Here is a 55,715-nt window from a genome sequence, read left to right on the forward strand (position 1 = left end):
TAAACGAAATGGTTATGATTTTGTAAATTTAGAAGATGCATTAAAAACATTTAAAAATCAAATTCAATGCAATAGACCTCATGCTTTTGCGCAGAACAAAAAAAGGCATCGGCAATACAAGGTAGCAAGTGCGGAAATCGAGAAATTTATCGAATGGGATTAAAGCAGTCACTATTAGGCTCACTTGTGTAAAAGGATAGTAATAAGGATGTACAAAGTAAATCCAATACGAAGAAAAGGATTCACCTTAATTGAATTAATGATGACCCTATTTGTTATAGCCACCCTTTCTGCAATCGCCTACCCTTGCTACGTTCATTTCTTGCTTAAAAGGCATCGTTCCGATGCCATCTCCACACTTATACGAGCTCAATTCACTCTGGAACGATGTTATGCCGAACATTTTTCTTATAATGTCCTTTGCAGCCCATTACTTTCATTTCCGCAAACATCGACTCAAGGCTTTTACCGTATTCGCATAGCTAAGTTAGGAACCACTACTTATACTTTGACAGCAACACCCATGGGTTATCAAACTAAGGATGCGACTTGTGCGAGTTTGAGTATCGATCAATCCAATATAAAAACAGCTGTAGACTCAACAGGAGCCGTACAACCTAGTTGTTGGAATCCAAGCTGATTTAAACTGAACTATCCATAATCTAAATTAAAAGTGTTCTTCATATCTGTACGGCCATAGTAAAAATTTACTTTACAAACAAAACCCTCTTCTCTACTATTCCGTTTAACGGACGGTCCAACTTAAAATGAAATGGAAATTTTTTGCTTTTTCACAGGCATACTTTACCTGTATACGCTCAATCGTACTTTGCCTCTAATTAGCCTACTCTTTTTGTTCCTCAGTCCAAAGTATTCCTTGATTCTCTTTTTTATTCTAGGGGTGTTAGTCGCATGCCTGCATCAATTGCTTAATGTACCCAGAGGGATGCCCAATAGTCCAGTCATACCTAAAGTAATAATTCAAGGAAGAATTGCATCTATTCCTAACCAAGATTTCTCTAAAACACAATTTCTATTTGCACTTGAGGAATATGATCAGCATCCAGCTCAAGGATTAATTCAATTGGCCTGGTATAACAATGCTCCTGAAATACACGTAGGGCAACGATGGCAGTTTACCGCCAAGTTAAAAAAACCACGAAATTATTTTAACCCAGGAAGCGCCGATTATGTCGGCACACTAAATACAAGGCATATTCATTGGACGGGCTATATTCTTTCTAAAAACAATCATTTACTCTCAGAATCTCCTTCTCATTTTAATTGGCTTCAAGTACGTGAACATCTAGGCAATAAACTCAACCAATTGGCACCGAATCAATTTACTGCAGGAGTTTTTGAAGCATTAACTTTAAATTTGACCAACCATATTAGCCCGCAAAATTGGGATCTATTTAGACGTACAGGAACCACCCATTTATTCGGAATTTCAGGAGAACATATTGCATTAATATCTGGAATGATTTATTGGCTGATTCGATGGCTATGGTCTCAAAGCGCCTTCTGCTGTTTGTATATTCCAGCCCCCTATATTGCTAGTGTTAGCGGGCTCCTGGCGGCTTTATTATATGCTTTCTTAGCAGGATTTGCCCCACCAGTACAAAGAGCACTCATCGGCTGTTTTTTTTATACCTTCTATCGTCTAGGAAAACAGCGCTTTTCAGCCTGGCAAATATGGAGATATGCTCTCTTTGGTGTTTTATGTATCGAACCACACGCAGTATTCATGCAAGGTTTTTATTTTTCTTTTTTGGCTGTCGCGTGTTTGCTTTTAACTCAACAACGTTGGAAGTTAAAAGGATATAAAGGAAGTTTAGCCTTACAATTAAGCTGCTTAATTGGACTCATGCCGTTAACCCTATACTGGTATTCGTATGGTTCCATTAATGGTTTTATTGCGAATTTATTTGCTATTCCTCTAGTTAGCTTTTTAATCGTACCCATAGCATTAATAACGATGGCACTCAGTTCATGGAATGTTGCCGTCCTCTTAATGAAGCCCTTATCATTTCTGATTGCACTGTTATTCAACGGATTAAGCCTTATCGAACATTTAGAAGTTGTTAATATTAATTATTCGGTCCATAGCATTGAATGGGTGGTTCTCTTGATGGGCGCTTTACTGATGTGGATTTTATTACCTATTAAACGCCTACAATGGATTGCATTACTCTGGGTAATGCTTCCATTTTACCCATTCCGCACTGTATTATCTCCAGGAGAAGCAGTAATTGATATTTTGGATGTAGGCCAAGGTTTGGCCGTTGCGATAAGAAGCCAACATCATGTGTTGATCTATGATACTGGAGATCGGTTTTTTCAAGGAAATGACCTAGGGAATATGGTGATTTTACCTTACCTTAAAACCTTAGGGATAAAAAAAATTGATGCCGTGGTCATTAGTCATCCAGATAAAGATCACCGTGGAGGACTCAAATCTCTTGAAAAAGGAATGCACATAGAGCAACTATTGGTCAATGAACCTCGTTATTACGGTCATGGTGAATCATGCCATGATTATCCACGGTGGACGTGGGATGGTATTCATTTTATTTTTTTTCCAATCACCCATCATTTTAAGAATAAAAACAATAATTCATGTATCTTGCAAGTAAGCACTAAAGCGGGAAAGATATTGTTAACCGGTGATATTGAAAAAGAAGCCGAAGATTATTTAATAAAAACATATCAAGAACAACTGGCTTCTGATGTGTTAATTGTTCCTCATCACGGTAGTAAAACCTCGTCTTCTTATCGATTCTTGCTCGAAGTTACCCCCCGCTATGCTATAGCCTCATTAGGTTTTGATAATCGTTTTCACTTTCCTCATGCTAAAACTTTGGCCACTATGGACTCATTAAAAATTCCTTTTTATAGAACAGATCAGTGCGGTATGACCCGAGTAAATTTACCATCTCAGGGAAAAATAGAAAAACCTGTGTGTTTTAGCAGCAATAGTTTGTAGGTCTATCAAGGAACAGGTGTTTCACTAAACTAAACACAAGCTATAATAGGTGGTGGATACGTTATGTATAACCGCAATGAGGAATTCCTCCAGACTTAGCATGAGTAACAAATAATGAGATTTTCATCCTAAATTTCTGAAGATTGGATGGTCATGGATAATTGATAAATTCTTTCTTAAATTCGATGCCTGAATTTCGGTCGCACATTTTTTAAAAAAAGCTATAGTAACTATTGAAACAACTGATTTGAGCATTACATGTTAACTGATACAGAAAAAAAAGAATATTACCAGGCCTTACTTACTAAAAACTCCAAATATGAAGGTCAATTTTATGTTGGAGTAAAATCAACTGGAATATTTTGTCGGCCTACTTGTCCTGCAAAAAAACCAAAATTTGAAAACTGTGAATTTTTTCGCACAATTCAAGAAGCACTTCTAGCTTCATATAGACCGTGTATGCGTTGCCAGCCACTGTCCTATCCTAATCAGGCTTCACATTTAATTCAAAAATTGGTTGCTGCTGTAGAAGCCAATCCTGAAAAGAGATGGAAAGACAGCGATTTTGTCGCGTTAGGAGTTGATACATCAACTGCACGCAGGCAATTTAAAAAACGCTTCGGCATGACTTTTGTTGCTTACGCACGTGCAAGAAGAATGGGTATAGCCATGAAACAAATTCGTGAGGGTACAGTGGTGATTGAAACACAACTAAATGTTGGATATGAATCCAGTAGTGGTTTTCGCGATGCTTTTTCTAAAATAATGGGAGCGGCACCTTCGCAGTTAGCAAAACATTTTAGTGTTTTAAAGGCCTCCTGGTTCGATTCACCTCTTGGACCAATGATTGGAGTAGCTGATGATGAAGCTTTATATCTTTTGGAGTTCGTAGATAGAAGAGGCTTAGAGCGTGAGGTAGAACGACTAAGAAATAAAATGAAGGCAGCTATTATTCCCGGAGATACAGCGCCACTTCGATCGATTGAAAAAGAACTCAAAGCTTATTTTTCAGGAACGCTAAAAAAATTTAACACTCCAATCCAAATGCAAGGTACCCCTTTTCAAAAAATGGCTTGGCATGCTTTAACACTAATTCCTTATGGGGAAACGAGAAGTTATGCAGAACAAGCCCAAACCTTAGGTAAACCCACTGCCTACAGAGCAGTTGCTAATGCTAATGGTGCAAATTCGCTTTCAATTATTATTCCTTGTCATCGTATCATTAATACCAGTGGAAACCTGGGTGGGTATGGTGGAGGGACTTTACGAAAACAATGGCTCCTTGAGCACGAACAGAAAAATAAATGATTGCTGCTCAAAAGAATATTATCCTGGGTGAAGCATAACGAAACCTGGGTTTAATATTTTTCAAATTAACGGATTTGTTAAACTTCACCCACAATTAGAACTTTCTTCTATATGCATGCTTTGAACAGCAGTACTTCCCATATATACTCAATTTATTCCTAAATTTTAGGCAAATTTCCACTTAATCATTTTCTGATGATGAAAATAACTAGAGTAAAAATGTCATTGATCTCTTTAGACATTTGTAACTATTATTTACATTTCCTTAACCATTCATCGTCTATTAATATAGATTCGCGAATCAGAGTTAAGTGTCCCTCTCTTTATTTCAAAAATCCGATATAAGTTCAAGGGTAATAATAACGCATGCAGAACAAAAATCGGATAAAGAGTACTACCAAGTGCATACATAATAAAGGCTACATTGGAGCAAATTGCGATGAGACGTAATGTCAAAATCCTTTTGACATAGAACGTCGCCAACACCAAGCAACAGGCAATATAGCCAACAATTTCGATCGTTGATTCCATTTCAACTCCCACTTCCAATCCATTCATATTCAACATACACCTAGTATGCCAGACTCGCAAGTGGTCTTAATATTGTAATTTAGCTAAAACAAAACGAAACCTGTTTAAAAAGTTAACATGGGAACAAATGATTTTGATTCCGTTTTTGTCTTTATCTTCAACTATAGAGGTAAGGATGTCGCAGAAGAAGGAAGTGTTGGTATGTAAATTCGATCATTAACAAAACTAATTGCTTCTCGTTCAAAAGTTATTTTAATTGCAGAGAGCACTTCATCACGTACTGTAGCTAAATCGCTTTTTGACCAATACAACACTTTAAGTTCAACACCGCCTCTATCAATCATCTGAGATAACAAAATTTGAGGTTTAGGTGTTGGTAAGATATGACTGCACTCCTCACAAATTTTATGGAGTAAAGACTTAATATTATTGACATCATGTACCGCATCAATTCTAAGTATGATCTCATCTCGTTTTTGAGGAAATATACTCAAGTTGGTAATTTCTGATTTAATTAACCCCTCGTTGGGAATTCGAATTAATCGATTGTCAATGGTTTTGATTTTAGTGGATAACCAGTCAATAGTTTCAACTGTTCCTTTAGTCTCTTTAATGGAGATCACGTCCCCTACTTTAAAGGGGCGTTCAAATAAAAGAAACACCCCACTAATTAGATTGGATGCGGCCGTTTGCGAAGCAAAGCTTAAAGCTACCGTAAATAAACCCGCAGTCCCTAGTAATAAAGTTAATTTAAACCCCATCTCATGCAATGCTGAAATCGAAAACAGCAAAAAAAAGCCGTAATAAATCACCCGACTTGATAACATTGCGAGGTGTTTTGAAAATCGATTTTCAATTATTTTTTCCACCCAGTGGCTGATTTTTTTTGCAAAAAAATAACCAAAAAAGAGTAAAAACGTAGCAAAAGCGATATGTTCCCAATTTAGATGCTTCAAATATTCTATTGTGTTATTCATAAGAAACTCATGTTAAATGGAAAACAATCAAAAATAGTACCAATTTTTACCAATAGATACTATCCTTTTATCAATTTGCGGCGTCTATATACGACTAAAAGCTTTTTATGTTTTTTAAATAAAAAAACCCACATGACTTATTGTGGGTTAAATTAATATTTTATAGTTTTAATAGCACGATTCTTGTAACCAACAATGTCCATATTGATTACATACGCGAACAGTTTGACATGAGGGATAGTAATAATCGTTATAGTAAGGAACCCCGATAACAACCCCAGTACCCCAGCCGCCATAACCATCGTTCCAACCATTATGGTAGTAACCACCGTGCCAGCCTCCTCCGTGCCAACCACCGCCATGCCAGCCGCCTCCACCGCCATGCCAGCCTCCACCGTGCCACCCACCACCAGCAGAACTCATTCCAGCAGCAAATAAGCCTAGAGCAAAAATCCCAATGCATATGATTTTACTCATAATAGTTCTGCTCATGATCATTCCCCGTTTCTCAACTCCATAAATTTAATTATAGCTCAAGTACGCTTTAATAATAGTTTCTCTGTCGATTTTTTGACGACTTGAAATTGCATTTGAAATACATCTAATAAAAAGAAATAATAAGCTCTTATTTACAATTTAGGGTGTTGAATGCAACTCACTCAATTTACTGATTACTCGCTACGTGCTTTAATTTATATCGCACTCAAACAAAATACATGCACCATTAATGATATCGCCTCGGCTTATGCCATCTCACATAACCATTTAATAAAAATAATTCATAATTTATCAAAAATGGGAATTATTAAAACAATTAGAGGGAAAAATGGCGGCATTATTATGGCTGAAAATCCTGCAGAGATTAATCTAAAAACTCTTGTTTTAAAACTAGAGCCGCACTTTGATTTAGTCCCATGTTTTAATCAAGATAAAGCAAATTGTTGCATTGCACCAGCATGTAAATTACGAAAAATTCTTCTGGAAGCACAAAAAGCTTTTTTTGAAATTTTAGATCAGTTTAGTTTAGAAGATATTATTCAAAATAAAATTGAGCTCTACCCATTACTCAAGCTTCCTCCTCAAGAAGAAATGCATGATGCATGAAATAAAGATCAAAAGAATTTATGAACAAGCTGATTCATCAGATGGATACAGAATATTGGTTGATAGATTATGGCCTCGTGGAGTAAACAAAGAGAAGGCTGCTATAGACTTATGGTTAAAAGAAATTGCCCCAAGTAACGAGTTACGTCAATGGTTTCACCATCAACCTGAAAAATGGCAAGAATTTAAAAAACGCTACACGGGTGAGCTGGCTGAAAAGCAAGAGCAACTTACCAAGATCACGACAAAAGCAGAACACCAAACTGTAACTTTGTTATACAGCGCTAAAAACGAAAAGTTTAATAATGCAATCGCTTTACTTGAGTTAATTAAAAATAAGGAAATAATCAAATTTGGTACTAATTTAAAGTTGTATTTAAAATGAAACTTAAGTATCATTATCCCAATTTATATCAGCAGATAGTGATATGACTGAGCTGAATAAAACCCATATTGAAAAGCTCGTGACCCATTTTTACCAAAAAGTGCAAAAAGATGAGGTCCTTGGCCCCATCTTTAATGATGTGGCACACGTTGATTGGGATGAACACATCACCCTACTGTGTCAATTTTGGAATAGCATCATGTTGAAAACCAATGAGTACCATGGCAATGCCTATCAAAAACATGTCCTATTAAAACAAGTCACTCCTATTACAGAAGCACATTTTGTTCGTTGGCTGGATTTATTCCAGAAAGAAGCGGCACACCATTTGCCCAGGGAAAAGGCAGAAGAAATTGTTCACAAAGCTTCATTAATCGCAGAATCTTTAAAATTTGGAATACTGAGTCAAGAAACGAGGGTTAAAGAAAATGCTTAAGCCCTTGACTCGTGATATTCTTATAACCGTGATTATTAAATTTAGTCTATTGATTTTATTATGGTTAATTTGCTTTAAAAACGTGGAAAAACCACATCAAAGCAATGAACAATGGCTGTTAGGAACAATTCAAGCAAAAGAATATCTTCCTTATGAAAAAAAATAAATTAGGGAATTCCTTAGCATTTTATAAGACAAAATAGGAAATCTAAAGATTTTATCAATAAGTACATGACATGTGAGGTGAGTAATGATTCCTGGTAGTGATCTGGTCGATCTATCCCGTTTACAGTTTGCTCTAACAGCACTTTATCATTTTCTTTTTGTTCCACTCACATTGGGGTTGTCGTTACTTTTAGCCATTATGGAAACTATTTTTGTAATGACTGGTCGTGATATTTGGCGACAAATGGTCAAATATTGGGGAATTCTCTTCGGTATCAATTTTGTACTGGGTGTCGCTACCGGATTGACTATGGAATTTCAGTTTGGAACAAATTGGGCCTACTATTCCCATTATGTGGGCGATGTGTTCGGTGCTCCACTGGCGATTGAAGGTCTAATGGCTTTCTTTTTAGAAGCCACTTTTGTCGGTTTGTTCTTTTTCGGCTGGGATAGGTTAAGTCGATTCCAACATATGTTTTGTACCTGGTTACTTGCTTTAGGGACAAATCTTTCAGCATTATGGATTTTGATTGCTAATGGCTGGATGCAAAACCCTGTGGGGGCGGAATTTAATTTCCATACCATGCGCATGGAAGTCACCGATTTTGTTGCTGTAATGTTTAATCCGGTTGCTCAAGCCAAATTTGTTCATACTATCAGTGCTGGCTACGTTACAGGCTCAATTTTTGTATTATCCATCAGTGCATATTTCCTATTACGAGGCAGAAATATAAACTTTGCCAAACGTTCAATCACTGTAGCTGCAAGTTTTGGACTTGCATCCGCTTTAGCAGTAGTTGTGTTAGGCGATGAAAGCGGTTATCTGGATAATCAAAACCAAAAAATGAAATTCGCAACCATCGAAGCCATGTGGCATACGGAAAAGGCCCCAGCTGGTCTTACGGTTTTTGGTATTCCTAATGAAGAAACAATGACCACTGATTACGCAATAACCATCCCTTATGCATTAGGATTAATCGCAACACGAACCTTCTCGGAACCCCTGGAAGGTATTTCAGAATTGATTGAACAAGGAAAAGAACGGATCAAAGAAGGAATGCTTGCTTATGAAGCATTAACTCGATTACAAAAAAATCCTAATGACGAACAAGCAAAAGCAGATTTTACCGCACACAATAAATATTTAGGCTATGGTCTGCTCTTGAAAAAATATACGGAACAAGTTGTTGACGCAACTGAAGATCAAATTAATCAAGCCGCACATGATTTGAAGCCCCGAGTCGCTCCTTTATTTTTCTCCTTCCGTATTATGGTCGCCTGTGGATTCTTTTTCATTCTTTTATTTGCAGTAGGCTTCTACTTATCTATGAGACGTAAATTACATACTACCCGTTGGTATTTACGTATGGCATTTTATTCCTTGCCATTACCTTGGATTGCAGCAGAGCTAGGTTGGGTCGTTGCGGAATACGGACGGCAACCTTGGGCAGTCCAGGATATATTACCTACTGCCATGGGTACATCTACATTAAGTAATGCTCAAGTATTGACCTCAATAACTGGTTTTATTCTCTTTTATTCAATTCTTGCCGTCGTTGAAATTTTCTTGATGGTTAAGTACATCCGTCTTGGCCCTGATAATATGGCTCACTAGGAGATTCAATTATGCCTTTGGATTATGAAACATTACGAATCATATGGTGGATTTTGCTCGGTTTATTACTGATTGGTTTTGCAGTCATGGATGGTTTTGACCTGGGTGTGGCAATGTGGCTACCCTGGATTGCAAAAACAGATACTGAGCGACGTATTTTAATTAACAGCATCGGTGCGACTTGGGAAGGAAATCAAGTCTGGTTTATTTTAGGGGTGGTGCGATATTCGCTGCCTGGCCAATCTTATATGCACTCTCTTTCTCAGGTTTTTATTTGGCGATGCTGTTGGTATTATTGGCCCTTATCTTGCGTCCAGTTGGCTTTAAGTACCGTTCAAAATTAACTAATCCTCAATGGCGTTCATTCTGGGACTATGCTTTGTTTGTCGGTGGTTTTGTCCCTGCATTGATCTTTGGGGTTGCTGTGGGCAATGTTTTGCAAGGCGTTCCTTTTTATTTTGATGAATCTTTACGACCATTTTATACCGGTAGTTTCTTTGGTTTATTGAATCCTTTTGCTCTATTATGTGGAGTACTCTCTGTACTGATGCTTGCCATGCATGGTGCTTTTTTTCTCAACCTAAGAACAGAGGGATATTTACAACAGCGAGCTCGAAATGCAGGGAAAATATCTGCTCTATTGTCCTTCTTACTCTTTATTGGTGCAGGAATTTGGCTTCATTATGGTATTGATGGTTATAGTTTGACCAGCGCTTTAGCTCATGATGGTCCCTCAAACCCACATTACAAAACAGTTATCCGAGAAGCTGATGCATGGTTTTCTAATTATCGTAGTTTTCCCATAACCTTACTCGCTCCAGGAGTTGGAGTTATTGCAGCTTTATTAACATTTATTGCCGCAAAACATGTTAAAACGGCTTTTATTTGCAGTGCTCTTTCTGTTGTAGGAATTATCACCACGGTAGGTGTAAGTATGTTTCCATTCATACTCCCCTCTTCCTCAAATCCTGGACAAAGTTTGTTAGTTTGGGATAGTTCTTCCAGTCAATTAACTCTGTTTATTATGTTAGCAGCTACGGTTATTTTCCTACCCATTATTTTGCTTTATACCGCTTGGGTTTATCGTGTATTACGTGGAAAAATAACAGAGCAAACACTTATTAAAAATGCGGATACGGCTTATTAGGAGGTATTTTATGTGGTATTTTTCCTGGATTTTAGGTACTGGTCTTGCTTGTTGTTTCGCCATTTTAAACGCTATGTGGCTTGAACTTGATGATTCAACTAATGAGCTCATGTAGTATAATCTATGACCCGAGAATTTTTTATTCTCGGGTTATACTCAGCTAGTTATAACTATAATCCCACCCACCGGATAAATTCATTATTCGCATGTAAATTAACGGTCGAACTTCCCTCAAAATAAACGGTGAAGCTATTTGCAAGTTCGTTTTCTTTGGATAAACCTCCATTAATTCTAACTTCTTTGATTTTACCTAAATTGACGATTTGCATTTGTGTTTCATAATAACCGCCTCGGACTATTTTTAGCACCGGAATAACAAAATGGATGGCATTTAAACTCTCACTTTGACCTGTTGCACTATCGGCCTTATTATTGGCCAAATAATAAAGTTCTGTTGCATTCAAAGCTATGTATTCTGCATGGTTAATTTGACGTCTTAACATTCGGGTTAATGGCGCAGTAGTATGAAATACCCGTTCATAAGTATCTGCTGAAATAACCGCTACAGGTTTACTTTCAGCGTTCTTACTGCCTTTATAACCACTTCCTACAAATAAAATCGCATCGCGATGTTCATTAGGAGCAGAAGCAGGTACTTGTATCGTTGAATCATTCGTATGCTGAGATGCAGCCGTTTTATCACAATTTAAAAATTTTGATTTGGCAAACCATGCATCACTCGGATAGTAAATAACCAATAATGATTTATCTTTTATCGTGTTAATAATTCCATTAGATATCGCTAAAGGGAGTGCAGGACACCCCCAACTTCGTCCAGGTCGTCCATATCTTTTAATAAACCCTTCTTCTACATACCAACCAGAATGCATTACAACAGACCGACCTGATGCATTATCGTTAAAACTACGATCCAACCCATCCAACCGTAATGAGAGACCATCACGACCATAATAAGCTTGTTGAGTTTGATAAACCCCAATACTGCTTGCTTTGCTGTTAAATTTATTTGAAAAGAAATTGGTCAATAATGAGCCTGATTTGATACCATGGGATACATAAGTATAATACAATAACTTTCTTGCTTTTAAATCAAACACCCAGAAACGCTTCTCATTGGAAGGCAATGAATAATCAATAACGGTTAAAATATTATTGTGCACCACATTATATGAGGTAGCACACTTAAGGGTAGTGAGGACTTTGTTGACCACTAAGGGATTTAAATTAGGCGCTTCACGAGTTAACAATGATTTAATATCATTTAAGTAGAGATCGTTAATTTGCTCGATACCTGGAAACGGTGTTATTTCACTAATGAAACGGGCATCATCCTTCATAGTACGTGTCTGAGGAAGCTCCAAAGGAAGTTGCGGAAAATAGCTTATAGTTACTGCTAAAAATAATAGCAGAAGAGCGCTCATGATTTGTCCTTGTTGTTATTTGTTCAAATCCTGTATTTTAATATAGCTCAAATTTTTCATTTCAACTGATATTAATGAACGTTAAGTGATTTGTTCTTATACAATTTGAATTCATTGATGAGGTTGAGCATTCCAGCTCAACCTCAATAGATTACATGGCTTTATTAGGTGTTGCGGAAGTGTTTTCTTCATGGGGCTCATATTTGTAACAAATACTTGTCACTGCGTTGGTCGCATGCAATAAAACATTTCCTACAGTAACGGGAAGCGAATTTGCAGTGCAACCTGATGTAGCTGCTGCATAAGCGGTACCCAAACCTGTAAAATTAAGAGCAGCATTACCTATGCTGGACAACGGATTATCATTGCTACTGAAAGTAACTACATTAATCGCCAGCATTACCATCTGAAAACCATTTTCCCAAGCTGTGTCAGGATTGGACAATAAATTATAAGCAGCCACCGATAAACCAATTACATTTGCAGCTTGCATGGCGGCTCGCCATTTATTTTCCTTATTAAAAAAACCGAACATTTAATCCTCCTTAATGCAGTTAATTCTGATCGAACTTTAAACATTAAGTTTTTAAAAATCAAGCACCTTATAAAACAGGTTGTCAGAGAAATTGGTTAGGAACGTCATAGTTAAAAAATTAGTCGTTTAATTCTCAGAAATTTCATTCTCCTAAATCAATTGATCCTTTAGTGCATATGCATTATGTTTGTCTTTTTTTTAACATTATTGATACTTCAATGACTACCTCTTCCAAAACCGAACCCTCTTACTTCAAAAAATCCCTACATTTTTTGCCAGATTATTTTTTAAATTCCAATGATAAGTGGAAGGCATGGGCTCTATTTGGGGGTTGTGCTTTGAGCACTTTAACAATAATTGGTCTTAGCTTTGTTTTAGGATGGTGGTGTTTTCCCTATATTTTTGCCGCATTTATAGTTAAAGATACAGCTCTTTTGTTAATGGGCGTAGGAGCTTGTCTTTTAATTTCGGGTGCAATGGCGGGGTTAAATTATTTAACTAATTTTTTAAAAAATGAATTGTACGTAAATTGGCGCTCCTGGTTAACAAAAAAAATAATAGATCAGTACTTAAATAATAAGACAAACTACCTAGAAATTTCACGAATTTATAGTGACATTGATAATCCGGAACAACGTATCCAAGAAGACATTGATAAAGTGGTGGACTCCTTTCTAAACTTGTCATTAGGCTTTATCGATAACTTTTTTAATCTCGTTATTTATACTGTACTTTTGAGTTTAGCAGGAGGCTCATTATCCTTTATGCTTTTTGGAGGAACTATAGTAATCCCAGGATTTTTAGTCTTAGTGGCATTAGGAGTAGGGATTGCAACCTCGCTCATGGGCTATTTTATAAATCGATCATTACGCGAATCCACCAACGAAGAGACTATTGCTCAATCCAATTTACGCTCAGATTTGCAACATATTAAAATCTTCTCTGAAGAAATCGCAATTGAACACGCGGAGAAATACTATCAAAACCGATTGGAAAAAGAGGTAGATGAATTAAATACTAAAACTAGAAGACGATTATCCATTCAAAATGAAACCTCCTCATTTAATTTATTTAATGGGATACTCCAAGCAATTATTCCAGTCCTGGCGGCCGCACCTTTATATTTCACAGATCTAATTACCTTGGATGTATTTTATTCTGCAGGATATTATTTTTCTATGATAACGCGCTCTTTAAACTGGTTTATTAACTCATTTGAAATGATTAATAAATTCCAAACGAGTTTAGCGCGAATTATAACATTACAAGAAACTTTGGAGAAAAATAATGAAAGTGAATCCACTAAGAACATAATTCGCTCGATAGGGCATCACAATAAGAATCTTATCGTACAAAACTTAAATCTTCATTTACACGGCAGTAATGAATTAATCGTTAAAGGTCTTAACTTACAATTTAAACCGGGAATTCATACGCTGATTCAGGCTCCGTCAGGAACAGGAAAAAGCAGTCTGTTTAAAGCAATAGCGGGAACTTGGTTATCTGGGGAAGGAGAAATTTTAATCCCTAATAGCTTAGAATCTATTTATTTCTTACCGCAAAAACCCACTCTCCCGAATGACACACTGAGAGCGGTACTCGCTTATCCTGATGCACATTGTGTGTATTCTAATAGTGAGTTGATTTCAGCTTTAAATGCCGTAAATTTGGGAATGCTTTCTGACAAATTAGATCAACACGTTGGTTTTAAATCATTAGGTGAGCAGCAGCGAATTGCCTTTGCACGTGTTTTACTAAGAAAGCCCGACTGGATATTTCTGGACGAGGCTACAGCTTCGTTAGATGAAAATGTGGAAGAACATGTATATTGTCGGCTCAAAGAGCTTCTGCCCAAAACAACAATTATTAGTATCGCACATCGCTCTACGGTGAGACATCATCATGATAATGTTTTATTCTTTAATGTGAACAATAAGAGAGAAGTTCATGTTGAAGAACGACATGCGACCCTGGGAGCTCTATAGTATCCCCATGTCTATTACAACCCTCAGGGTTTGCATGAATGGGACGCTATCCTTATTGTGGCGCAAAAGAACCATAATTATACCCAGCCGCTAAATCCTGATACAGATTAACAATAGTCATTAATTGTTCGAGTTTGTGTTGATTTACTTCAATAGCGAGTTGATCTAATTTAACTTTTTCTTCAATCAATATCAGATGGCTGATAATACCTCTTTCATATAAAGTCTTATTTAATTGATAAGCGCTTCTCAGTTCGCGCTCTGCCCTCATTATATCATTAAGACGTTCTGTATATAGTTCATGCGCGGATAAATCGTTGGTCACATCTCTAAGTACTTTACGTAAGGTATCCGTATAACGATAATAGGATGCTTTATTTAATCCTTTAGCTTTTTGTAGTTGCCCTAAAGCAGATGCCCTTAAAAAAGGAACCTCGAGAATGGCCTGATTAAAATGAATCGCCTGGCCTAATTGGCCTCCATTGGCCACTTTAGCAATTTCTCCACGTGCCATAGCTAAATTGATAGTAGGTAAGAAATGAGAAAAAGCGATGCCAATTCCCGCATTAGCAGCACAAAATTCTTGCTTTGCTTGCATCATATCAGGTCGGTTTTCAATAATGGTTAATGGAAGAGCACCAATGATCATTTGTTGACTATTTAAGTCCCTAAAATGGCGTTTCAGGGGTAATTCTCCTGGATTTTCATCCAGTAAATAATGTAAGGCATTTTCGCTAACCACGATGTTTTGTTGCACAACTCGTTCTTTCGAGCGGATTAATGAGAGTTCCGTTTTAGCAAGCTCTAATTGGGTTCGTGCAAATAACCCACGCTGATACATAGCCTGAGAGATAGTGATTAATTTAGAAAGATCAGTTGCTAAGGAATGCAACAAAAATAATTGTTCCATTTGGCTTTGATGATTAAAATAATTGCTGGCAATCTGATTTATTACAGCAAGTCGAACGCCATAATACATTGCTTTTGTGGCTTTTAATTCATACTTGGCTTTCTGTTGTTCTTTAATCTGTTTGAAGATATTAATGGTATAAGAGGGAACTACCGTCAGGAGTACTCCCGGAAAACCTAGATAAGGAAACGAAGAATAACCAGCATTTCCCGTGACTTCAGGAATCCAATTCAGTTGGACGCGTTTTAATTCTCCTTGAGCTGCTTCAATATGAGCTACAGCGACTTTCACATCGTTATTATTAACCAGGCCTTTGTCAATCAGCATATTTAAATTAGGATCTTTAAATTGCTTCCACCATGGAAAACAAGGCAGATGTTCATCGGTATTTATGAATTTAGAATCGTTCACGGGCCATTGATTTGGAATAAGTAAAGGCTTAGAGGGATGATGAGTACAAGAGCTCAACAGGAAACCCAAAATCAGTAAGCCAATTATCCTAATCAATTTATTCTCCAATATATTTAACTCTTTGGCTTTGATTTATTCGAGTAAGTTGTTCCAATATACTTCGAGTCTCAATTTTGAGTACCTCATTTTTATGGGCTCCTAAAACAAAAAGCCTGCGAATATTATGATAGGCTTGTTGAACTACAGAGCCAAAAGCATCTAATTCATTTGCAAAGTTAACATCTAAATCAGATTCATGCTTGGCTGAATCAACAAAAGCATATAAATCCAACATACTGGTGTTCAGCACCACACTTTCTTTTAAATAAACACTATCTCGTAATGGTTTTTGAGTTACTATATCAAACAGTTTATGCAAATGAGTAATAATTCTTTTTTGTAAATCTATATAAAATTTTCTCGATAATTGGCTGTTGCGAAATACCCACGTTTCAAATATAAAACAAAGCAAGAATGCTACAATTGTCGATAATAAATAATCAAAAAAGAAATTAGGTACGGCATAGTTATTTCTCCCATAATAATCTGTTCCTAATGAGGTTAGAGTGACTGTGAAAATAGTAGGAAATGCATAACGCTTTCCCAAAGAAAAGTAGGCCATAAAGACGATAATAGGAATAATAATGAGGATAAAACGAAAATCTATTTGTCCAATAAACCATAGTATATAAGACAACAGTAACCCCAAAACTGCCCCCCAAAAACGATGAGTAGTACGCTGCAAACTGGCGCCTCGATCAAAGCCTGCATAAATCATCATTACTGCAAAACCAATCCATCCGGCATGTGAGTATCCTAAAAGACTCTGAACTGCCAAAGCAGTTGAGAAAACGAGGCAAATTTGTAATGCTCTGGTTTTTCGATAATCTACAATTTTAAACATAGATAATTCCAAGAAGAGATAAGTTTATTTAAAATGCTCCATGGCGTTTCAGCTAATTTACAGGGTTGTTCCTTTTCAATTGCCTCTTTTAAAGTATTAAGTTGTTCAATAAATAAATTGATTTTTTCACTTTCCAAAATAATTGTTTCTGATTCAATAACGCAAACCACTAAATGCAAGTGATTAATCAGTAAATTAATTCTCCAAATGGAACGAAGGGGAAATGTTTGAGGCAACATCGAAGCATAACGAATTAAATGGTTTGTATGGCCTCTGACTGGATTAAAAATGATGTTTTTACGTTCCACCATCAAGGATAAATGTTCGATAATTTGGGCGATGAGTAATAGCAAAGCCCTTAACCATAACCGATAATAATAACTCCTAGGAAAAAAAACTAAAGCAGCAAAAACTATTGCCATTGCGATGAAGGTATTCAAACAATTATTGATAATTGCATAAAAACTAGTATTTATCTCTTTATACAGCAGGGAGTATGCTCCCAAGCTTAAGGCTACTGGCGCAATTACGATCGTATGCATCCGGCTTTTAATGGCAACCATATATAAAAAAAACGAGTAGAAGAATGCAAAAATTGGAAAAAAAGCACTAATTGATAAAATATCAAAAAGAAAGGCACTAATAACAGACCACCATATGCAATAAAAAAGTAACAAATTTTTTCTTTGTATCGTATCCCCGGCTACTTCTGCTGCCATAGCTGTAATTGGAATATAAAAATAATAAAAATACGGATTAGGAATGGAAAAAATAAAATTAACTGCAAAAAGAATAAGCAACACATAAGTGACTTTTACTCCATTAACACGATGATTTCCGTAGGGATCATAGTCCTCAATGATGCGTATTAGTTTCGATATAAACATAAGCACTCGCACCAGGATGTAATGGATAATTAGGATCGGGATCAAGAATCTCTATCTGAAGTGGAAAACGTTGTGGCTCTAATAACCATTGATTATTGCTGCTAACCATCTGCTGTTGCATGCGTGGATCCGTAATTTGTCGACCTGCTGCCCATAAGGTGTTGACTACCCTGCCATGGAAGATTTTATTGAAATAATACATTCGGAGCATGATATAAACTTTATCGCCGGGTCTTACTCTGCGTAAATCGGTTTCATAAAAATTAGCCTGTATCCACCATCTTGACGTATTAATAAAGGAAAATAATGGTTGGTGTATTTTCACAGGAGTCCCTGGACCAATATAGAGGTTATCGACTACACCATCAGTAGGTGCTTTCACAATAGTTAGGTCAAGATTTACTTTCGCTCTATATTTTTCTGCTTTGAGCGCTTTAATTAATTTTTTTTGTTGAATTATTTCCTGATCTTCGATTGCAATTTGTTTATTAAGTGAATCCATTTTGTTTTTAATTGAAAGTAAATCATAATCCAGCTTTCGTACTTCAAGTTTTGATAAAGCTTCGCTTACACTAGGTGCTTTTTTTAATTGATATTCAAAGCGAGATTTTTGATACTCATACTTGGCTGCATCCAATAATGTTTTTGTTTTTTGTGTTTGCCGCTCAATTACTTTAATACGCTCTTTTGCTTCTTCATATCTCGCCTTTGCCGAATCATAAGCTAAACGATAAGGTTTTCGATAAACTTCAAATAGAGGTTGATTTTTTTTAACAGGACTTCCATTTTGGACATAGATTTTTGTTATAAAACCAGAAACATCTGCTGCAATCGGAGTAACGTTAGTAACTACAAAAGCATGACTTGTAAAAGGAATTAAATAAGAAAGAATATGGTAGATACCAATTAAGATACTCAATACAATGACGATAACAGGTAAATTAATCTCCCTTTTTGAGACTTTAAATATCCTTTTCATGAGTACCTTTAATAATCGATTAAATTGGTTTTCCTAGATTAATTCTTATGACTGCCCCTACAAGAAATTGAAATTTCCAAAATTGTAGAAAAAGAATCAATAGGTACAGTGTATCGAACTCTTTCTTCATCTTTCAACAGATTTAGTGATATTAGGGCGGAGTTTAGGATATTAATATTTCCTACGATGCCATATGATAATAATATTCAACTTGAGAAGTATTAGGGAGAGTCAAGAGTGAACGAGAAGCTAGATATTGCAACAGTCGAAGTTACAGTGGTACGAATTTATACTTTAGAACGGGCCGATAATGTACCTATTATTTTAAATTACTTACAAAACGAGGCTAAAATTCGAGGAATTAGTGTTTTTCGTGCAATAAGTGGCTTTAGTGGCGAAACAGGTATACACCATGATTCGTTTTTGGACGTATCTTTTTCTCTTCCTCTCATTATCGAGTTTTTTGATCATCCCGAAAAAGTTACTGTAGCTTTAGAATATTTAATAACGATAATAAAAAAAGAACATTTAATCTTCTTTCCCGCCCGAGCAAACGCTTAAGATCGCAAATTTATTCGTGCCAATTTATTATTTCTATCGGCTTACGCAGAATGAAATGATGTGGGACCATTTTCTTTAATTCGGGTAGCAGAGCGTCAATTCCATCAACACTATCAATAAATTGCACGACAAGAGATAATTTTTTATTTCGATGAAAAAGAGAAGGTTTGGCACTTTCTCCCCAAGGAAATCCCGCTACCCCTCGAAATATTATCCCCTTTAATACACTCTGCTTTTTTAGCATATCGAGAAGTTCCAGATACAAAGGTCTATTCTGCCATTGGTCCGCTTCATTAATATATACCGAAACTTTCTCGTAATTCATATAAGTGCGCCAAGTAACATGTAACTATTTAGGGTATGGCAAAAAGGGTTTGATTACAATAAGCCAAGAGTTGGCCCATTAGTTATTGGGATTATTGATTTAGTCCTGTCCATAAAAGATTTATAATCATCGTTATTGCCCTTGACTAGGTCTTGAGCGTTAAGAAACTTTAGACGGCGCGATTAAAACCAGCTCTTCTTTACCCTGTTCATTTTTGTTCTTTTCTTTTCTACAGGGCTGCGGTTTTGTAGCGAACAACTTCGATAAGCTTTGCATTAATAAACGAACTGTACGTTTATTAGGCCGCATGTAATTTTGTTTTTCTTGAGAAATCTCGAATTCTTCAGCTTTAAATTGATTTTTTATATGCGTTTTAATACGTTCATCTAAAGAAGGTATATGGTCAATTTGGCCTATTCCCTTAGTTACAACCCCGCGGTATTCTTTTGCAAGTCCGTCGACTTTAATTTTCAAATGAGCCGCATCATCTATCATCCTTGCGGTTTTAGTTTTAAAGCAAGTAAAGTATTGAGCGAGAAAATTGCTAAGTTTCACAAAAAAACCGTCATGAAGTTTAATAAACTCACCTAAGGTTTGGCTTTTTTGTTGCAGATCATAGAGAAACAATGAATTTGCTTTTACAGTCGCGAGTAACTTAGAGCACGCTTGCACCGCTTCGCTCATTTCCTTGTTTGCTTGTTGAAGCACAGCAAGCCGTTCCAAAGTTTCACTTGCGATTAGCGATTTTAACTCTTCATCTTGATTAAAAAAACGATTGTTTATAATAGCAATTTGCTTTTCTTTTTTCTTTAATTTAGTTTCTAAATCCAATAAACATACTTTTGCCATTTCTTTAAATTCAGTCTTACACAAACTATCTAAAGTGGCGGGAAATGAAGATTCAATGATATTTTGTAGCTTCTGTGGCGTAGCTGTTCGAAAAACAACTGTTATAGGTGTAGCCATCCAACTTACACCTTGTATTACCTCTGAAGAAAGATCTGGAGACTCCCCCATATTTTTTAATTGCTTTATTTTTTCAACTAAATTCTGCTTTCGAATTTCTTCTGAATGCTCCAAAAGTACTTGGATTGACTGTTCTTTTTCTTCAATAAAATCTAAAAAATATTTTCTTCCAGTGATTTTTAGATCATTTTCTTCGGCAGCTAAAAGCAATCCCCTCACTACCTCTATGGTTTTTTCAAGCTCTAATTTTTTAGTTCTTAGATCGATCAAACTAAAAATACCCAAATGAACTCTCTCCATATCTGTTTCAAGCGCAGAAAGACTCTCTAGAATGCTTCGTGCTGGAGTACGTGGTTGAGAAGTTGCTGCAGCAATTCGCATAAAGCTATAGGGGACCGTTATTCTTTGTGTTTTCCCATTCGTTACAGGAACTCCTATGATCTTTAGATAACGCTTAGCAAAAAGCTCTTTCACTGGTTTTAGGGGATCTGTAGCGATATTTTGAACTTGCAAGGGTGCAGTCTGTGTTAATTGCGCCATTCTTTCTTCTATATTTTGCAAAAAAAGATCGATCTTAGGCTTTATTTGTTTTAGATCTATGAAAGCAAGCAGTATTTGCGCTTTCCAATCACTTTCAATTTCAGCAATGCCGAGTTTGATAATTTGGAATAACATAGCAGCAGAGAGTAAAAACTTTTTATACTGATTTTTATCCTCAAAAGGTACACTGTTTAAAGCCAATAATTTTTCAATATTTCCAATTAAAGTGAAAATATTTCCCATCGTATTTTTTTTCCAATTTTCATATAATGCGGCCACAACCTCACTCGATTGAGTCAGAAGGGCTCTTTCTTTTTCCGCTGTTTTTGGTAAATGCGCAATTGCTTCATCGATAAATAGCTTGGCGAAAACTGCAGTTCCCCAGGAGCGCTGCTTATATTGATCAAACTCATAATATTTTACCTGCGCATTCGTTGCGATGTCGTCAAGACTACTTACAGAGTCAATATAATGAATCATTATCAATGCTGATTCCAGGATATCCTGCTCTGCTTCTGATTTGCTCCCACGCCATTCTTTAAAACGTTCGATTTTACTCAGCATAGCGACTCAATGAGTTAGTTAATCAATTACTTAAAATTCATTCTACAAAAACGAAGATCAAAATAAAACCATAATATCTATCAATTGTTCTAATAAACATACCCAAAGAAGTATCTAACGAAATAATGAAAGTTTATTTAAAATCGACTATCCTAAATTCATAGGCTTATGGAGAAAAAAATGCCCTCAAAAAAAGGAATCTATCTCTTCACCTTAATTGGCTTAATCCTTGGATTTGCACTAGATGGATTAGTCCGCAATGAAGTTACTAAGGTATTTGATTATGCGTTGATCGTCCTTTTTGCCCTTTTATATGCCCTGGCTTTTAATGAAAAAAACTGCGTTCGTTTAATTGCCAGCAGCTTCCTCATCGCTCTGTTTTTATCTTTACCCTTACTTCCCTTAGAGGCACAATTTACATTCAGACATCTTGAACATTGGTTTACTTTTCTTCGCGCCTTTCCACTTTTTCTCTATGTGGGTCACTCGTTCCATTATGCATACCATCAGGATAATACCTGGCGTATAAGTTATAACAGTCTATTTGCTGCAGTATGGAACACGATTCCTTTGCTTTTTGTCGCCTCTTTGTTTTCCGCTTTAGCCAATCTGCTCATTCTATTGGGCGCATTTATTTTCAAAACAGTAGGTAGTGATTGGTTATGGAGTTTATATACTAATAATTTCCATTTTCAGTTGATTTCCAATTCTACTTTGTTCTTTATAGGATTAGGGGTCGGTCAGCAAAATATTAAAATCATCTATAGCTTACGCTTATTACTTTTAAGAATGATGTACTATTTATTCCCATTCTTAGCACTGATAAGTATGGTTTATTTTGTTCTTTATTTGACCCATGCTGCAGGTGGTAGTGAAGAACACATCAATCCTTTAATTATTTTAGTCCCCTTATCCACATTAGGAATTATATTTTTTAATGCCTATTTCCAAGATGGGAGTGTAGAATCCGGAACCCCATTCTGGCTTAAATTATTGTTACGTATTTATAGAGTGATTTTATTCCTCTTAATTTTAATGATGACTCATAAAATTTTCCAATCTTATTCTGTGGACGTTAATGTGGTAATTTGCATCATTACTGCAATTTTATTCAGTTTCACTTATGCGATTACGGCCTGGTTTCCTGAGCCTATGGAGCAAAAATGGGTGCGGATAGGTAACATTAGTTCTGCATTATTTTTTATAATGGTACTCTTCTTGTTTAACCTTCCCTACATGCCTATAGTATTTCAGGTAGGCGCTCAACCCAGCCTCTTGACCTTGATCACTCCATAAAAAATTAATCTAGCCATTTTTTATTGTATATCCGGTGTGGGCCTGATATTACCAAATCGGCTATTTTCCTCTACCATCTGATTAACAAACGTATTCCCATAACCGATCCAACATCCCTTTTTTATTGTCGTTCCCGGACCTATTGTGGTTGCCATGCCTATAAATACATCATCTTCAATAAGAACGGGAGCAAGAAAAAGTAAGTTCCCCACATCGGAATGACAACTTATTGACACCCCACTCGCAAGAGTGACATTTTTTCCTATGTTGATTAATGGACAATCGACAAAATCAATATCAAAAGAATTTACAATGTGAAAAGAAACTTTGGCACCCAGCGCCCGCCAATAAAAAAATTTGGTGATGTTGAACGTTTGCAACAAAGGAATCAAACCAACCACTTTAGCGGAACGGGCTAGCGCAAAATGACAAAACCATGCAACGGTCATTCGATTCATTTCACGCTTGTATCGTCCAGGCTTTAAGCGCGGCAAACACAATCTAATCGCAGCAATAATAGTAATAAAGGAAGCAAATAAAACAAAAGGGGCTATAGGAAAAACCAACCAGGTATAATTATAACCATGATAAATAAATAAACCGGTTAAACTAAATGCAGCTACCGCTGGCATCAAACTAAATAAGATTGAAACGATATCACTAATGATGAGCATAGGTGTAGTCAATTCAGTCTTTTTGGGGGTCTTTTTTTTTGCCTTGGTTTTATTCTTCTCAGTCATAATATGATGTTCCTCTTTAATAGCAGCCGGCTCGAGAGCCAAACGATAACACAATTATTGAGAGTGATGCAGAAAACTGCTACTCATCTTTCAGTAATTACTTGCTGAGAAATAAGTTTTGGTTTGGTCTGCGCATGATTATCTACTAATAACTGCTCTTTGGGCAATTGGAATAAACTCATGGGCAGCACCTCTTTAGTCATCACACCATGGGCGTAGGGTTCATTGATTTGCATTAAACGCTCGTGCATTTTTGATAATATGGAGTCTGTTATTTGAATTGAATTATCAGTAACCAAAACAACCCTGTTCCCTAAACTATTACGAGCAAAATACCAGTATGGTGCCATCTCAAAAGAAATATAATTCAACATTTCTTGCAACTCGTGACCTGAAATCGAACAGCTTTCTAATTTTAACATTTGTGTTTTATAACAAAATTCAAGCCTTGGTGCTTTATTTAAAAAGCCGGTACATTTCACTACGTCCTTTAACTGATAGCGAACAAAACCCATCGCTGTAGTTAAAAATACCTCATAATTTTTGCCCTGTTCTAACTCCCAAGATTGCACAAGATTTTCCTTTTCAATTCGTTTGCCCTCTTCGATAAACTCAACAATATGAGCACTAGGATGTAAGATTCCTCCTGATTGGTTGTCTAACGGAACAGTAATCCACCCTTCTGTAGCAGAAAAGGTGCCATCAACCATCTCAACCCCTGGTCCTAACAATTTTTGCAATTGATGTGCGGGGTATTCACAAAGACTAGAAATCCAACATCCAACTACATTCAATGAGGGCCAAAACTCTTTGAATGATTTGGGATCTTGTTGTGCTAATTGACGTAAATATTCTTGACGCTTTTTTGTAATTTGAATCGGCGGCAAAAAGTCAGGCAGTACTTTTTCATCTAATAAATAAGGTAAAAACTGCTTAAAGCTTTTAAGACAACGCTCGAAGCATGCATCGATCACCATAGGAGTTACTGCAAATATTGCGCTAAGATCCGATGCTAAAGCATACAAAGCAGACCATTGTGTATAGACTTCTGTATTATCAAATACTTCATCAGGTAGAGCATAAAAACGTTTAATAAAAGAAGGTAAATTACGATAATTGAAATTGCTAATCCAACCTGAAGGAATGCCTGCTGGAGATGTTCGATGAGCATCCACTGCAACCAGATACATTATTTTTTCTTGAAATAATCCAGAAAATCGCTGTGTCAAGTTATAGATATAAGGCGGCATCGTACGTTGAAACTGGGTCTGGAACGAAGTAGTTATTGGGAAATATTTTCGAACACCTGCTGTTCCTGATGTCTCTGACCAAAAAATTAATTTTTCTCCAGTAAAAGGCTGAATAAGGCTATATTGTGCGGCCAAGAGGTCTGCTTCATAATCTTCATAGGTAGTAATTGGAAAATCATCCAAGTTTAAAGTGTGGATGCTTTTCAATGCAGCACTCCAATAAGAAGATTTTTTTAATAAAGGTATAATCTCTTGTTGCCACAATTTTTCGCGCGAACGCTCAGGGTATTTCGTATCTTTAATAAAAGCCTGATACTTTTTTCGAGTGATTGCTGCGATTAATAATCTTTTCCAATTCATTCTTTTGGCTAACCTACATGAATACAATAAACAATAATAACTGCAAAACCTGAATCTAGCGAGGCACTTTAACCAGGTATTTTTATGGGGATCACAGAGAACATTTTATTTTGTTCAGAAAATAAAGTTAAATACTCCGCCATAGACTCCTGCAGTTTATTATCAACACTTGAATGGGCATTTAATTTATTAAGAATGAGTTGAATTGCTGAATTGATCCAAACAACCCCCCGAGTTCCTCAGTCATTAGTTTCTGATTATAATGCCAAAAATGAATGCAACAACTGGCTGCAAAAATCCAACAATACTGCTCTGCCAGCCGAAAAGCGGCCAAGCTGCGCGGATCGAATTGTTTTTGTTCTTGTAAGGCAATTACATGCTGATCCAATCGTTTGAGTGCAATACGAACTGCTTTAATTAATGAATCGATTTGCGGTGATTGTAATCGGAATAAACCAGCCAAAATATCGTCTTCAGTATGGGTAAAAAGACCTAAACCATCCATAGAGAATTCTGGACAAACACAGTCGAGATTAAAGATAGGTTCCAACCGTTGTGTCTGGCTTGAAGAAGAACTTCCTCTCATTCCGGCTTGTGGTAATAAACTACCTGCAATCACGGATAAATTAACCTGGCTACTTCCATCAAATAAGCCGATCACTGGAACATCACGCCTGATTTTTTGAAACATGGCCCACTTTGTGGTACGCAAATAAGCACGAGCACCCATCACTGTACCGCATTGTTCGACGAGTTCTTCGGTTATTTTGGGAATAAGAAATTTAATGATGGCAGACCAAAACGATAATTTCTCAGGAATGATGGAGGAAGCCCGGGCGACTGCTAAAGCAGTACAATCAGCAATAAGTAACTGAGTAAATTGCTCTCCCAGACGTTGTTTTACAACAGGAATTTCATAGGCCGTTTTACCATATAATTGGCGTTGCTGAGTAAAAGAAAGTGCCAATCGCAAAGCGGTATCTGCAGCACCCACAGAAAAAGATGCACATAAAGTGCGGGAAACCTGTAAGGTTTTATAGATGATTTCTAATCCGCGTTTCTCATCCCCAACTAATGCCTCTGGAGGCAAAAAAACCTTATCCAAAGAAAAGCCACTGATGTCTAAACCTCTGACCCCAAGTGTAGGAAGTTTAGGCGTAGGTACAAACCCAGATTGAATTTTCGATTTGTCTAGAAAAAAAACCGAGAAACCTAACGGCCCTCCTCGAGGATGGGTCCGACAAAGAAGGGTCACATTATGCCCTAAAGTAGCAAAATTTATACACCACTTTTTCCCGGATAATATCCATCCATTACTAGAAGAATGAGCAAATACTTCATTTGCCATAATATCAGAGCCATGCGCTTCTTCAGTTAAAGCGCAGGCAGTGATTTCCCCGCGTCGAAGAGAGGCAACTAAATTTTTTTTCTGGTCCTCACTTCCTGCGATCCAAAGAGGTAGCGCCCCCAAAAGTGGTAAGCCTAAGGCAATACCGGTGGTCACATCTCGTCTACAAATGGATTTTGCCAAAAAATATCCCACGTCTAGTGAAATAAACTGGCCTCCAAGACATTGCGGGATCAGATATTCCATATAACCCCATTGTTGGATCAATTTAATTTGTGACCAAGCAAGTTGTTCTTGCTCATCATAGTGCAAGCTTTCTTGAAAATTGAGGGGTGTATCCTGTTGTTCAGGATTTCCCAAATAAGCCTCAAATGAATTGATTAATTGCTGTAAATCAAGGTAAGACATAATGGTCCTTACTAATTGCACATATGCTGTTTTCTTTACACCTCATCCTTCTTCCATGAATAAAACAAGGTTTTTTATCTTTCTCATGGCTAAGGCAGAGGAATTTTTAACCATTCTTCTTTCATCCCTTTGGGATAGGATGAAAGGCAAATGTCATACCCCACTCTTTCTATACAATAGAATGTCGTGCCATCGGCAAATCATCCAATTTACGATATACATACTCCAAATGTTGACTTAATCTTCCCCGTATTTGCTGAGGAGTAATAATTTCATCAATTAAACCTGAAACATAGGCATCCGCTAGGGAGGGATCAAGATGCGACTTATCAGTAGGTTGATGTTTCGTCTCACTAGAGAACTGGCCATCCGTATTTTGCACCTTTTTAGTCGTCTCTTTACCCATTACGCCAAGAGTTGCAGTCTCCAATGCCAAAACAAGATCTCCTTGCTGAGATGCCGTTTGCATCATCAGAAATGCTGCAGCCCCATAACACTTACGCACAATTACACTCATTCTAGGCACCCGAGTTTGCATCGCAGCACATAATCTTGCGCCGTGTTGTAACAAACCTTTTTGTTCTTCACGTTTACCAGGCATAAACCCAGGAACATCAATTAAGGTAAGCACTGGAATCCGATAGGCATCACATATCCGAATAAATTTAGCTGCTTTTTGCGCCGCATCTGAATCAATCGCACCACTAAATCGAATACTTTGATTCGCAACAATACCTACTACATAACCATGTACACGAACAAACGCACAAATCATTGCTTGTCCGTAGTTGCTTTTGTATTGTCGTACTTCCGAATTATCAACAATCGCCTGAATCAATTCGAGCATATTAAACGGTATTCTTGGATCAGCTGGAATATTGGGCAAAGTATGAATAGGTTCTTGCACTGAATGGATAGGGGGACATTCGCCACTATGCGATGGAAAAAGATTGAGCATCGTTTTAACATGATTGATTTGTGCACTGATACTGTCATCAACAAAATCCGCAATGCCTGTAGTACTCGCGTGCATTGCGGTACCACCTAATTCACTCATACTGACTTTTTCACCTATAGCTTGTTGAACCACCATTGGACTTGTTACCATCAGGTAACTGCGATGTTTGTTGAAAAAAAGCAGATCCATGAGTACCGCAGAATAAGCGGGTGCTCCAAGAGTTGGAGCAACAAGCACCGCAAATTGTGGAATCACCCCAGATAAGTTGATGTTACGAGCGATAATTTGTGTGTACTCATCACCACTTAATAAATTCTCTTCTAAAGAAATTCCAGGAGATGCTAAAAAAGCAATAATCGGAATACGTAAATCTTTAGCCCTATCCATAAGACGCAGAATTTTTTTTGCGCCTTGACTTGTAATATACCCTCGGTTAACTGAATTATCATGGGCATATATTGCAACAGGACGGTGGTTTACTTTTGCCAACCCTGTAATTACTTCAGCCCCAAATTGTAAGTGGGGTTGATTATTAGGAATATAATCTGCAAATAACGGAAGAAAACTATGCTCGTCGATAAGATTTTCTATCCATTTCATCGTGGTTTTACTAACAGACGATGAGGACATATAACGCTCAACCTTAAATTTAGTTTATATAAAATATACACTTCGTAATTACATGGGTCAATTTTTCCTAAAAAACAGCTATAATTTAGCCAAATTTAATTTTAATGACCGCTGAACAAGGCGGCTGAGACATACTAAAAGGTAATTTTATGGAAATTTTGCATCCTAACATTCGTTTCGATATTACAGCCGCATCTCGAGTCCTTCCTGACGCCCCTCCGATTACTAACTTGGAGATTTTACAAAACTTTCCACGAACAGCAGAGCATTCTATAGCTTTTTTAGAGAAGTTTGCGGAAAAAATCGGTGAGGAGTTTGGTTTTTACTCCCGTTATTGGTGCCATAAACCTTGGGAGTCTTTAGATAAATCTCGAGAGTTGACTGCGGAATCATTAGCAACTGAAGCAGTAAAAAAATTGTTTGCGAATTATACTCTCCCCAAAATACATGCTTTTTTACTAGGATCGACTACCAATAAACGATTCACAGGCTCACAAGCTGCAGCCGTTTTGGGGGGATTAGAAATAGATGCTCCTGCTTATGATTTAAAAACTGGCTGTTCCACTTCCCTATCTACACTTCATCTTGCCTACGCCTTAATGGCTTTAGGATATCCTAATGTGATGGTTAGCTGTGCTGAAACATTATCTAAAGTAATCGATCCTGAAAATGAAAAAACATGGATAGGATTAGGTGATGGTGCCGCAGCCTTGGTAATAGAAAAAAAGGAAGCTGGTGCATTTACTATTGAGAAAACCTTTTTTTCTACAGAAGGGAAATACGTAGAAGCATTTACCACTCAAGGTGTTTTTCCACCCACTGTAGAACAAATTGATACCATAGGCTATCACTTAATTGGTGATGAGTCGCTGATGAAAGAGCTCGCTTATGCTAAATACAAGCAGATGCTTGCCCATTTATTACCCTCGGAGGAAGATAAAAAAGCCATTACCTGGATTATTCCTCATCAAGTCAATCGCAAATTAATCACTGAATTACTCCAAGAAAATCAGATGATGGACAAAACCATTATCTGGGATTCCGATACGATTGGTAATATAGGTGGTGCCTCCATTCTGTATTCTTTGGCTAGAGCAATTGAAGAAAAAATTTTTGATCGATCGGGAAAAATACTCATGATGAGTGTAGGCGGTGGGCTCTCTTATGCGGGACAAGTTCTGCAATTCCATAAGTCATGAGGTCATTGATGAATAAAGCGATTTACAACTGTGTATCACTAGTTGATGCAGTTCGATATAGAGCCCTTCACACTCCAGAAAAAATGAGTTGTACGTTTCTAAATAGAAATCTAGAAGAGCCAATGACTTTTGGTGAATTGGATGAGCGAGCAAGAGCCATTGCAGCACACCTACAACAACACGGGGCAAAGCCCGGAGACAGAATCTTGTTATTATTTTCTCCGGGGCTGCCTCTGATTCAGGCTTTTTTTGGATGTCTTTATGCAGGATGTATTGCAGTACCTATTTATCCTCCTGCCCAAGCAAAACTAGTGGATAAGGCACATCGAATCATTCAGAATGCACAACCCGTTTTTGTAATTATGACGGCAGATCATTTGGTTAAATTTGCCAGCATAGATCAAAAAGGGACACCGCATCTGGATAAAGTTCCCTGTTTGGCTATAGACAATATAGAATCACCACTGAGCCCTTTTTGGCAGCCGCCTCTTATTCGCGAACACGATATCGCCTTTCTGCAATATACTTCAGGTTCAACGATGCATCCTAAAGGAGTCATGGTCACACATCGGAATTTGCTGGATAATATTCACAAAATATACACTGCATTTCAGCTAAATACAGAAACCATCTCGTTCAGCTGGCTCCCTCCTCATCATGATATGGGATTAATTGGTTATATTTTAACTCCTATTTATGCGGCGGTACCTGCCTATCTAATGTCCCCATTTTCTTTTTTACAAAATCCACTTTCCTGGTTACAAAACATTAGTAAATACAGAGCGACCATAAGTGGTAGCCCTAATTTCGCATACGATTATTGTGTCAAACGCATTAAGGAAGAAAAGAAACAAGGACTCGATTTAAGTTGCTGGCAAATTGCATCGAATGGCGCCGAACCCATTCGAAAAGAAACATTAGAACATTTTTATCATGCATTTAAAGATTATGGATTTCACAAAGAAGCCTTCTTTCCTTGTTATGGTTTAGCTGAAGCAACTTTATTGGTAACAGGAGCGACTCCCGGGACGCCTTATCGTGCTCTCGCTTTGTGTAAAAAACAGTACCAGGATCATCGTGTCCATTTTGCTCCCAAAGAAAGTTCCCAGAGCCACAGTTTAATTAGTTGCGGACGGTTTATGCAAACAGTAAAAATTGTAGATCCGGACACACGTACTCTCTGCAACAATGACCAAATCGGTGAAATTTGGGTGCATAGTGCCAGTGTGGCGCAAGGGTACTGGCAACAGGATGAAGAAACCCAACATACATTTCATGGTGAAATTGTAAATGATCCTACTAATCAATTGTATTTAAGAACAGGCGATTTAGGGTTTGTACATGAAGGGGAATTATATGTGACAGGCCGCATTAAAGATTTGATTATCCTGTATGGTAAAAACCATTATCCCCAAGACATAGAATATACCCTTCTCCATTCACAAGTGGATGTTTTTTTGGGTAAATGTGCTGCTTTTGTCATTCAAAGGGAACATGAATATGAACTTACTGTAATGTGTGAGGTAAAAAATCGTTGCATGTCATCTGAGGAACACGATGATTTATTCAATACCATTTTTGAACTCATTTATCAGACACACCAACTTGAAATTCATAATATTATTCTAATTCCTCTTAAAGCCATGCCGCATACAACCAGTGGAAAAGTTCGTCGAAACTTTTGTCGAAAACACTTATTAGATAAAACATTACCTATAATCGCTAGCTGGCGATTAAATAAGGTTGAGGATTAGCTCATGAAATTTCTCTCTCAGAACGCGCCGACTCGAATTGCATTAAGCTTCGAACATCAGCAGCTAAGTTTTGCTGAACTCGACACAGCCATCCAACATATGTCGTTACAGCTGGAAAAATTACCTCAAGGAATATTGGTTTTACATGCAATACCTCAGCCTTCATTTGTAATTCAGCTGTTAGCAGCTTTTAATCTTGGAAAACCAGTAGCACTGTTTGCTCCCCAAGAGTCAGGAGAGGATAAACAGCAAATTTTAGGCACGCACATGCTGGTTGATGAAGAAGGAACGCTTCTAGAAATTCATGAAAATAATCACATCAAACATCATCCGGAGCTCGCTTTAATTCTCTTTACCTCGGGAAGTACTGGTCAAATGAAAGCGGTGCAACTTTCACTAAAAAATGTTACTGCAAATTGTAAGGCAGTGATTAATGCGCTTGAATTTTCAAGAGTAGAGGATCAATTATTATTTTTACCTTTGTCATACTCTTTTGGCTTACTGGGCCAATTGCTTCCTGGATTAATCGCTGGAATAAAGACCCAATTAATTAACCAATTTACGGAAATTAAAACGTTATTAGAAACATCCACTGTTCCTCAAATGTGGAGCGGCGTTCCCTCTCATTGGGTTGCGATTCACAAAATGGCGGCACTGTTCCCGGAAAGCGCAGCAAAAATAAAAACGATCGTCTCCGCTGGAGCTCCCTTGAACATTACGTTGCGACAAAGTTTGATCCATACCTTTCCTAAAGCGACAATTTATAATAATTATGGTTTAACTGAAGCAGCGCCTCGCGTATTAGCTTATTCCAGCAAAGATCCGTTATTTCTTGAAGACTTTGCTGGTTATCCGGTAGGCGATTGGCAAATCCGTTTGTCAGAAGATAATGAATTACTCATTAAAGGAAGCCAACTTATGTTAGGCTATCTGGGAGAAGAAAAATCCTCCCGGATCCAGGAAGGTTGGTTTTTTACTGGAGATTTAGCAGAGAAATTAGCCTCCGGGTTAGTAGCAATCAAAGGACGCTTGGATCATATCGTCAATATAGCTGGTGAAAAAGTTAATTTAATTGATATAGAACATAAAATTTGCCAAATTAAAGGAATTAAGGAAGTCATTGTCGTCCCTTTAGAGGATGAGTTATATGGCGTCCGTTTAGTTGCATGTCTAGAACAAGATAACTTCAGCGCCACTACAACAGAACAAATGCTCTCCGAACAAATAAAACAACATTTTTTACCTAGAAAACTTCCAATTACGGTGCACTTATTAAAAAAATTGCCCCGTAACCCAAATGGGAAGCTTGATAGAAAAACCCTACTTTTAAGTCAGAAGGAAAAAATCCATGCTCACTGAACGAATTCGCAATACATTAGCCAAGATTGGCCTTAGTAATCTACCTCAAGATTCATCTGCTCCCCTAGAACATGGAGGCTTAGATAGCCTAATGTTAGCCTTAGTCATCATCGAGTTGGAACGAGAATTTCAAATTAAAATTCCAGTTATTCCCTTAATCAAAGAACATTATGAATCGATTGATAGTATAGAAAAATATCTAATCGAGCTGGGGGCAAAATGAATATTTTGATTACAGGCGGCTCTTCGGATATCGCACAAGCTATAGCCAAACGACGACTGCAGTTAGGTGATCAGATCATTATCACCTGTTCCAGTAAGGAAAGTCTGAACAACACATTAGAGCATTACAAACAACAGGACATGCAGGTCAGAGGTGTAGTATATAATTTTTCCAATCCGGAGGAAAGCAAAAAAGATCTGCATAATATATTGCAGGAACCTTTAGATGGAATCATTCTTAATGCATTTACGCGTGTGAGTCAGTTACGTAAATTACATGCTTTATCTTATCCTGCATTACGAACCTACATCAATGATAATTTGCATGGTAATATTTGGTTGATTCATCAATTATTACCCGCTTTACTCGCCAATAAATTCGGACGATTGATTCTAATTTCCAGTCTTTCTGCAATTACTGGAACTAGTCGTTATGGTGCTTATTGTGCGACCAAAGCAGCCCTTGAAGGATTGTTTTTAAATCTTGCCGTAGATTACAGTGCCAATAATATTTTATCCAATATTGTACGGGTGGGTTTGATTAAGACCTCAAGAACCGAGCAATTCTGGAAAAGACCTGCCTATCAAGAAAAAATGGCGCAAATTATTCCTCAAGGCATGATGGGGGAAACAACGCAAGTCGCGGAAGCCCTGGATCCTTTATTATCTAAAACCTCATTTATGACGGGATCTGTGATCACTGTAAGCGGTGGTTTACCTCTAATGCGTTCCGAGGGAATATTATCATCATGAATTTATATCTATTGCACAGCGAGAGGCTACCATGAATTTATTACGCGCCGAACAAAACATATATCTTAAAGGTCCCTTTATTGCATTGCCCGAAAAGGTTATGAGCAATCAAGAAGTGCTTAATTGGATGAATAGCACGCAAAGTCCAACCCTGGTTAGTTTCTCGACAGGAATTAGAAATAGACGCTGGGCTAATGAAGATCAGGCATGTAGTGATTTGGCAATCCTTGCAGCAGAACAATTATTCGCTGCAAAACCTGCAGAGAAAAATAAAATCAACCAAATTATTTTGGCCACTATATCTGGAGATTATCTTGCACCGCCAACCAGCCCTTTGGTGCAACACCGACTTGGATTAAAAAATACCGGTGCTTTTGATATAGGAGCCGCCTGTGCGGGCTTTGTTGTTGGTTTGCATACAAGCGCTGCTATTGCTCAGGCAACCAAGGGGTCCATTTTATTAATCGCCAGTGAAATTCGCTCTAAGTTTTTAAATAAAAATAATTTTGCTACAAGCGTTCTTTTTGGCGATGGCGCAGCTGCTTGTGTAGTATCTACCGATGAGGAACATGCAGAGTTTCGTTATCTTGCTTCTGCTTTATTTGCTGATGGAGAAGTCAGTGATACGGTATCCACACCTGCCGGAGGTTCACGGTTACCCGCAGCAAATTGTACCAATCCCGAATTGTTTTACATCACAATTAAAGAAAATACCGCGCTATTTGTTAAAGCGGTACATGGAATGGTTGATGGAGCCGAAGAATTCTTGAAGTCATTAAACCTAACTAGCGCGGATATTCAATGGTTGGTTCCACACCAAGGCAATAAAAATTTAGTTTTATCTGTTGCCAAACAATTAGGCTTTCCTGAGGAACGCATCATCAAAACGGTAGAAGAAACGGGTAATACTTCGGGTTCAAGTGTAGGTATTGCTCTGAATTATCTTCGCGAACAAGCACCCATTAAAGCAAAAGACAAAGTATTACTCGTTGCAGCAGGTGGCGGTGGGATTGCAGCGTGTGCTCTTTTAGAAGTCATCTAAGGTGGCGGGCATTCTGCTTCGCCTCCTCAGGCTCCCATTTAAAAACTTACCTGCGAGTCAAACCAAAATTCAGCCAGAGGTGTTCCTTGATAGTGCGCCAAATGGAAATTAAAAAACTCCTTTGCCGCATTATTTTTCTTGGTATGTACCAAGCAAAGTAAATAAGTCTGCGCAATAATTTCTGACTGTGCATCACTGCCACCGATTTCTGTGCGTCTGGAGATGCAGGGAGTCATCCAATCATAAGCCAATTTGAAATCATTATTCACAAACGCATGAATTCCTTTACTTAAAGGCAAAATAACAGAAAGCCAAAGCGATTGGTTATAGCCTTGAGGCAAGGCTTTAGCATAAGTTTCAATTGATACCATAGATCTCTGAACCGCATCTTCCTGACCCAAGCGTGCAAGACAATATACATAATGAACCGTATTAAAACCGGTGTAGTGAGTAAAAGGGTTATTATCCAAATAATTAGCCACGATCTTAAACTGATCGAGTTGCGGCAATCCTGCCATATCGAGGCGCCATAATAGTGAAATAGCATCTATTTGCTCGGTAATGATGTCGGGAGAAGTACCAAAAATAACAGGATATAAGTCCATCACCTTATCTACTTGTCGTAACGCCAGATAAAATAAAGCCAAATGCCAACTGTTATGTCCACGAAGAAGAGTTGAAATCTGCTCCCAGCTCTCTCGAAATGTTTCTAAAGAGGCTATACCTTTTGCACTATTTTTTGTGTTGAGATAGATATGACCCAAAGTATGGTGTGCCCATGGGGTAAGCGGTTGGAGAGTCAAAGCCTGCTCCGCAAGACGTTGCGCGTCTGTTAAGTGACCTGATAATTCGGCTGCAAAAGAATGCATCGCTAAAAAGTGGGATTCATCCTGATTATGAGTAGCTATTTGTTCACAGAATTTCAAATAGTGATGGGCATTGTACGCTTGTCCTGAACAATAAAATAACCATTCAGCAAACTTCGCGGCTAAAGTATCGCGCGGATATAAAGCAGTTAATGCCGCGAATATAGTTATAGCTGTTTCATACTCTAAATTCATCCAGGCTTTAACTGCTTGATAGGTTAATTTTTCTCTTAAACTAACCGAAGACAATAATTTTTCAGCATGCTCTAAATGCTTTTTTGCTAAAGCAGTTGCGGGATCAGTTTGGCCATAAAGATAAAATGCAGCCGTATAAACTTGGAGAAGCAAATTATCGGGATTAGTTTTGACCGCCTCTAAAATAAAATGTGGTTCCTTTCCTGCTCCCAAGACTTGTTGATGGAAGTGATTGATGCTTTCTATAACCTGCAATGACTGAGTCGTTACGGATAATCCACGATTTGTTTCCATGTTATTCCTGACGAAACTACGCCTTCATCTTTTTAGTATATATCTCTTTAAGGAAATTAGATCACGCTTGCTTTATTGCGTCCATTAAAGTCATCAGATACTCTATCTCACTATATTCAAAATGGAAGAACTATGAAAAGTCAAAAAGAATTATTCGAATTTCTATGTCCACTAATTGATATTCAAATTAAAAAATACGCTGCTTTACCAAAAATAGGAATAGGACCCGATGCTCGTCTTAATGGACAACTTGTTTTTCAAGAAGTAAATGAGCTGCTTAATTTTGCGGGGCAACTTCTGGATGAAATGGAACACGCAAGTAAAGATAAACCTATTTCTTCCGAATTATTTTCCTCAATATTTGAGCAAGTTAAATTTTATCTTGAACAAGAGCATCTGCGAGGATATGCAGGCTGGCTCCTCGATGAAAACAATATCCATACGCCCTTGATGGGACGAGTCAATGAGCAAATCAAACAATTAAAAAAGATCGCTGGCTCAGCAAACATTCCCTATTCTGCTTCCTCAAAACCAGTAACAGAAATACAAAAACAAACTGAATATGATAGTGTTGCAATTGCTTTTTACATTCTGGATCTTGCTATAAAATTAGTTACAGATCCTTCTATAGAATTGGAAGAAAAAAGTCTACAACATGCCCTTCCAATTTTAAAACGTAATGCGCTTACACGATACAGCAAAGAGGAATTTGCGAAACCGATCCGTGAGCTACATCAAAAATGTAGTGAGTTTTTACAAGACTCTGAATCTCGAAAAAGCAATACTCTGCTCGATAAAGTGGATGCTGCGATTTATGAACAACAACACAGAGAGCAATTGCATAACTTACTTGGCCGCTATAAAAAAATTGAACCCAATTCTATATTATTCTCCCCCGAGCATGAGTGGTATAAAATTGGTAAGACATCTGGAAAAAAAGCACCGTCAAAATCAGAATCCTCAACCCAAAATCTTTCTTTTTTTAAAGGAGCAGCTTTTGTAGGAATGGTGGTCGTTTGCATGCTACTCGCCTATTTTATGAAGCAGAGTGAGGAAAACACCTTAGATGCAATTCTAAAGCCCTAAATGATACACCTGGGTGAAGGCATCGCCATAACCCGGGTATACAATAGTGACCACGTATTATAATTTGGAGTAGCCTAACCTAGTTCGGAGGGCTACTCACCAAAAGGTTACGCCTGAGTAAAATCGAATAAATCTTTATAGGTATGAAAATTCATTGCATCTTCTTCAGTCACTGTTAAATTATATTCTTCGCTAAGAATGGCCAGTAACTCTACTATTTTCAATGAGTCTAAATGTAAATCTTCTATTAATGCAGTATCGTCATGAATTTCTTCTGCTTTAGCCCCTGAAAGCTTGGCTATAATATTTTTTAATTCGTTTTCAGTAATTTTCATAAACAACCTCTGTTAATGTTCTTGGGAGGCCAGATAATACCACGAAGCGAAAGAACCTAATCCTAAGATAAGTAAAATTATCGCTAATGAGAATTGGCCATACCATTCACCTAAAGCGATTAGTCCGCTAGACAATGCAGAACTTAAGTCTTGCATGCATGCATATAAAGCACCCACAGTTCCCGCCATATGAGGAAATGGATGGAACGCTCCAGCAAATGCATTGATAAAAGTAAATCCCATTCCCATGCTGAACAAAGACACAGGAATCATAATGGAAAGTACGTTCTCCAATCCTATAAGGGACAAACATAACATGGTAGAACCGCCTAATATCATAAAGATAATTCCGATACATACCATATAGGAGACCCCTTTTTTCATCACCATTTGACTGTTAATTATTCCGCTCACACAAATTGCGCCGGCAATAAATATTGTCAATTGACCAAACTCTACAGGGCTAAGTCCTAAGGTATCCTGGAATAGGAAAGGAGCGATCGCGAGATAACCAATTAAACCGGCAGAAGCAAGACAAGCACACAATGCATAACCTAAAAAAACTTTCGATTTTAATAAAGTAAAATAATTGTCGCGCATTACTCTTAATTGAGTTGCATCCGGATTAAGATTTTTATTTGTTTCGGGAAGAGTACATAAAGCTAGAATCCATATAATAATACCGAATACTAGCAAAAATAAAAAATTAATACGCCATCCAAAATGCTCCTGGATATAGCCTCCAAGAACCGGAGAAGCAACCATAATGAAAACACTTACAATACCCACATAAGAACCAATTTTAGATAAGACTCTATCAGTAAAGAGATCACGGACTAAAGAACGGCCTACTGAACCACAACACCCAATACCAAATCCCTGAATAAAACGACCAATAATTAAGACCAAAACTGAAGGTGCAATAAAACAAATTAAACTGCCTAAAATACTGAGACCCACTCCAAACATAAGCGGTGGTTTACGACCAATTTTGTCGGATAAAGGACCATAAAACACATGGGAAATGCTCAAGCCAAGCATAAAAAGAGATAACGTTAGCTGTATGGATGCTTCATTACTGTTAAAGATCTTGGTAATTGCGGGTAATGAAGGAATATACTGATCCGTTGTCATTTGCATTAGTACCATAAGCATTAAAACAACAAAAACCAGTAATGGTTGTAACGAAACCGGCTGAACATCATTTTCTTTGTGCATCAAAAAAACCCTTTTACCTTCTTATTAATGACACCTACGCCAATGAAGCTCATAGTATAACAAATCACACCAGGCATAGTCCCAAAATAATCAAGCAAGAAACAAAACCAATGAACCATATGGTTGATCTTAACGAAGCCATATCCATTAAATAAAAATAACAATAAATAAAACGGGAGATAATATAAATAATCGCCAAAATTTGAATTGTTGTGCCGATATGATTAGTCGCCATTGCGGTTAATGCAGCAGTAGCAAATACGAGTAATGATTCAAAACTATTTTGATGAGCAGCAACAGCTCGTGCTCCCATCCCTTGTAATCTTGCTTGTTGAGCCCTTGGATAATGATTATCGTATTTCCCTTCTTTTTGCATGAAATTAGCAACCACAATCTTGAGAAGATAAGGCAATAATATTGCAATGAACAAGCAAAGAATTAAAGTAGTCATAATGTTGTATTCCCTAACAATAATTGTTTCACATTAAAATAAAAAAATTGTATTTCGGTATAGCGAAACAAAAACCGAAGCGTACTTTTAGTGTTATTTCTAGTGATTAATAAAAAACGAACCATAATAACGAGAATATTAACCCAGTACAATGACCCAAGTTTCTCTATTCGATATGGAAAATAGTACTTTCTACCAATTAATTTCTTCTGTTATGATAATTTATAAAATAGGTATCTTTAAAGGATTAGTACTATGGTTCAAGATGAGTCCAAAAAAAAATCCAAAGGACATATTGTTTTATCCTCACATCCATCCGGACATACTGCTGCACCATTAAGAATAAAATGGGGCGCGGAAAATCCGAAAGAACGTGGTCCGGTAATAGCCTCCCTCACTAATATAAAAAATCGCAATGCAGTGGGTACTCATTCTGGCTCATATTCAGTTTATCGAGCGCTGGCTGTCGCTGCTGGAGTATTAGACCCTGAGCATGTTCCCGATCTTACTGATACCACACCTCCGGTTGATATAGGTCCTCATCCTCAATGGAGTGATACTCAGAAAATCGTCTCACTTGATCCCTGGGGGCATCTTGTAGCCAGTGTTTTCGCAGAAGAAATTCAGGCAGGATATGACATTCGGCCTACAATAGCCGTGACCAAAGCTCATATTAATATTCCAGAATTGCATACAGCCATTCAAAAAGGTCGGCTTAAACCGGATGGAAAAATATTAAAAGAATCTGGAGATGTAGCCGTAACTAAAGTCGCGCTAGAACCCGTGTGGTATTTACCTGGAATCGCGGAACGCTTTGGGGTTTCAGAATCACTTTTGCGTCGTACTCTATTTGAGCAAACAGCTGGGATGTTTCCTGAGTTGGTAACACGTTCTGATTATGATGTTTTTTTACCTCCAATAGGTGGTATGACTGCCTATTTTTTTGGTGATGTAACCACCATCCACGATCCCAAAATTGAGCTTACATGTCGTATTCATGATGAATGTAATGGTTCTGATGTATTTGGATCGGATATTTGCACCTGTAGGCCATATTTAGTACATGGAATCGAACTGTCTATTGAATCCGCACAAAAGGGAGGAGGCGGTTTGATTGTTTATAACCGAAAAGAAGGAAGAGCACTCGGTGAAGTAACCAAGTTTTTAGTTTATAACGCCCGCAAGAGACAGAAAGGTGGCGATACAGCTGCAAAATACTTTGAAAGAACAGAATGTGTTGCGGGAGTTCAAGACATGCGTTTTCAAGAATTAATGTCTGATATTTTGCATTGGCTAGGGATTACCAAGATCCACCGTTTCGTTTCCATGTCCAATATGAAATATGATGCATTACTTAAATCGGGAATTCAGGTAGTAGAACGGGTATCGATTCCCGATGAGCTCATTCCCCTTGATGCACAAGTAGAAATGAATGCTAAACGTGCAGCGGGTTACTATTCACCCGATCGAATTGTGGACATAAATGAATTAGCAAGAACTAAAGGACGTGACCTTAATGAGTAATGTACATGAAACTGCCCAAGTAATAGCTACGTTAAAGGATCCACGTACTATACGTGTGCGCTCACAAGCTATTTTGGATCGCGTAAAGCAAGATAAATCAGTTTATTTTTCTTTAGATCCTGAAAAAATGACCAGCACAGCCTCCTTTGTTATTGAAGTAATTCAAGATAATTATCCAAATCTTGATATTCCTTATCACAGTCGTTGGCGTCATTTTGAAGCTGGTGGGATTGATCGAATAAAAAAAATGCAGGAACACATGAATACCCTTCCTGCAGAACAACAAGGAAAAATTCTTTATGAACTGGTTATCATCAGTGTATTTTTAGATGCTGGTGCCGGTCAACATTGGCGCTTCAAGGAGCCTGCGACAGGTATAGAATATTCACGATCTGAAGGCTTAGCCTTAGCCAGCTTATCTCTTTACCAAGAGGGTGTTTTTAGTGCCATCCCAACTGAACCGTTGAGAATAGATGCAGAGCGGTTATTGGCTTTTGGTGAAGAGGCACTCCGGCATGGATTTCAAGTGACTCCCGACAATCCTCTTGAAGGTCTTACCGGAAGAGTTGCTCTTCTCAATCGACTGGGCAGGTTAATCCAACACGATCAATATCATTTTGGAAAAGAAAACCGCTTGGGTGATTTTTATACTTATATAAGCTCCTTGGCAGTAAATAACAAAGTTACAGCCTCGCAAATTTTTCAGGAAGTACTCAATACATTCAACGAAATATGGCCCGCCAGACTTTCATTTGAGGGAATACCCCTTGGAGACGTCTGGGAATATAATCCTCTAAAAACAAATGAACCTGGATCGGGTTATATTCCATTTCATAAATTATCCCAGTGGCTTACTTATTCCTTAATTGAACCCTTAGAACAAGCAGGAATTACAGTAACTCATCTGGAAGAGCTCACAGGTTTACCAGAATATCGAAATGGTGGATTGCTTATAGATTGTGGTGTACTGCAATTTAAAAACCAAGCAATTCTAAAAAATGCACTGCCCCCTGATTCAGAAATAATTGTGGAGTGGCGTGCATTAACGGTTTCACTTTTAGATGAATTAGCTGCTTTAATCAGAAAAAAATTGCAAAAGAGTGCGCACGAGCTGCCCTTGGCTAAAATTTTGCAAGGAGGAACTTGGGAAGCCGGACGGCGGATTGCGAAACAAAAACGACCCCAAGGTACCCCCCCTATTCACATCATTAGTGACGGTACCGTATTTTAAATTTAAGACCGTTTCTAGCTTGGCTAAATAGCCTGGTTAAGAACAACGTAGTAAACGGGATTTAACACCATGTTTCCCGCTTTCCGCTTCGCTTCACCAGGCTATAATTTTTCACCTAAACCGCAGTTTGGAGTTAAAATGAACGATCAACAGGTAGTTGTAGTGAACCATCCATTAATTCAGCATAAATTAACAATTATGCGCCGAAAAGATACCAGCACCGTCAAATTTCGTACTCTAATGCATGAGATTAGCATGTTGCTCGCTTATGAGGTTACTCGTGATTTAGAAATGGAATATGAGGAAATTGAAACACCTTTAGCGATAATGAAATCCCCTGTTTTAAAAGGAAAAAAATTAGTTTTTGTATCCATATTGCGTGCGGGTAATGGATTAGTCGATGGGATGTTGCAACTTGTGCCTACCGCACGAATCGGCCATATTGGTTTGTATCGGGACCCTAAAACCCTTGAAGCAATTGAATATTATATTAAACTTCCAGAACATACCCGAAATCGTGATGTGATTGTAGTTGATCCCATGTTAGCTACGGGAAATTCTGCAATCGCTGCGGTTAAAGAAATTAAAGCAATCGAGCCTAAATCGATTAAATTTCTCTGTCTGCTCGCATCACCTGAAGGCATTGCAGCATTTCATGAAGAGCATCCAGAGATTCCCATTTACACGGCTGCAATAGACCAACAACTCAACGAGAAAGGCTATATTATTCCAGGCTTAGGTGATGCAGGAGACAGGCTTTATGGAACAAAACTAGAATATTAATTATTGAAACATCCGTGCCGGGGCGGATCCTGTTGAAATATTAGCTTCACAGTGTTAATATTGAACACAGTGTTCGGTATAAAGGATGTTTTTAATGTCGTCAAATGAAGCTGCAGCAATACGTTCACCCCTAGCAGTTAGTAAAAAGTATTCATGGACAAAACATGATACCGTATGGATGTTAAGTCTTTACGGTACTGCAGTCGGCGCCGGAACCCTTTTCCTTCCCATAGATGCAGGACTTAATGGGATCTGGCCCTTAATAATAATGGCCATCCTTGCCTTCCCTATGACTTATTTTTCACATCGCGCCCTATGCCGCTTTGTCTTATCAGGTTCTTCTACCCAAAATGACATTACCGAGGTGGTTGAAGAGCACTTCGGTAGTTTTGCAGGAAGGATATTGACGTGCTTGTATTTTTTTGCAATTTACCCCATTTTATTGATGTACAGTGTAGCAATAACTAATACTACCGAAAGTTTTATTGTGAATCAGTTAGGTATGTCCGCGCCACCTAGAGCACTTTTAGCCATACTCCTGATTCTGGGACTCATGGCTATTGTCCGTTTTGGACAAGAAATAATTGTTAAATCAATGTCCTTATTAGTTTTTCCTTTTGCAACAACATTATTATTTTTGTCTATTTATTTAATACCCAACTGGAATAGTGCTATTTTGCAACAAAGCAACTCTTTACATGCCAATGGGGGACATGGATTGTTAATGACGCTCTGGTTAGTTATTCCGGTAATGGTTTTTTCTTTTAATCACTCACCTATTATTTCTTCTTTTGCGGTTAATCAAAAAAAGGAACATGGTATTGATGCAGACAGTAATAGTCTTTCGATCATGCGCTACAGCCATCTACTCATGGTCTTTTCGGTGATGTTCTTTGTATTCAGTTGTGTTTTTAGTCTCTCACCTCAAGACCTTCTACAAGCAAAACAACAAAATATTTCGATTTTGTCTTATCTTGCAAATCATTTTAAGACTCCTCTCATTGCTTGTATTGCCCCTATTATCGCTTTTATTGCAATTTCTAAATCGTTTTTTGGTCATTATTTAGGGGCTAAAGAAGGTTTGAGCAGTATTATTGTCAATTTCCTAAAACAAACGGGAAACAAGATAAGTCCATGTAGGTTACAACGAATCATAGAAATTTTTATGGTCATTACCTGCTGGATTGTTGCAACAATCAATCCCAACATTTTAAAAATGATAGAGACTCTAGGTGGACCAGTTATTGCTATCCTGTTGTTTATTATGCCTATGTATGCAACAGCTAAAATTCCTGCAATGAAAAAATATCGCACCCATGTGGTAAGTAATTTATTTACAACGATAATGGGTATCATCTCTATTTCAGCAATAATATACGGCTTGCTGTAAAAAAAGCATAACCTGGGTATAAAGCATAACGAAATCTGGGTTATGTTACCCAGAATGCTATTTCCATTCCTAAGAAAATATGAAACAATTTATGACAAGCTTATCCAATACTATTTTCGATGCACGTTGAATTTCAGCACGTCCCTATAGAAAACATCCAAGCGGGGCAATATCAACCCAGACAAGATTTTAATGGCATCGCATTAAAAGAGCTCGCCCAATCAATTGCCTCTCAGGGTTTGATTGAACCCTTAATCGTACGAACTATTGCAAAACAGCGTTATGAAATTATTGCTGGAGAACGACGATGGCGTGCTGCAAAAATAGCCGGATTGCACACAGTGCCCTGTTTAATAGGAAATTATACTGACAAACAAGCATGCGCACTCACCCTAATTGAAAACATTCAACGAGAAGATTTAAATTTGATTGAAGAGGCAAGCGCTTATCGGCGTTTGATTGATGAGTTTCACTACCATCAAGATGAAATAGCTACTTTAGTAGGAAAATCGCGCAGTCATATTGCCAATATTATTCGTCTACTCAGTTTAAGTGAATCAATAAAAAATTTAATTCGGGATAAAACCTTATCTTTGGGGCATGCGCGAGTTCTCGTAGGATTAAATCCAGGCCAACAAGAGTATTTAGCCCAACAGACTATAGAACAAGAATGGTCAGTGAGACAGTTGGAACAAGCAGTTAAAACGCAAAAAAATAAACAATTTTCAACTCCCCAAAATGCTAAAAGAGATCGGGACATTGAGCGATTACAAGCTCTATTGGCAGAGCAAGTGGGAGCGCCTGTGCAAATAATAAACGATCATGGCGATGGCGGATGGTTACAAGTTAAATTTTTTGATAATGATACTCTCGCAGGACTTTTGGAGCGATTGGGCTTGAGATATGATTAAACTAACTTATCAATTTTTTATTCAACACGTGATAAAGCAAAAGGAACGATATCAATGAAAAGGACCTTAACTGGCGCGTTTTTATTAGCCTTATCAGCACTATCACAGGGTGCCAGTATCCAAAGCGAAGTAGATAAACTAATTAACCGTATCAATCCGAATGTTAATCTCGGAATTGTCGTTCTTGACTTAACATCTGGCCAAACCTTATATCGCCGGAATGCAGCGCGTTTGTATATCCCTGCAAGTAACATGAAGCTTTTTTCAGAAGCAGCTGCTTTGATGGTTCTTGGGCCGGATTATCGCTTCAAAAACCAATTGAATATAAGTGCGGGTAGCATACAACAAGGTGTACTCCAGGGTAATGTTTATGTGCAATTAAGTGGAGACCCTTCATTTAGCCGTAATGATTTAAATACGCTACTTTACTCGCTAAAAGAATGGAATATCCATACCATCCAAGGTAACGTGTACATAGATAGCAGTTTTGCTGAAGTTTCCCCTTATCCCCCAGGTTGGTTAACATCCGATTTATCCTACAGTTATGGGGCTCCCAATGCCCCCGTAATGGTTGACTCTAATCGTTTGACGGTCACTGTAAATCCAGGGGCGCAGGCTGGAGATCCGGCGATCGTGGAAGCAGACGACGGTGGTGGCGCTATCACCTTAAATAACCAGGCTACAACAAAAGCCAACACCCAAGGGTGTGGTGTAGGTTTTAGTTTAGATCAAGACAATCATTTAACAGTTCGTGGTTGTGTCGGAGTTGGACAGTGGGCCGTACAACAAAAATTGGCTATAAAAAACCCCTTAATGTACACTCAAGCCATGATCAAAAACCAACTGCTAAAAGCCAATATACAACTGAACGGTCAAGTACAGTTAGGCAAAACTCCCGCAGGTTCTTTGTTAATTGCGACCCAACACTCTAAACCCGTATCCCAATTGATGGCAGATACGTTAAAGCCCTCTGATAACCTCTATGCAGACAGCCTTTATTTGCATGCTGCTGAAAAGCTCAAAGGGGCACCCGTAAACTGGCGAGGAGCCGAGCCTTTAATCAAAAATTTTTTACAATCACAGACTGGAATCGATTTTTCGAATGCGATTTTTACTGATGGATCGGGCTTATCACGATACAGTTTAGTAACGCCTGAGCAAACCATTTCACTTTTAAAATTTCTATACCAACGTTTTCCATTATCCTATGAATACATTTCCGCATTACCTATTTCTGGACGAGATGGTACCTTACAAAAAAGATTTCGGATTCCTATCCAACAAGGTTTTGTGCGGGCTAAAACCGGTACCATGACCGGAATAAATAGTCTTTCAGGATATTTATATACTGCCAATGGTCATACGTTGGCTTTTGCAATGTATGTCAATAGGCAACCAGGAAAAGCCTCCGGACCAGGACGACCCGTATTGGATGCAATTATTACTTATTTTCTACAGAAAAACCCGGAAAGTAGTCGTTTGAGTCGAGTTTTTTCACCGCACCAGCGCATTAGTTTTCAATTAAATCCTACCCAAGCTGAAAAACAAAAAGTACATCAAGCCCGATGGAGACGTTTGGAGTCTGCGATTCGAACAGCGCTGAGAGGGCAACCTGTTAATATAGTGTATCGAGGTAATGAACTCATAGTAAACGATAACCAAGCGGATCCTGGAAAAGTATGGGCAACATTGCAATCCGTAGTAAAAAAATATCCTTTTGCAGTCATGTTGTCTTCTAAGACACTACCGATTAATCCTTCGGGTAGACCTACTTTACTGTGGATACAAGCGCCAGAGATGCCCAATCAAATACAAAGAGTATGGAGTATTCGCGAAGCGGCTTAGGAATGAATCATTGGGACACGCAACGAAACTTGAGAAACCTTAATTCTACAAGTTTCGTGACCTAACCTAAATGATTTAATATACGTTATATTCTTTAGTAAATAGCAATGGAGATTTAATTGAATTCACTCGTTCAAATTATTCTACTGGTTTTTTGCTTTGTCCATTCTCTTTATGCGGCTCCAAGTTTTTTAACAATTAGTGATATTCACTACGGCAGTACGAATCAATCTCGTGATGGAGAGGATACTGGGCCAGAATTTCTAAAAATTACCATGAAGCAATATGAAAAACTAAGCAAAAAAGTAGACTTCATTCTTTGTTTAGGTGATTTACCTACTCACTCTTTATTTAATTCACCTAAAAAAGGTGAGTTCGAAAAAACTGTATTTGATGAATTATATGAGAACGATAAGGATCTGAAACCTATTTTTTATATTCCAGGGAACAATGACTCTTTACTTGGTAATTATCAACCCTTTGAATCAAATGGTGTTTCTCCATTAAATTTTGCTACGGACTGGGATGGAGCTTGTGCTCACTGTAAAGGATTAATTATAGATGACAGTCATATGTATCAAGATGGGTATTATTCGAGTTATGTAATCCCTGGGGATAAAGAAATTATTTTGATAGCCTTAAATGCAACTCAATGGACAAGAACACCTATTCTTTCAAAGTATGCAAATCAGGAGCATGATGCTTTAACCCAACTTTCGTGGCTGAATCAACAATTAAAAAAACATCACGCCAAACAACTTTTAATTGCTATGCATGAACCACCTGGAACTTCATATCGGGGGGAGCCTATTTGGCATGAACCTTATCTGCAAGAATTTATAAGCATATTAAACAACCATAAAAAATCATACGGTGAAATCACTCTACTTACCTCTCATACGCATATGGATGGATTTAGAAAAATCCATTTAAATGATGGAAGTAATATATATGCTTATTCTAATCCAGCTGTTAGCCGTATTCATCACAATTACCCAGCGATGAAAATATTTAGCCTGGGTAATAATTTAAAAATAAAAAATTTTACTACTTATTATACAAGTGATCCAAACAGTTGGAACAACCAACAATATCAGGCGCTTAATTCTAATGGATCAATTTTTCCGCATTGCAACCAGACGCTATCTCAATGTTTGAATAAGTTAAATACTGAACACGTATGTAATTATTTAGATAGAGGTTCGTTTATTGGTGTAAAAAGTCCTACGGTACCTAATCAAGAATGCAAAAAAATATATAAAGTTTCCTAATTGACAAATTCATCAATCGACTCTAACTTTGATCCGTTATCATTAAAGGACTAAAATATGAAAGCTTTATATACTGCAACAGCACGAACCCACGGCGGCCGTAATGGTCATATAGAAACCTCCGACGGATTATTAAGGCTGGACCTCGCCAAACCCCAGGAATTAGGTGGTCAAGGCGGTGGTACCAATCCAGAGGAATTATTTGCTGCAGGTTATGCCGCATGCTTTGAGAGTGCAATGCGTCATGTTGCCAGTTTACAGAACATTCCCCTGCAAGATGTCTCAATTCTCTCTCAAGTCTCTTTGTATCCCACACCTGAAAAAGGATATAAGCTTGGAGTTGAAATGCATACCCACATTACGGGTTTAAATCAAAAAGAAGCAGAAAAATTAGTAACTGAAGCCCATACAATTTGCCCTTATTCGAATGCAATTCGTGGGAATGTTGATGTAAACTTCAAAATAAGCACTGAGTAGCGACGCCTTTACCGAGTGAAACTATTGAGCCTCAAAATCCCGGGTTTTCGCTGCACGTACCCGGGAAGGATGTATATTGAATCCTATTACGAGCTGCTTATGCTTCATATTTTCTGCAACCAGTCTACTTAGTTCACTTATATAATCTTCAGGATAAGTTGTTTTCTTACATGCAAAAAAATCAAAAAATGAACTATTGCGTTTTGTAATTTTCATATTTTCAGTATCTTGGGTAAATGCTTTAATAAAAGCCTCGATCTCCTGTAAATTCCCACTTTGACAGTGCAAATTAAAAATAAATTGTTTTAATAACTCACCTCGTTCCCTACGAGATGCACAAAATGATTGTTCTAAGCTGATGGCACTTCGATGAAGATTATTTAATATCTTTACTACATCCGGAGGCAAATAAGCAAAAAAATTCCCCATGAAGCAAATATTTAATGGGAATTTTATATTGGTTGATTGAACAGTTCCTGATACTATAAATTTATTTGTCGAAAATTGTCTATGAAAAACAAACAATTTGATCTTATTGTTCTCGGTGGTGGTAGTGGCGGGATTGCCAGTGCCGTGCGAGCCGCCAAATATGGAGCCAAGGTTGCTGTAGTAGAGCCTAGCTATTTAGGTGGTACCTGCGTCAATTTAGGCTGTGTCCCCAAAAAAATCATGTTCAATGCGTCCATGATTAATGAAATGATACATCATGCTCCTGAATATGGCTTTTCCATTACCGCAACAAAACTTGACTGGAACACTCTAGTTATTAAACGAAATGCCTACATAGAGCGACTTAGAGAAAATTACGCAAAACGTTTTACCCAATGCAACATCACTTTGATTCAAGGTACTGGGGCTTTTGTCAATCCGCACTCAATTCAAGTAAATGACGAGCAATATCAAGCACAACATATCATCATTGCAACAGGTGGCGAACCGTCCTTACCCACGATCCATGGCGTTCAACATGTTATAGACTCTGATGGTTTCTTTGCTTTGACTAAACAGCCGGAAAAAGTAGCCATTATTGGGAGTGGATACATCGGGGTCGAATTGGCAGGCGTATTAAACGGTCTCGGAAGTGAAACCCACCTACTAATGAGAGGTACACGACCTTTATCCCGCTTTGATAATATCCTAGGGGATACCTTAATGGAGGTGATGCAACAACAAGGTATTCATATTCACTCAAATCATAAGGCAAAAGAAATAAACTTGCATAGCGATGGTAGAAAATCAATCGTATGTTGTAGTGGTTCGATAATTCAAGATATCGATGTCATTATTGCTGCTGTGGGAAGGAAACCCAGAACCTCTGGCCTAAACCTGGAAAAAGTACATGTTACCACTGATGCACAGGGCTTGATTTTGGTCGATGCTTTCCAGAACACCAATACTCAGGGGATCTATGCCCTAGGTGATGTAACCAATGCGCCCGCACTCACTCCTGTAGCAATCGCTGCAGGCCGTCGTTTAGCAGATCGTTTATTTGGTCAACAACCCGGAGCATGCCTGGACTATGAGAACATTAGCACCGTAATCTTTAGCCACCCACCCATTGGAACAGTTGGTCTTGGTGAGCAGGAGGCTATTGAACAATACGGTAAAGAGCAAATTAAAACCTATCAAACTCGTTTTAATCCAATGTTTGAAGCATTCGCTGAAGAAAAGATACCTACCGTGATGAAATTAGTTACCTTAGGTAAAGAAGAAAAAATTATTGGGTTGCATGTCATTGGTTTAGCAGCGGATGAAATGCTGCAAGGCTTTGGGGTGGCAGTCAAGATGGGTGCCTGTAAAAAAGATTTTGATAATACAGTTGCCATCCATCCTACAAGTGCAGAAGAATTTGTGACTATGGTTTAATAATATGAATGATGCTATTCGCAGTTTTCAAGGTAAATCTCCATCATTAGGACAAAGAGTATACATTGATCCTAAATCAGTACTCATTGGGGATGTGTCCCTTGGGGACGATGTATCTGTTTGGCCCATGGCTGTTTTACGTGGGGATGTGAACTCAATTAAAATAGGTAATGCGTGCAGTATTCAAGATGGGGCAATTTTACATGTTACTCATGATGGTCCCTATTCTTCAGGAGGACAACCACTAATTTTGGGTCAAGGAATTACAATTGGGCATCAAGCGGTATTACATGGGTGTATCGTTGACGATTTTTGTCTTATTGGGATGGGCGCATTAATTTTGGATGCTGTACATATACCCCATCATGTTATGGTCGGTGCGGGCTCTTTAGTTTCACCTGGAAAAGTACTCGAAAGTGGTTATCTATATCTTGGAAATCCTGCTAGGGCAATCAGAAAATTAACCCAACAGGAACTTGAAATGTTAGAGTACTCAGCACAACATTATGTACGTCTCAAAGATAAACATTTGGCCTGCTTATAAGCTATCAGAACCCTTAAGAAAACCAAGTTTAGCTCACTTTAACGGCCCAAAAACTCTAAATGTGTATGCTGCGATGTTTCCTTGTTCATTTCTACCCAATCGCTGAAAAAACTTGTAAAAATTTCATCTAAAATAAAAGAAAAGATAGGGATAAGATGCAATGACTCAAACGCCTTTGGAAGCGGAAATATTAAAAACCGAAAAACTAAGAACCACAATTTTAGCTACTATTTTCAGTTTATTATCCCTCATGTGGATAGCATTTATCATACATTCCCCCGAAATATTTTTTCGTATTGCAAACATCTCCGCTTTGCTTTTACCCAGTTATTTAGCGTGTGTTGCACTCTATTTTCTTATGATGCGTAAAGTTATTTGTTGGCATATAGTTCTTAAGAAAAATTTGCCCATCGTTCTACGATACGTGAATGCGTTTATTGAAATGAGTGTTCCTACATTGGGGCTGATTATCGCTACAACATTTCAAACACCAGTGTATGTGCTTTTAATGCCACCTGTCTTACTTTATTTTCTTTTCATCATCCTTTCGTCATTAACGTTAAATGAATGGATATGCCGATTTTCAGGATTGATTGGAGCTCTTGAATATGGGGGGCTTTCTTATTACGTACTAAATTATACTAACACTGAGAATATTGATTACTATTTAGTGGCATGGTTCCCTTTTGCTGCGCGTGGATTCATGATATTAATCGCAGGAATTGTCACTGGTTTTGTCACCATGCAAATTAAAAAGCAGCTTCTTACCGCATTTGACGCTCAGGAGGAACGGGAACGAATTGAAGAGATTTTTGGCAAGCATGTTTCTCCAGAAGTTGTAGCTAAGTTATTATCAGAAGATGCCAATTCAAGCGAATACCTCCCTGTTTGTGTCATGTTTTTGGATATAAGAAATTTTACTCATTTTACCGAACAAAATGAACCCGCGGTAGTTGTGGCGTACCTCAATAAACTTTTTAAATATATCGTAAAAATCATTCATGACAATAAAGGAATTATTAATAAATTTTTAGGGGATGGTTTTATGGCGGTTTTTGGTGCTCCGTTATCCAGTGGGAATGATGTAGCTAATGCAGTAAATGCAGCATTGGCGATTATAAAACGCACGGAAGAAGAAGTAAAAAAAGGTAACCTACCCAATCTAAAATTAGGAATTGGCCTACATTTTGGTGATGCAGTAACAGGCACTATAGGGACCAAAAAACGTCAGGAATATACTATCATAGGAGACGTAGTAAATTCTGCTGCTCATATAGAACAACTCAATAAAATATACAACACAAACATTCTCATCTCTGAAGATGCAATTAAGAAACTACCTGACTTCAAGGGTGAATTTGTGGGTGATGCCACTTTAAAACATCGTGATAATCCGATTAAATTATACCGCCTAAGTTGAAACTTCAATGATGCAGGTTGGGAAAATATAAATTAGGAACATAGTAACGGTATGATTCAAATCTCATTCTATCTTCCTAAAACTAAAGTATAGAGGTGTCATGTAAATTTAAAGACTAGTTTGACAGATCCTGGGCTCTGGGAGGTTCACTTGCTTTGATTGTTTCATAAGGCCATGTGCTCTAAGCAATTCTGCATTATTTACTTTTGCAGACTCTTCTTTAATTATTGTCTGCTCGTATTTACCTAACTCTTCTTCCATTTGCTCTATAAGAAGCTGTAAGCGAGTATTTTTTTCAGCCAGTTCTAATTGGATTGTCTTTACATCTTCCATTCCATTTTCTAAAGCAATAAGTCGTTTTTTAATTTTCATTTGTTATCCCTACATATTTTTTAAAAATCATTTCAATATCCATGGACTGATTATCCAGATAAAAGATGGATAATAGTAACAATTAGTGAACTTTAACTCGAGTTACTCCAGAAATTTTCATCACTAAATCCTCGGTATACGCTGTAGAGGGAGTTTGAAAACCAATTGGAGCATTTCCTGATAAAACATTTTGCATAATTAGTACTGTAGATAAAGCAGTCAGTGAATAACCATTAGGTGTAGTCATTAGGGCAGCAGACTTATCCCCTGCACTATTGACTACTTCACCATAGATTTTGACCACTGAATTTTGTCTTTGCTCTTCAGTAGGTCCAGCAGGTAATTGATTGATTTTATGTATTATATATTTTTTAATTGGCGCACAATTAAAAAGCCATTTAAATGAATTAATTACATTTTTAAATTTAATCACTTTTCTAGGTAAAGCCATATAAGTTTCTATATGTGGAATTTGGGTAGACCACCATGCTGAAGCTAAATCCCCCCAAGAAATCGTAGTACATAACATCTTCTTTGGAGTACCAAAATCAAAAAAATGGCTCTTCCAACCAAAAGGAGCTTTTTTTAAAACTCCATTATCTCGAATCAGACTCCCTTCAGGGATATCTTCTACCATTGTTTTGGCCGTACCATGAGAGATACTTAAACCAGCATGTCCGTTAAATGATGCAATAGCAAGTACTAATCGGCTTGCGTCTGGCAAACAACGTTTTAAGTAAGCTGCCAAACAGTCACTTGGTACCACGTCAAATCCAGAACCAGGAAGTAACATAACCCCATTTCTAAGCGCTTGGTCATTCATTGCCATCAGTTCCTCTATTACCCTGGCCTCGCCAGTAATATCCAAGTAATGAGTCTTCACATCAAGACATGCCAGTGCCATATTTTTGTAAGTATGTTTGAATGGTCCAGCACAATGAATGACAGCCATAAGATCGTGGAGCCCTTTTTTGGTTTGTTCCAGATCATCCACATCAAATACTCGGTATTCCAAATTTAAAGCGGAGGCTTGATGTTCTAATTTCTCTTTGTTTCTTCCTCCCAATATCGGTTTTAATCCTTGTTGCACACTTAATTGCGCAATCAAGTTACCCGTATATCCATAAGAGCCATAAATTAGGAAGTTGTTCTTTTTCATAAGCTACTCAAATATTTGTTTTCTCCAGTGTATCTCGATACCTATCTTTTATCGAGGTTGAGGTTGAAGTTCTGAAAAAATGATAAGGAATCTAAATTGTGAGTCTCATTAAGGCTACAATTTAATCCGAGAATCACGAGTGTAGACGCTCAATGGAACGAATGAGCTTAAAAAGATAATAAGTTGGTAGTTTCTGAAATTTTTATAGCAAAAAAAAAGCGGCTTAAAGCCGCTTTCAAGAATAAAACCCTGGCGATGACCTACTTTCACATGAGGAAACCTCACACTATCATTGGCGCGGTCTCGTTTCACTTCTGAGTTCGAGATGGGATCAGGTGGTTCCAAGACGCTATGGTCGCCAGGAAAACTGTTTTTGCATAATGGGGGCTATTATACCCGAATTATGCGTTAGGTAAATAAAGAGGTGCACATTTTTTTGTAAGTGAGGTCAAAAACCTCACTTTGATACCTTTAAACTTGTATCTGGAGCTAAGAAATGAAGTAGCTCAGATTATATGGTCAAGACAATCAGCCAATTAGTACAAGTTAGCTTCACACATTACTGCGCTTCCACACCTTGCCTATCAACGTTGTAGTCTTCAACGGGCTTCAAGGGAAAACTCATCTTGAGGGAGGCTTCCCGCTTAGATGCTTTCAGCGGTTATCCCGTCCGAACTTAGCTACCCGGCAATGCCACTGGCGTGACAACCGGTACACCAGAGGTTCGTCCACTCCGGTCCTCTCGTACTAGGAGCAGCTCCTCTCAATTTTCCTACGCCCACGGCAGATAGGGACCGAACTGTCTCACGACGTTCTAAACCCAGCTCGCGTACCACTTTAAATGGCGAACAGCCATACCCTTGGGACCTGCTTCAGCCCCAGGATGTGATGAGCCGACATCGAGGTGCCAAACACCGCCGTCGATATGAACTCTTGGGCGGTATCAGCCTGTTATCCCCGGAGTACCTTTTATCCGTTGAGCGATGGCCCTTCCATACAGAACCACCGGATCACTAAGACCTACTTTCGTACCTGCTCGAGCCGTCGCTCTCGCAGTCAAGCACCCTTATGCCTTTACACTCTTGGTACGATGTCCGACCGTACCGAGGGTACCTTTGTGCTCCTCCGTTACTCTTTGGGAGGAGACCGCCCCAGTCAAACTACCCATCATACACTGTCCTCATCCCGGATTACGGGACCAAGTTAGAACCTCAATAACAACAGGGTGGTATTTCAAGGTCGGCTCCATGAGGACTAGCGTCCTCACTTCAAAGCCTCCCACCTATCCTACACAGTTATCATCAAAGTCCAGTGCAAAACTATAGTAAAGGTTCACGGGGTCTTTCCGTCTAGCCGCGGGTACACTGCATCTTCACAGCGATTTCAATTTCACTGAGTCTCGGGTGGAGACAGTGTGGCCATCGTTACGCCATTCGTGCAGGTCGGAACTTACCCG

53 protein-coding genes, 2 rRNA genes and 1 pseudogene (2 of these 56 running past the window's edge) are annotated in these 55,715 nt (G+C 38.0%); 32 read left to right on the forward strand and 24 right to left on the reverse strand.

Features of this window, described 5'->3' with window-relative positions:
- The 4 genes from HBNCFIEN_RS12230 to HBNCFIEN_RS12245 form a co-directional block, all read left to right on the forward strand.
- On the forward strand, positions 1-163 hold the 3' portion of the coding sequence (locus tag HBNCFIEN_RS12230) for a polysaccharide deacetylase family protein (RefSeq protein ID WP_255464209.1). Its footprint begins 824 nt before the window's first position; only the last 163 of its 987 coding nucleotides appear in the window; its start codon lies beyond the left edge, outside the window; its stop codon occupies positions 161-163.
- A gap of 45 nt (positions 164-208) precedes the next feature.
- Positions 209-640, forward strand: coding sequence for a type IV pilin protein (locus HBNCFIEN_RS12235; protein WP_182391359.1), 432 nt, complete (start codon positions 209-211; stop codon positions 638-640).
- Positions 641-772: 132 nt separating this feature from the next.
- A complete protein-coding gene (locus HBNCFIEN_RS12240; RefSeq protein WP_182391360.1) occupies positions 773-2,986 on the forward strand; it encodes a DNA internalization-related competence protein ComEC/Rec2 in 2,214 nt (737 codons plus the stop codon).
- A gap of 258 nt (positions 2,987-3,244) precedes the next feature.
- Complete coding sequence (locus HBNCFIEN_RS12245) at positions 3,245-4,294, forward strand: bifunctional transcriptional activator/DNA repair enzyme AdaA (protein ID WP_182391361.1); 1,050 nt, start codon at positions 3,245-3,247, stop codon at positions 4,292-4,294.
- 273 nt (positions 4,295-4,567) lie between these two features.
- On the opposite strand, the gene HBNCFIEN_RS12250 is transcribed toward HBNCFIEN_RS12245, so the two are convergent.
- The 3 genes from HBNCFIEN_RS12250 to HBNCFIEN_RS12260 form a co-directional block, all read right to left on the reverse strand.
- Positions 4,568-4,825: a hypothetical protein gene (locus HBNCFIEN_RS12250; RefSeq protein WP_182391362.1), complete on the reverse strand. Its 258-nt coding sequence runs from the start codon at positions 4,823-4,825 to the stop codon at positions 4,568-4,570.
- Positions 4,826-4,986: 161 nt separating this feature from the next.
- Positions 4,987-5,802 carry a mechanosensitive ion channel family protein gene (locus HBNCFIEN_RS12255; protein ID WP_182391363.1) on the reverse strand — a complete coding sequence of 272 codons (816 nt, stop codon included), beginning with the start codon at positions 5,800-5,802 and terminating at the stop codon, positions 4,987-4,989.
- A gap of 168 nt (positions 5,803-5,970) precedes the next feature.
- Positions 5,971-6,294 (reverse strand): hypothetical protein, encoded by a 324-nt coding sequence (locus HBNCFIEN_RS12260; protein ID WP_182391364.1) that lies wholly within the window; start codon positions 6,292-6,294, stop codon positions 5,971-5,973.
- Between the two features lie 156 nt (positions 6,295-6,450).
- On the opposite strand from HBNCFIEN_RS12260, the gene HBNCFIEN_RS12265 reads away from it, so the two are divergent.
- The 7 genes and pseudogenes from HBNCFIEN_RS12265 (at position 6,451) to cydX (ending at position 10,769) form a co-directional block, all read left to right on the forward strand.
- Positions 6,451-6,906, forward strand: coding sequence for an Rrf2 family transcriptional regulator (locus tag HBNCFIEN_RS12265; RefSeq protein WP_182391365.1), 456 nt, complete (start codon positions 6,451-6,453; stop codon positions 6,904-6,906).
- On the forward strand, positions 6,896-7,291 hold the full coding sequence (locus HBNCFIEN_RS12270; protein ID WP_255464211.1) for a DUF488 domain-containing protein: 396 nt from the start codon (positions 6,896-6,898) through the stop codon (positions 7,289-7,291). The genes HBNCFIEN_RS12265 and HBNCFIEN_RS12270 overlap by 11 nt, the downstream gene beginning before the upstream one ends.
- Before the next feature lie 43 nt (positions 7,292-7,334).
- Complete coding sequence (locus HBNCFIEN_RS12275) at positions 7,335-7,727, forward strand: group III truncated hemoglobin (protein ID WP_182391366.1); 393 nt, start codon at positions 7,335-7,337, stop codon at positions 7,725-7,727.
- Positions 7,720-7,893, forward strand: coding sequence for a cytochrome oxidase putative small subunit CydP (gene cydP / locus HBNCFIEN_RS12280; protein ID WP_182391367.1), 174 nt, complete (start codon positions 7,720-7,722; stop codon positions 7,891-7,893). Before HBNCFIEN_RS12275 ends, cydP begins: the two co-directional genes overlap by 8 nt.
- Positions 7,894-7,977: 84 nt before the next feature.
- Complete coding sequence (locus HBNCFIEN_RS12285) at positions 7,978-9,507, forward strand: cytochrome ubiquinol oxidase subunit I (RefSeq protein ID WP_182391368.1); 1,530 nt, start codon at positions 7,978-7,980, stop codon at positions 9,505-9,507.
- 11 nt (positions 9,508-9,518) lie between these two features.
- Positions 9,519-10,654, forward strand: a pseudogene (gene cydB, locus HBNCFIEN_RS12290) (cytochrome d ubiquinol oxidase subunit II).
- A 10-nt stretch (positions 10,655-10,664) separates the two neighbouring features.
- The gene (cydX, locus tag HBNCFIEN_RS12295) at positions 10,665-10,769 is read left to right on the forward strand and encodes a cytochrome bd-I oxidase subunit CydX (protein ID WP_182391369.1); all 105 of its coding nucleotides are present in this window, start codon (positions 10,665-10,667) and stop codon (positions 10,767-10,769) included.
- A 55-nt stretch (positions 10,770-10,824) separates the two neighbouring features.
- On the opposite strand, the gene HBNCFIEN_RS12300 is transcribed toward cydX, so the two are convergent.
- Positions 10,825-12,096, reverse strand: a complete 1,272-nt coding sequence (locus HBNCFIEN_RS12300) for a murein L,D-transpeptidase catalytic domain family protein (protein ID WP_182391370.1) — start codon at positions 12,094-12,096, stop codon at positions 10,825-10,827.
- Positions 12,097-12,247: 151 nt separating this feature from the next.
- Entirely contained in the window at positions 12,248-12,631 is a 384-nt protein-coding gene (locus tag HBNCFIEN_RS12305; RefSeq protein WP_182391371.1) for a hypothetical protein, read from the reverse strand.
- Between the two features lie 218 nt (positions 12,632-12,849).
- Here HBNCFIEN_RS12305 and HBNCFIEN_RS12310 point away from each other — a divergent pair, with 218 nt between their 5' ends.
- Positions 12,850-14,616, forward strand: a complete 1,767-nt coding sequence (locus HBNCFIEN_RS12310; RefSeq protein WP_182391372.1) for an ABC transporter ATP-binding protein/permease — start codon at positions 12,850-12,852, stop codon at positions 14,614-14,616.
- A gap of 52 nt (positions 14,617-14,668) precedes the next feature.
- Here the strand turns inward: HBNCFIEN_RS12310 and HBNCFIEN_RS12315 are convergent, their stop codons facing one another.
- The 4 genes from HBNCFIEN_RS12315 to HBNCFIEN_RS12330 are packed head-to-tail and all read right to left on the reverse strand — an operon-like array spanning position 14,669 to position 18,746.
- Complete coding sequence (locus HBNCFIEN_RS12315; protein ID WP_182391373.1) at positions 14,669-16,033, reverse strand: TolC family protein; 1,365 nt, start codon at positions 16,031-16,033, stop codon at positions 14,669-14,671.
- Between the two features lies 1 nt (position 16,034).
- Positions 16,035-16,880 (reverse strand): FUSC family protein, encoded by an 846-nt coding sequence (locus tag HBNCFIEN_RS12320; protein ID WP_182391374.1) that lies wholly within the window; start codon positions 16,878-16,880, stop codon positions 16,035-16,037.
- Positions 16,865-17,767 (reverse strand): hypothetical protein, encoded by a 903-nt coding sequence (locus HBNCFIEN_RS12325; RefSeq protein ID WP_182391375.1) that lies wholly within the window; start codon positions 17,765-17,767, stop codon positions 16,865-16,867. Before HBNCFIEN_RS12325 ends, HBNCFIEN_RS12320 begins: the two co-directional genes overlap by 16 nt.
- Positions 17,736-18,746, reverse strand: coding sequence for an HlyD family secretion protein (locus tag HBNCFIEN_RS12330; RefSeq protein WP_182391376.1), 1,011 nt, complete (start codon positions 18,744-18,746; stop codon positions 17,736-17,738). Before HBNCFIEN_RS12330 ends, HBNCFIEN_RS12325 begins: the two co-directional genes overlap by 32 nt.
- Before the next feature lie 237 nt (positions 18,747-18,983).
- On the opposite strand from HBNCFIEN_RS12330, the gene HBNCFIEN_RS12335 reads away from it, so the two are divergent.
- On the forward strand, positions 18,984-19,307 hold the full coding sequence (locus HBNCFIEN_RS12335) for a DUF190 domain-containing protein (protein WP_182391377.1): 324 nt from the start codon (positions 18,984-18,986) through the stop codon (positions 19,305-19,307).
- 10 nt (positions 19,308-19,317) lie between these two features.
- Here the strand turns inward: HBNCFIEN_RS12335 and HBNCFIEN_RS12340 are convergent, their stop codons facing one another.
- Both HBNCFIEN_RS12340 and HBNCFIEN_RS12345 read right to left on the reverse strand, forming a co-directional pair.
- Positions 19,318-19,632, reverse strand: coding sequence for a DUF190 domain-containing protein (locus HBNCFIEN_RS12340; RefSeq protein ID WP_182391378.1), 315 nt, complete (start codon positions 19,630-19,632; stop codon positions 19,318-19,320).
- 159 nt (positions 19,633-19,791) lie between these two features.
- A complete protein-coding gene (locus HBNCFIEN_RS12345) occupies positions 19,792-21,702 on the reverse strand; it encodes a hypothetical protein (protein ID WP_182391379.1) in 1,911 nt (636 codons plus the stop codon).
- A gap of 180 nt (positions 21,703-21,882) precedes the next feature.
- On the opposite strand from HBNCFIEN_RS12345, the gene HBNCFIEN_RS12350 reads away from it, so the two are divergent.
- On the forward strand, positions 21,883-22,998 hold the full coding sequence (locus HBNCFIEN_RS12350; RefSeq protein WP_182391380.1) for a hypothetical protein: 1,116 nt from the start codon (positions 21,883-21,885) through the stop codon (positions 22,996-22,998).
- 20 nt (positions 22,999-23,018) lie between these two features.
- Here HBNCFIEN_RS12350 and HBNCFIEN_RS12355 read toward each other — a convergent pair whose 3' ends face one another.
- The 4 genes from HBNCFIEN_RS12355 to HBNCFIEN_RS12370 all read right to left on the reverse strand — a co-directional run bounded on the left by HBNCFIEN_RS12355 (position 23,019) and on the right by HBNCFIEN_RS12370 (position 28,692).
- The gene (locus HBNCFIEN_RS12355) at positions 23,019-23,738 is read right to left on the reverse strand and encodes a DapH/DapD/GlmU-related protein (RefSeq protein ID WP_182391381.1); all 720 of its coding nucleotides are present in this window, start codon (positions 23,736-23,738) and stop codon (positions 23,019-23,021) included.
- An 83-nt stretch (positions 23,739-23,821) separates the two neighbouring features.
- On the reverse strand, positions 23,822-25,348 hold the full coding sequence (locus HBNCFIEN_RS12360; RefSeq protein ID WP_182391382.1) for a GH3 auxin-responsive promoter family protein: 1,527 nt from the start codon (positions 25,346-25,348) through the stop codon (positions 23,822-23,824).
- A 181-nt stretch (positions 25,349-25,529) separates the two neighbouring features.
- Positions 25,530-27,104, reverse strand: a complete 1,575-nt coding sequence (locus HBNCFIEN_RS12365; protein WP_255464212.1) for an acyl-CoA dehydrogenase — start codon at positions 27,102-27,104, stop codon at positions 25,530-25,532.
- Between the two features lie 169 nt (positions 27,105-27,273).
- Positions 27,274-28,692 carry an acyl-CoA carboxylase subunit beta gene (locus HBNCFIEN_RS12370; RefSeq protein WP_182391383.1) on the reverse strand — a complete coding sequence of 473 codons (1,419 nt, stop codon included), beginning with the start codon at positions 28,690-28,692 and terminating at the stop codon, positions 27,274-27,276.
- Between the two features lie 149 nt (positions 28,693-28,841).
- Here HBNCFIEN_RS12370 and HBNCFIEN_RS12375 point away from each other — a divergent pair, with 149 nt between their 5' ends.
- The 6 genes from HBNCFIEN_RS12375 to HBNCFIEN_RS12400 are packed head-to-tail and all read left to right on the forward strand — an operon-like array spanning position 28,842 to position 35,021.
- Entirely contained in the window at positions 28,842-29,891 is a 1,050-nt protein-coding gene (locus HBNCFIEN_RS12375) for a 3-oxoacyl-ACP synthase III family protein (RefSeq protein WP_182391384.1), read from the forward strand.
- 8 nt (positions 29,892-29,899) lie between these two features.
- Positions 29,900-31,645 carry a fatty acyl-AMP ligase gene (locus HBNCFIEN_RS12380; RefSeq protein WP_182391385.1) on the forward strand — a complete coding sequence of 582 codons (1,746 nt, stop codon included), beginning with the start codon at positions 29,900-29,902 and terminating at the stop codon, positions 31,643-31,645.
- A gap of 3 nt (positions 31,646-31,648) precedes the next feature.
- Positions 31,649-33,004, forward strand: a complete 1,356-nt coding sequence (locus HBNCFIEN_RS12385) for a class I adenylate-forming enzyme family protein (protein ID WP_182391386.1) — start codon at positions 31,649-31,651, stop codon at positions 33,002-33,004.
- On the forward strand, positions 32,994-33,227 hold the full coding sequence (locus tag HBNCFIEN_RS12390) for an acyl carrier protein (RefSeq protein WP_182391387.1): 234 nt from the start codon (positions 32,994-32,996) through the stop codon (positions 33,225-33,227). Before HBNCFIEN_RS12385 ends, HBNCFIEN_RS12390 begins: the two co-directional genes overlap by 11 nt.
- A complete protein-coding gene (locus tag HBNCFIEN_RS12395; protein WP_182391388.1) occupies positions 33,224-33,979 on the forward strand; it encodes an SDR family NAD(P)-dependent oxidoreductase in 756 nt (251 codons plus the stop codon). Before HBNCFIEN_RS12390 ends, HBNCFIEN_RS12395 begins: the two co-directional genes overlap by 4 nt.
- A gap of 31 nt (positions 33,980-34,010) precedes the next feature.
- A complete protein-coding gene (locus HBNCFIEN_RS12400) occupies positions 34,011-35,021 on the forward strand; it encodes a 3-oxoacyl-ACP synthase III family protein (RefSeq protein ID WP_182391389.1) in 1,011 nt (336 codons plus the stop codon).
- A gap of 38 nt (positions 35,022-35,059) precedes the next feature.
- Here HBNCFIEN_RS12400 and HBNCFIEN_RS12405 read toward each other — a convergent pair whose 3' ends face one another.
- Positions 35,060-36,376: a tetratricopeptide repeat protein gene (locus HBNCFIEN_RS12405; RefSeq protein ID WP_182391390.1), complete on the reverse strand. Its 1,317-nt coding sequence runs from the start codon at positions 36,374-36,376 to the stop codon at positions 35,060-35,062.
- 132 nt (positions 36,377-36,508) lie between these two features.
- On the opposite strand from HBNCFIEN_RS12405, the gene HBNCFIEN_RS12410 reads away from it, so the two are divergent.
- Complete coding sequence (locus HBNCFIEN_RS12410) at positions 36,509-37,462, forward strand: hypothetical protein (protein ID WP_182391391.1); 954 nt, start codon at positions 36,509-36,511, stop codon at positions 37,460-37,462.
- Positions 37,463-37,569: 107 nt separating this feature from the next.
- On the opposite strand, the gene HBNCFIEN_RS12415 is transcribed toward HBNCFIEN_RS12410, so the two are convergent.
- From HBNCFIEN_RS12415 to HBNCFIEN_RS12425, 3 genes are all read right to left on the reverse strand, one after another.
- The gene (locus HBNCFIEN_RS12415; RefSeq protein WP_182391392.1) at positions 37,570-37,797 is read right to left on the reverse strand and encodes an acyl carrier protein; all 228 of its coding nucleotides are present in this window, start codon (positions 37,795-37,797) and stop codon (positions 37,570-37,572) included.
- A gap of 12 nt (positions 37,798-37,809) precedes the next feature.
- Entirely contained in the window at positions 37,810-39,015 is a 1,206-nt protein-coding gene (locus tag HBNCFIEN_RS12420; RefSeq protein ID WP_182391393.1) for a multidrug effflux MFS transporter, read from the reverse strand.
- A 64-nt stretch (positions 39,016-39,079) separates the two neighbouring features.
- A complete protein-coding gene (locus tag HBNCFIEN_RS12425) occupies positions 39,080-39,466 on the reverse strand; it encodes an MAPEG family protein (RefSeq protein WP_182391394.1) in 387 nt (128 codons plus the stop codon).
- A 255-nt stretch (positions 39,467-39,721) separates the two neighbouring features.
- Between HBNCFIEN_RS12425 and HBNCFIEN_RS12430 the strand changes: the two genes are divergently transcribed.
- The 8 genes from HBNCFIEN_RS12430 (at position 39,722) to HBNCFIEN_RS12465 (ending at position 48,898) form a co-directional block, all read left to right on the forward strand.
- Positions 39,722-40,990 (forward strand): GTP cyclohydrolase II, encoded by a 1,269-nt coding sequence (locus HBNCFIEN_RS12430; protein WP_182391395.1) that lies wholly within the window; start codon positions 39,722-39,724, stop codon positions 40,988-40,990.
- Positions 40,983-42,221 (forward strand): URC4/urg3 family protein, encoded by a 1,239-nt coding sequence (locus HBNCFIEN_RS12435; RefSeq protein ID WP_182391396.1) that lies wholly within the window; start codon positions 40,983-40,985, stop codon positions 42,219-42,221. Before HBNCFIEN_RS12430 ends, HBNCFIEN_RS12435 begins: the two co-directional genes overlap by 8 nt.
- A 138-nt stretch (positions 42,222-42,359) precedes the next feature.
- A complete protein-coding gene (gene upp / locus HBNCFIEN_RS12440; RefSeq protein WP_182391397.1) occupies positions 42,360-43,004 on the forward strand; it encodes a uracil phosphoribosyltransferase in 645 nt (214 codons plus the stop codon).
- Positions 43,005-43,098: 94 nt separating this feature from the next.
- Entirely contained in the window at positions 43,099-44,394 is a 1,296-nt protein-coding gene (locus HBNCFIEN_RS12445) for a serine/threonine transporter (protein ID WP_182391398.1), read from the forward strand.
- A 119-nt stretch (positions 44,395-44,513) separates the two neighbouring features.
- Positions 44,514-45,305 (forward strand): ParB/RepB/Spo0J family partition protein, encoded by a 792-nt coding sequence (locus HBNCFIEN_RS12450; RefSeq protein ID WP_182391399.1) that lies wholly within the window; start codon positions 44,514-44,516, stop codon positions 45,303-45,305.
- A 54-nt stretch (positions 45,306-45,359) separates the two neighbouring features.
- On the forward strand, positions 45,360-47,150 hold the full coding sequence (gene dacB, locus HBNCFIEN_RS12455) for a D-alanyl-D-alanine carboxypeptidase/D-alanyl-D-alanine-endopeptidase (protein WP_182391400.1): 1,791 nt from the start codon (positions 45,360-45,362) through the stop codon (positions 47,148-47,150).
- A gap of 119 nt (positions 47,151-47,269) precedes the next feature.
- Positions 47,270-48,421 (forward strand): metallophosphoesterase, encoded by a 1,152-nt coding sequence (locus HBNCFIEN_RS12460; protein ID WP_182391401.1) that lies wholly within the window; start codon positions 47,270-47,272, stop codon positions 48,419-48,421.
- A gap of 57 nt (positions 48,422-48,478) precedes the next feature.
- Positions 48,479-48,898, forward strand: a complete 420-nt coding sequence (locus HBNCFIEN_RS12465; protein WP_182391402.1) for an organic hydroperoxide resistance protein — start codon at positions 48,479-48,481, stop codon at positions 48,896-48,898.
- A gap of 21 nt (positions 48,899-48,919) precedes the next feature.
- Here HBNCFIEN_RS12465 and HBNCFIEN_RS12470 read toward each other — a convergent pair whose 3' ends face one another.
- Positions 48,920-49,327, reverse strand: coding sequence for a hypothetical protein (locus tag HBNCFIEN_RS12470; RefSeq protein ID WP_182391403.1), 408 nt, complete (start codon positions 49,325-49,327; stop codon positions 48,920-48,922).
- A gap of 81 nt (positions 49,328-49,408) precedes the next feature.
- On the opposite strand from HBNCFIEN_RS12470, the gene gorA reads away from it, so the two are divergent.
- The 3 genes from gorA (at position 49,409) to HBNCFIEN_RS12485 (ending at position 52,728) form a co-directional block, all read left to right on the forward strand.
- Positions 49,409-50,764 carry a glutathione-disulfide reductase gene (gene gorA, locus HBNCFIEN_RS12475; protein WP_182391404.1) on the forward strand — a complete coding sequence of 452 codons (1,356 nt, stop codon included), beginning with the start codon at positions 49,409-49,411 and terminating at the stop codon, positions 50,762-50,764.
- Between the two features lie 4 nt (positions 50,765-50,768).
- Positions 50,769-51,308 carry a gamma carbonic anhydrase family protein gene (locus HBNCFIEN_RS12480; protein ID WP_182391405.1) on the forward strand — a complete coding sequence of 180 codons (540 nt, stop codon included), beginning with the start codon at positions 50,769-50,771 and terminating at the stop codon, positions 51,306-51,308.
- A 160-nt stretch (positions 51,309-51,468) separates the two neighbouring features.
- Entirely contained in the window at positions 51,469-52,728 is a 1,260-nt protein-coding gene (locus HBNCFIEN_RS12485) for an adenylate/guanylate cyclase domain-containing protein (RefSeq protein WP_182391406.1), read from the forward strand.
- Between the two features lie 108 nt (positions 52,729-52,836).
- Here the strand turns inward: HBNCFIEN_RS12485 and HBNCFIEN_RS12490 are convergent, their stop codons facing one another.
- The 4 genes from HBNCFIEN_RS12490 to HBNCFIEN_RS12505 all read right to left on the reverse strand — a co-directional run.
- Positions 52,837-53,100: a hypothetical protein gene (locus tag HBNCFIEN_RS12490; protein ID WP_182391407.1), complete on the reverse strand. Its 264-nt coding sequence runs from the start codon at positions 53,098-53,100 to the stop codon at positions 52,837-52,839.
- An 82-nt stretch (positions 53,101-53,182) separates the two neighbouring features.
- Complete coding sequence (locus HBNCFIEN_RS12495; RefSeq protein WP_182391408.1) at positions 53,183-54,259, reverse strand: trans-acting enoyl reductase family protein; 1,077 nt, start codon at positions 54,257-54,259, stop codon at positions 53,183-53,185.
- A 247-nt stretch (positions 54,260-54,506) separates the two neighbouring features.
- Positions 54,507-54,622, reverse strand: a 5S ribosomal RNA gene (rrf, locus tag HBNCFIEN_RS12500).
- A 152-nt stretch (positions 54,623-54,774) separates the two neighbouring features.
- Positions 54,775-55,715, reverse strand: a 23S ribosomal RNA gene (locus HBNCFIEN_RS12505); it runs 1,956 nt beyond the window's last position.

Origin of the sequence: Legionella sp. PC997 (assembly GCF_014109825.1) — a bacterium.
In the GTDB taxonomy this organism is placed as follows: Bacteria; Pseudomonadota; Gammaproteobacteria; order Legionellales; family Legionellaceae; genus Legionella.

Excerpts from the sequence above, each read along its gene's own strand:
- HBNCFIEN_RS12235 (WP_182391359.1), top strand. The coding sequence starts at position 209 with ATGTACAAAGTAAATCCAATACGAAGAAAAGGATTCACCTTAATTGAA.
- HBNCFIEN_RS12240 (WP_182391360.1), top strand. The coding sequence starts at position 773 with ATGGAAATTTTTTGCTTTTTCACAGGCATACTTTACCTGTATACGCTC.
- HBNCFIEN_RS12245 (WP_182391361.1), top strand. The coding sequence starts at position 3,245 with ATGTTAACTGATACAGAAAAAAAAGAATATTACCAGGCCTTACTTACT.
- HBNCFIEN_RS12250 (WP_182391362.1), bottom strand. The coding sequence starts at position 4,825 with ATGGAATCAACGATCGAAATTGTTGGCTATATTGCCTGTTGCTTGGTG.
- HBNCFIEN_RS12255 (WP_182391363.1), bottom strand. The coding sequence starts at position 5,802 with ATGAATAACACAATAGAATATTTGAAGCATCTAAATTGGGAACATATC.
- HBNCFIEN_RS12260 (WP_182391364.1), bottom strand. The coding sequence starts at position 6,294 with ATGAGCAGAACTATTATGAGTAAAATCATATGCATTGGGATTTTTGCT.
- HBNCFIEN_RS12265 (WP_182391365.1), top strand. The coding sequence starts at position 6,451 with ATGCAACTCACTCAATTTACTGATTACTCGCTACGTGCTTTAATTTAT.
- HBNCFIEN_RS12270 (WP_255464211.1), top strand. The coding sequence starts at position 6,896 with ATGATGCATGAAATAAAGATCAAAAGAATTTATGAACAAGCTGATTCA.
- HBNCFIEN_RS12275 (WP_182391366.1), top strand. The coding sequence starts at position 7,335 with ATGACTGAGCTGAATAAAACCCATATTGAAAAGCTCGTGACCCATTTT.
- cydP (WP_182391367.1), top strand. The coding sequence starts at position 7,720 with ATGCTTAAGCCCTTGACTCGTGATATTCTTATAACCGTGATTATTAAA.
- HBNCFIEN_RS12285 (WP_182391368.1), top strand. The coding sequence starts at position 7,978 with ATGATTCCTGGTAGTGATCTGGTCGATCTATCCCGTTTACAGTTTGCT.
- cydX (WP_182391369.1), top strand. The coding sequence starts at position 10,665 with ATGTGGTATTTTTCCTGGATTTTAGGTACTGGTCTTGCTTGTTGTTTC.
- HBNCFIEN_RS12300 (WP_182391370.1), bottom strand. The coding sequence starts at position 12,096 with ATGAGCGCTCTTCTGCTATTATTTTTAGCAGTAACTATAAGCTATTTT.
- HBNCFIEN_RS12305 (WP_182391371.1), bottom strand. The coding sequence starts at position 12,631 with ATGTTCGGTTTTTTTAATAAGGAAAATAAATGGCGAGCCGCCATGCAA.
- HBNCFIEN_RS12310 (WP_182391372.1), top strand. The coding sequence starts at position 12,850 with ATGACTACCTCTTCCAAAACCGAACCCTCTTACTTCAAAAAATCCCTA.
- HBNCFIEN_RS12320 (WP_182391374.1), bottom strand. The coding sequence starts at position 16,880 with ATGTTTAAAATTGTAGATTATCGAAAAACCAGAGCATTACAAATTTGC.
- HBNCFIEN_RS12325 (WP_182391375.1), bottom strand. The coding sequence starts at position 17,767 with ATGTTTATATCGAAACTAATACGCATCATTGAGGACTATGATCCCTAC.
- HBNCFIEN_RS12330 (WP_182391376.1), bottom strand. The coding sequence starts at position 18,746 with ATGAAAAGGATATTTAAAGTCTCAAAAAGGGAGATTAATTTACCTGTT.
- HBNCFIEN_RS12340 (WP_182391378.1), bottom strand. The coding sequence starts at position 19,632 with ATGAATTACGAGAAAGTTTCGGTATATATTAATGAAGCGGACCAATGG.
- HBNCFIEN_RS12345 (WP_182391379.1), bottom strand. The coding sequence starts at position 21,702 with ATGCTGAGTAAAATCGAACGTTTTAAAGAATGGCGTGGGAGCAAATCA.
- HBNCFIEN_RS12350 (WP_182391380.1), top strand. The coding sequence starts at position 21,883 with ATGCCCTCAAAAAAAGGAATCTATCTCTTCACCTTAATTGGCTTAATC.
- HBNCFIEN_RS12355 (WP_182391381.1), bottom strand. The coding sequence starts at position 23,738 with ATGACTGAGAAGAATAAAACCAAGGCAAAAAAAAAGACCCCCAAAAAG.
- HBNCFIEN_RS12360 (WP_182391382.1), bottom strand. The coding sequence starts at position 25,348 with ATGAATTGGAAAAGATTATTAATCGCAGCAATCACTCGAAAAAAGTAT.
- HBNCFIEN_RS12365 (WP_255464212.1), bottom strand. The coding sequence starts at position 27,104 with ATGTCTTACCTTGATTTACAGCAATTAATCAATTCATTTGAGGCTTAT.
- HBNCFIEN_RS12370 (WP_182391383.1), bottom strand. The coding sequence starts at position 28,692 with ATGTCCTCATCGTCTGTTAGTAAAACCACGATGAAATGGATAGAAAAT.
- HBNCFIEN_RS12375 (WP_182391384.1), top strand. The coding sequence starts at position 28,842 with ATGGAAATTTTGCATCCTAACATTCGTTTCGATATTACAGCCGCATCT.
- HBNCFIEN_RS12380 (WP_182391385.1), top strand. The coding sequence starts at position 29,900 with ATGAATAAAGCGATTTACAACTGTGTATCACTAGTTGATGCAGTTCGA.
- HBNCFIEN_RS12385 (WP_182391386.1), top strand. The coding sequence starts at position 31,649 with ATGAAATTTCTCTCTCAGAACGCGCCGACTCGAATTGCATTAAGCTTC.
- HBNCFIEN_RS12390 (WP_182391387.1), top strand. The coding sequence starts at position 32,994 with ATGCTCACTGAACGAATTCGCAATACATTAGCCAAGATTGGCCTTAGT.
- HBNCFIEN_RS12395 (WP_182391388.1), top strand. The coding sequence starts at position 33,224 with ATGAATATTTTGATTACAGGCGGCTCTTCGGATATCGCACAAGCTATA.
- HBNCFIEN_RS12400 (WP_182391389.1), top strand. The coding sequence starts at position 34,011 with ATGAATTTATTACGCGCCGAACAAAACATATATCTTAAAGGTCCCTTT.
- HBNCFIEN_RS12405 (WP_182391390.1), bottom strand. The coding sequence starts at position 36,376 with ATGGAAACAAATCGTGGATTATCCGTAACGACTCAGTCATTGCAGGTT.
- HBNCFIEN_RS12410 (WP_182391391.1), top strand. The coding sequence starts at position 36,509 with ATGAAAAGTCAAAAAGAATTATTCGAATTTCTATGTCCACTAATTGAT.
- HBNCFIEN_RS12415 (WP_182391392.1), bottom strand. The coding sequence starts at position 37,797 with ATGAAAATTACTGAAAACGAATTAAAAAATATTATAGCCAAGCTTTCA.
- HBNCFIEN_RS12420 (WP_182391393.1), bottom strand. The coding sequence starts at position 39,015 with ATGCACAAAGAAAATGATGTTCAGCCGGTTTCGTTACAACCATTACTG.
- HBNCFIEN_RS12425 (WP_182391394.1), bottom strand. The coding sequence starts at position 39,466 with ATGACTACTTTAATTCTTTGCTTGTTCATTGCAATATTATTGCCTTAT.
- HBNCFIEN_RS12430 (WP_182391395.1), top strand. The coding sequence starts at position 39,722 with ATGGTTCAAGATGAGTCCAAAAAAAAATCCAAAGGACATATTGTTTTA.
- HBNCFIEN_RS12435 (WP_182391396.1), top strand. The coding sequence starts at position 40,983 with ATGAGTAATGTACATGAAACTGCCCAAGTAATAGCTACGTTAAAGGAT.
- upp (WP_182391397.1), top strand. The coding sequence starts at position 42,360 with ATGAACGATCAACAGGTAGTTGTAGTGAACCATCCATTAATTCAGCAT.
- HBNCFIEN_RS12445 (WP_182391398.1), top strand. The coding sequence starts at position 43,099 with ATGTCGTCAAATGAAGCTGCAGCAATACGTTCACCCCTAGCAGTTAGT.
- HBNCFIEN_RS12450 (WP_182391399.1), top strand. The coding sequence starts at position 44,514 with ATGCACGTTGAATTTCAGCACGTCCCTATAGAAAACATCCAAGCGGGG.
- dacB (WP_182391400.1), top strand. The coding sequence starts at position 45,360 with ATGAAAAGGACCTTAACTGGCGCGTTTTTATTAGCCTTATCAGCACTA.
- HBNCFIEN_RS12465 (WP_182391402.1), top strand. The coding sequence starts at position 48,479 with ATGAAAGCTTTATATACTGCAACAGCACGAACCCACGGCGGCCGTAAT.
- HBNCFIEN_RS12470 (WP_182391403.1), bottom strand. The coding sequence starts at position 49,327 with ATGGGGAATTTTTTTGCTTATTTGCCTCCGGATGTAGTAAAGATATTA.
- gorA (WP_182391404.1), top strand. The coding sequence starts at position 49,409 with ATGAAAAACAAACAATTTGATCTTATTGTTCTCGGTGGTGGTAGTGGC.
- HBNCFIEN_RS12480 (WP_182391405.1), top strand. The coding sequence starts at position 50,769 with ATGAATGATGCTATTCGCAGTTTTCAAGGTAAATCTCCATCATTAGGA.
- HBNCFIEN_RS12485 (WP_182391406.1), top strand. The coding sequence starts at position 51,469 with ATGACTCAAACGCCTTTGGAAGCGGAAATATTAAAAACCGAAAAACTA.
- HBNCFIEN_RS12490 (WP_182391407.1), bottom strand. The coding sequence starts at position 53,100 with ATGAAAATTAAAAAACGACTTATTGCTTTAGAAAATGGAATGGAAGAT.
- HBNCFIEN_RS12495 (WP_182391408.1), bottom strand. The coding sequence starts at position 54,259 with ATGAAAAAGAACAACTTCCTAATTTATGGCTCTTATGGATATACGGGT.